Origin of the sequence: Bradyrhizobium sp. ARR65, from assembly GCF_000472385.1 — a bacterium.
Lineage (GTDB): Bacteria > Pseudomonadota > Alphaproteobacteria > Rhizobiales > Xanthobacteraceae > Bradyrhizobium.
Map to the genome: position 1 here is coordinate 1 of NZ_AWZU01000051.1, position 57,671 is coordinate 57,671.

The window sequence follows — 57,671 nt, forward strand, 5'->3', positions numbered from 1 at the left end:
GCATCAACAAACATGATCCATTTCCAGCCAGGTGGATAGCAATCTGCAGAAGGTGGTACTCGAAATCCTTGTGCTCCATCACTCGCCTGCCTTGGAAAAGAGGGAGGAATTGCTGTTCCCGGTTTCCACTCCAACTTCACGGATTGTGTTTGTTTTAGGAACGAACCGCGCGTTGGCCACTTGTAGTCAGAACCAGAAGGCCGTCGCCCGCCGTTAGCAAAACGGCGCCTGTCGCGGATAGCCAAAGGCAGAAGTGCCCGCTGTTCAAAAACAAGCGCTCGCGTTGGATAGCCAAAGGCGACGGCCGTTGGCATCTGCGGTATTGTCATGCCTGACTTACTTTCTCCGCACCGAGCGCCTTCTGGCGTCACTCAATGTTCGCGCTGTCCTCGGTGCGGAGCCGTGATGAAAATCCAACACGTAATCCCGGGCAACCAACCCGGCTCCGAGTTCTGGACGGCGCGCTGTCCCGAGTGCGGGACCATCCAAGAAGTTCAGGTTCGCCATCCGATCAAGTCTGACGACGCAGCGCTGGGCTGACAGCGCAACCAACTTGACGATAGGAGCAAGCGTCCCGTTTGTCTGATCAAGCGCTCGGCCGCGTGGAGGCCAAGCCGACGTGGAATGAATGAGGTCCGCAAGCGAACTCGAGACAAATCCCCGGTTGATAAGCGAGTCGGCAGGACGGCAAAAGCGGAAGGCGCCGCCGGCCGGCCAACCATTGAGTGCGCAGGAAGTGCTAAGCGTTAGCTGACGATCCGATATTCTCTTGAGCTTTTTGCATCGCGGTACTCGGGGTCCGACGCTTGCTGCATCCAGTATACACCGCGATCAGCGCAGATCGTCCAGCACTCGCTCCATCGCGGGATGCATCTGGTTCTTCACCTTGATCCGCGCAAACGCGGCTGAGGAGATCGTGCGGGATGCAGCTTGATCGCCATGACGGACTCATTTTACATGGGGTTACATCGAAAGCGGGATTATCCAACGAGCTTATGACTCGAAATCGAAAAGATCTTCCATCGAGCGGCTTCGCGATTGTAGTAGGCGGTCAAATGAAAGCCGAATTCGCGACACGTGAAGGAGTCGCGAAGGCAGCAGCGGAGCTCAAGCGGAGATTTCCGAGCCTGCGGATCGGCATCTACGATGCGCTGGCGGAACAGTTTCAGCCGATGGGCGACGCATTCGAACCAGTCACGTGAATAAAAGTTCGCCACATAATGTCTGCTGGGCTTTGTGGCAGAAGCGTTTGACGGAAGCTAAAATCTGATCCGCGGACTTGGTCCATTTGAAGGGTTTCGGCTTCTTATGGTGCACGCACATAGCTGTGCGTGCGACGTTCCAGCACCCCGGGCATCATCGGCAAGACTGGCTGCTCGCGATCGAGTGCCTGGATCTCGCTTTTCTCATCGATGCTGAGGACAAGAGCTCGGTGCGGCGGGGACATGTAAAGACCGACGATATCGCGCACCTTGTCGACGAAGAGCGGATGGCTCGACAGCTTGAATGTCTGGCTCCGGTGTGGCTGCAGGCCGAACGCCATCCACATTCGGCGGATAGTAGTGTGAGAAAAGCCAGTTTCCGCGGCCATTGAGCGGATCGACGAGTGCGTCGCATCGGCCGGCGTCGTACGCAATGTCCGCTCGATCACGGCAGCAACCTGATCGTCCTTGATGGTTCGGGGGCGGCCAGGGCGGGGCTCGTCAAGCAGGCCATCACAGCGGTTCTTCAAAAATCGGCGGCGCCATTTATCAACAGTATGTTCGTGGATGCCGAGCTCAGCGGCAACGGACTTACTTGCAGCAAGTCATTGACTTCACGCGACCGTGTTGGACTTGCAGAATGAAATTCTTGATCTCTGTCGTAAGGTTAAGCTGCCGATGCCGATCGCGCATCGGCAGCAATTGTTATTTCGGCCGAGGTCGGGAGGGATTTGCGCTCCGCCTCACGCCCGCCGGCGCCGAGTGTCAATCGCTTTTCGAACCGCTGCTCCGGCAGCGGTCGAATGAGCATTAGCAATATGCTTCGACGACCGCCCGGTCGGTTACACAAGCCCGACCATGGGATCACGCCTTTCGCGCCTCTTACTCCTTCTTCAATAGAAGATTGATCGTGTTTGCCGCGATCCTACGGAGTTTCGCGTCATCGCCAAAGGCTCTTTCAAGCACAGCCAATCCACGCGTCACGGTGACGATGTGCAATGCCGCGACCTCGGGAGTTCCGTCAAATTCGCCCCGCTTGATACCGATGGACAATGTTTCCTGGACTAGGCTGGTGATACGACTAATCAGATCCGCAAAGGCTCGTCGCGCGTTTTCATCTGCTCCGAGCTCCATTAACCCTCGCGTAGTAGGACATCCCCGGGGCGGCGAACCCGATCGGAAGTTCTTTATCGTCAGATCAAAAAACGCCGTGAGACGCTGTCGCAACGTCCCCGAGCCCAGTGCTCTCTGCAAAGAGCTCAGATATTCGCTCGCATAGCGCTCGTAGGCGCAGAGGAACAGCGCTTCCTTGCTGCCAAAGGCATTGTAGAGACTGCCCCTTTGGACACCCGCGTCACGCGCGATGTCAGAAAGCGACGCTCCGCGTACTCCCTTGCGCCAGAATTGATCGAACGCGATGCGCAGGACGTCGTCGTGGTCGAATTCTCGTGGTCTCAAGGTTTTCCTCCTCCGAGCATCCGAGAATAGAATTTACTTGACGCGTCGTCAAAAACATACGATTTTGACATGGTGTTAAGAACCTGCGTGACGGTGCCCTTAGCCGATCGCGGCTGTAGGGAGTGGGACCAGCGGTAGGGCAGCGCAAAGGGATTTCGCATGCCTCTTCTTCACATCTCATTGCAAAAGGGAAAGCCGGAAGCCTACCGACAGGCGATCTTCGATGGCCTTTACCGCGCAATGCGAGAAACGCTAAACGTGGTCGAAGACGACCAATTCATGACGATCAGCGAGCACGAGCCCGCGAACTTCCGCTACGGCAACGGCTACGGCATCACCCGGAGCCCGGATACGGTGTACATCCAGATTACGGTATTTAACACGCGCACTGCCGAACAAAAGAAGGCGCTTTTCCGCCGCATCGCGGAATTGCTCGGCGAAAGCCCCGGTATACGTTCCGAAGACGTGTTCGTGAACATTCTCGACGCAGCGAAAGAGAATTGGTCCGTCGGCCAAGGTCTCGCGCAATTCGCCTGAAGAGATGAAGCCATGGCGGCGGAACGAAAAGGCGGCTGCTCTGCGGGGTGCTGCATTACGTCTTGAAAGGCGAGCCGCAGGCCATCGCCGGACGAGGATGCGATAAGCTTCGGGATCGCGTGCGCGTGCGGCGTCGAGACAGCTACCCGTTTTTCAAGGAAATGATCGCCCGGTTCGAGGGCCAGCCCGAAATCAAGGATGGCCAGCCACGAAGCCTGGCCTTCATTTCTAGTGTCAGCCGGTTACGTAGTGCCAATGGGCATAGGACCTAATCTGCCTGGCAGAGTCATCGGTTGGCGCGTCTTCAGCAAATACTTGACATCGAAGGCCTTTTCAGTCCGAAAAAGGGCTGGACATCAGGTCGTGTGGTCCTGGCGCCCCGAGGCTGGCGCCAAGTTGGCGGGATGCACGTTGAGCATCGCGCCGATGACGGTTACAAAGAAAACCTGGCTCACCGAGGAGTACGAAGTAAGTCGTAAACCACTGCGCAGGGAAGGCCGGATTGTCTCCGCCTGGACCTGTGGTCAACGCGCTCTTCGCGCAATTTTTTGCGCGAGGATGCTGATTCCGCTCGATGCCGCCCACCATTCCGGAATGATCTCGCCCAGTATTCCGATTTGATGTCGCCCACCATTCCGAGATGATCTCGCCCGGGGTGACGGAGGCCTCTTCTGGCTCCGATACGGTCGCCTTTCGGGTTTGCGAAGGGGACCTGATGCCGACGGAGTGTGGAATTGGCGCGAACGAAAGCATGAGTACGTTCGGTGTTGCGCGGACTCCTCCAATGTATTGCCTATCCGCGGCGGGAGGGAGACGCTTACCGAGGAAGCAGCATGAGCAAAGAACTCGCCGGCAAGGTTGCCATCGTCACCGGGGCCGGGCGCAACATTGGCCGCGCCATCGCGTTGACACTGGCGGAGGCCGGCGCTGCAATCCTCGTGGGCGCGCGCAGCAATCGCGCTGAGGCCGACGCAGTCGCTCGCGAGATCGAGGCATCCGGCGAGAAGGCGCTGGTCCATACCGGCGATGTCGTCGATCCCAAATCTGTGCAGGCGATGGCGGAAGCGACCCTCAACGCTTTCGGCCGCATCGACATTCTCGTCAACAATGCGGCGCTGCGGCGGGAAAAGTCGTTTGCGGAGATGGACTATGCCGAGTGGCGCGCGATCCTCGATGTGACGCTCGACGGTGCCTTTCACTGCACCAAGGCCTGCCTTGCGGCGCTGCGGCAGAGCGGTTCGGGACGCATCGTCAATATCGGCGGCTTGAGCGCGCATACCGGCGCCGGCAACCGCGCCCACGTGGTCACGGCCAAGGCCGGCATCGTGGGCTTCACCCGCGCGCTCGCAACCGAGCTTGCCGCCGACGGCATCACCGTCAATTGCGTGGTTCCGGGATTGATCAGCACACCGCTACCGAAAGATCAGCCGGAACCGGCGCATCATGTGACCCATCAAACGCGAACGGGCGAGCGTGGCAAGCCGGAAGATGTCGCCGCGGCCGTCCGTTTCCTGTGCGGCCCGGGTGCGCGGTACATCACGGGGCAGGCGATCCATGCCAATGGCGGGGCCTATTTCTCCGGTTAGCGCATGGCTTGCGTGCGAATTTTGCGCGGGGATTGCCGGACAAATGCGCTCGGCTGCTCAGATTTTTGATGCTACTAATTCGCATCATGAATAAGCAGGCCAGTATCGATATTCGCCACTCCACGTGTCCGCATGATTGCCCATCGGCCTGTGCGCTCGATGTCGAGGTGATCGATGGGCAGCGCATCGGACGGGTTCGCGGGTCCAAGCGGCAGACCTACACGGCGGGTGTCGTTTGCGCGAAGGTCGCGCGCTATGCCGAGCGCATCCATCACCCCGAGCGGCTGATGTATCCGCTGCGAAGGACTGGCCCGAAGGGTTCCGGCCAATTCGCGCGGATTTCCTGGGATGAGGCGTTGGACGAAATCGCCGATCGTTTCAACGCGGCCGAGCGCGAGTTCGGCTCGGAGTCCGTCTGGCCCTATTACTATGCGGGCACGATGGGCATCGTGATGAAAAACGGCATCAACCGCCTCACCCATGTGAAGAAGTATTCCCGCTTCTATGCCACGATCTGCTCCAACATCGCCCGCATCGGCTTTGCCATGGGAACCGGTAAAATCGCCGGCGCCGATCCGCGCGAGATGGGCGTGTCGGATCTGATCGTGATCTGGGGCACCAATCCGGTGAACACCCAGGTCAACGTGATGACGCACGCCGCCCGCGCGAAGAAGGAGCGCGGCGCCAAAATCGCGGCGGTCGACATCTACGACAACGAGACCATGAAGCAGGCTGACATCAAGATCATCCTGCGACCGGGAACTGATGCCGCGTTTGCTTGCGGCGTCATGCACGTGCTGTTCCGTGAAGGTCTTGCCGATCGCGACTATCTCGCGCGCTACACCGATTGTCCCGCCGAGCTCGAGGCGCATTTGCGGACGCGGACGCCTGAATGGGCCGCGTCGATTTGCGGTGTACCGGTTGAGGAGATCGAGGCGTTCGCACGCGCCGTCGGCCAAACCAAGCGCACATTCTTCCGCCTTGGCTACGGCTTTACCCGCACCCGAAACGGCGCGACGCAAATGCACGCCGCGCTATGCATCCCGGCGGTGACCGGCGCCTGGCAGTATGAAGGCGGCGGCGCCTTCTTCAACAATGCGGCGCTCTGGCGCTTCAATGAGGCGATCGTCGAGGGACACGATGCGATCGACCCGAACATTCGCCTGCTCGATCAATCCAAGGTCGGGCGCATCCTGACTGGAGACGCGCAAGCGTTGCGCGGCAAAGGCCCGGTCAAGGCGATGCTGATCCAGAACACCAATCCGGTGACGGTCGCGCCCGAGCAGGCGCTGGTCCGCCAAGGTTTTGCGCGCGAGGATCTGTTCGTCGCCGTGCACGAGCAGTTCATGACCGAGACGGCGCAAATGGCCGATATTGTGTTGCCGGCGACGATGTTCATGGAGCACGACGACCTCTATTACGGCGGTGGGCATCAGTACATTTCGGTCGGCCCGAAGCTGATCGATCCGCCCGGCGAATGTCGCAGCAATCATGAGGTGCTTCAGGGCTTGGCCCGGCGGGTCGGCGCAGTCCATCCCGGCTTCGAGATGACGCCGCGCCAATTGATCGATGCCACCCTGAAACTGAGCGGGCACGGCGCTATAGAAAATCTGCAAGCGGACATGTGGCGCGACTTGCAGCCGGATTTCCGCACCTCGCACTATCTCGACGGCTTCGCGCACGCCGACAAGAAATTCCATTTTAGGGTTGACTGGGCGCAGCCGCTGTTCGGGCAGATCATGGGCGAGGTGGACAAGATGCCGTCCTTGCCGGATCACTGGACAGCCATTGAGGAGGCGGACGAGGCGCACCCGTTCCGCCTCGCCACCAGTCCCTCGCGCAGTTTCCTCAACACGACATTCAATGAGACCCCCTCATCGCAGGCACGCGAGGGCAGGGCTTCCGTGATGATTCACCCGCGCGACGCCGCGGCCCTCGGGATCGCCGACGGCGATGCCGTGACGCTCGGCAATACGCGCGGGGAGACCACGCTGATCGCAAAGCTGTTCGAGGGTGTGCATCGCGGCGTCTTGATCGCGGAATCCATTCATCCGAACCGCGACCATATTGGCGGTCGCGGCATCAACACATTGACGGGAGCCGAGGCGGTCGCGCCGATCGGCGGCGCGGCCTTCCACGACAACAAGGTTTGGGTGAAGAAGGCGGCGCTTGCTGCAACCGACGGGAGTTGAGCAAAGGCGGCGGTGGGAGTGGGTGCGGCATTGTTTCAGCCGACAAGCGGCCGCATCATGGTGCGGCGAAGATGCGCACGGCCCATGCGCCACACTTTCGGTCCATAAGCGTCAAAATGGCCGCCTTAATTGCCGACACACTCTCGCTCGTCCGATTCGCTAAACTGTTGCAAACAGGCCTGATTCACGGCCTTTGTCTGAGGGGTACGCCGATTGTTCTTGTCGACGGTCTGGATTACGATGGACTTTTGTTTCCTGCTTGCCTTTTTCTCAGGATCGCATAACCACCCATTTTGACATCGGCGGGAGGAGTAGCTTAAGTAGCAAGGCTTTCTCGCCGGAGACCCGTGAAGATGCTGAAATGTGCTGTCGTTGTGGCCAATCGCCCGACCGCATCTTCGCGTCTCTAACCGAAAGAGGGGTTCGCATGACCGCCTATTTCCGGCATCAGCTCGCCGATTACGTTGAATATCACCGTGATCCCAGGAACTGCGCGGCTCATGTGTTTGGTATCATCTTCCTTTTCCTTGCCGCGGTCCTTCCGCTGACGATGGTGCCCATTCCGGGGTTCGATGGCCATCTCACGCTGGCCACGCTGCTGGCGCTGCCCGTCCTGATTTACTGGTTGGCGCTTGATCCTCCGCTTGGACTGGCCATCGTCGCGGCGGCCGTTCTGTTGTTGTCGACCGCCTCGGCCATTGTGGCCAATGTGGGCGTCGCCGGCGTGTGGACCCTTGCGGTGGTCTTGGCGGTGTGTGGCGTCACGGCTCAAGTCGTCGGCCATAAGGTCTTCGAGCGGCGGAAGCCGTCGATGTCCGATCATCCCGTGCATTTTTTGCTCGGCCCGATGTTTGTTATGGCCAAATTGTTCATTGCGCTGGGTTTCCGACACGATCTCGCAGCCATCATCGGATCGGTGCCTGAGCCGGCTCAGGCCAATCGCTGAGACGCGCCGAATTCTGCTTCATGACACGCATTCTCGTCACTGGCGGTAGCGGCTTTATTGGCCAGCATTTGGTGTCCGAACTTGTCGGTGCTGGTCACTGTGTGCGCGTGCTCGATGTCCGCCTGCCCACCCGCCCGATGCCGGGCGTGGAATATGTCGAGGGCTCGGTGCTCGACCAGGGTCTTGTTCAGGAAGTCATGAGGGACGTCGGCGAGGTCTATCATCTGGCCGGACACCCGGGGATGTGGAAGCGCGATCGGGACGAATTCTACGCCATCAATTTCAAAGGGACCGAAAACGTGCTCGCCGCCGCGCGCAAGCGAGACGTCGCCCGCTTTCTGCACTGCTCGACCGAGTCGATCCTGTTCCGCAGCTCCAAACCCGGTCAGCCCGCAGCGGAGGATGCCGAGCTTTCGGTCGACGAAATGCCGGGCCCTTACACCCGCTCCAAGATGCTCGCGGACAGGTTGGCGCTGCAGGCGGCGGCATCGGGCTTTCCGGTTGTCGTCGGTTGCCCCACCATGCCGATCGGCACGCACGATCACAACCACACGCCGCCAACGGCGATGCTGCGGCATTTCCTCGGCGGCGGGCCGGTGCGAATCTATCTGGATTTTATCGTGAACCTGGTGGATGTGCGCGACGTCGCGCACGGCCTTATTCTCGCGATGGAGAAGGGGCGGGTGGGAAACCGCTACGTCCTCGGCGGCGATTCCATTCCGCTCGGGCAGGTTTTGGCTCTGATGGCGTCCGTCAGCGGCCGTCGTAAGTTGTTTGTTCCTATACCGGGCCGACTCGCGGAGCTGGCGGCATCCGTGATAGAGTTCAACGCAAATTATGTCACCCGCCGTACCCCTGCGGCGACTGTTGAGGGGGTCCGCATCGCGCGGCGGGCGAGTGCGCTGTCGATCGAGAAGGCGCGGCGCGAACTTGGTTATGCGCCCCGTCCGGTCGAGCCGGTCCTGCATGAGACGATCGCTCGCATGATGGCTGCACCCGTTAGCGAGGTCTTGAAGCATGCTTAGCAGTTTGGGCGATATCAGCGGCGCGCTGTTGAGCGGCTGGATCGTCACTTGGCCCACCAAATTGCTGGCGCTGATCTGGCTTGCTTGGGTCGTGAGCTGGGTGGTTGCCTCGTTTTGGTCGGGCCGGACCAAGACACATGTGCGAACCTGGGATTCCTGGGTCTATCGGCTGCCGATCCTGGTCGGCGCGATTTTGCTGATGCCTTTGACCGCGCAGGTCGTCGGAGCGAAGCCGCTCTACAATCCAGGCACTTTTGGCACCTACGTGCTTGCGGTGGTGACCTTGCTCGGCATCTCCTTCACCTGGTGGGCGCGGATCCATCTTGGGCGCTTCTGGTCCAATGCCATCACCCATAAGGAAGGGCATCGGATCATCGATACCGGTCCTTACGGAATGGTGCGTCATCCGATCTATACCGGCCTCATCATCGGCATGCTCGCGACAGGCCTTGCGGTCGCGACTTGGCCCGCGCTGCTCGGCGCGCTGTTCGTCTGTTTCGGCGAATGGCAGAAGGCGCGGATGGAAGAAGGGTTTCTATCCATCGAACTGGGGCAAGAGGCGTACCGAAACTACAGTCGCCGCGTCCCTATGATCGTGCCGTTCCTGCGCCGCTCGTAAGCACCCGCTCGGCACGCCAGTAACACCACTTACCTGCCTGAGGGTATCGGCGCGGCAGCGGTGGTAACTGGCGGTTCGAGATGGCGCGGCACCGTGACACGCTGGCCGGGAACGAGCGGCAGATTAGCCGGCATCGGGTTGACCTGGGTGAGGGCCCACAGCGGCAGGTGATACTGGAGGGCAAGCGCCTGCAGCGTATCGCCCGGACGTGCCGCGACCGCCATGCCGCTGTCCCACAGCTCGATCTCCTCTTTGGGCGGAACGGCATAGCGAAGCGGCAAGATCTCGTCGCCCGTTTTTGCTGGCGTCGCCGTGAGCTGCAAGATCTTGGTCACAAGCTGCTGATGGATCGCATCAACCTTGTCGATCGTGATGTGCGAGATCTCGTCGTGCTGTTCGACGTCGTAGCTCGCATAATGTCCGGGAAAACCCGCGACTGGTTTGATGTCGCCGCCGCCGAGCACGTTCTTGGACAAGTAGATATTGATGAAGCGCTCGACATTGGCGGGCACGTCCGGGCTCAAATGGGCCGGGTCGATGGTGACGACCAGGCTGACCGGAATACCCTCCTCCTGGAGCTTTTCAGAGAACTGCAGCGCGCAGCGTCCGCCCATGGAATGCCCGATCAGGATGATCGGGGCAGGATCCTGTCGGTAGCTCTCGATTGCCTTTGAGGCGATCAGCGGGCACAGCGTGAACTCATAGGTCGTGGCCGGGATGCCGGCGCGTTCGATCTTTTCGCTAAGCCGGTCCATGCCGGTGGAGAAAATCGGCCCCAAGGCGCCGCGAAACACGTAGGCGCGTCCGCGCGGGACGATCGGCAGGGGGTCGCTCGCGGACGGCGCAACCGCTGCCGCCGAAGCCGCGCCTTTCGCCTGCGGCTGTGGCGGACTGTCGGCCCCCCGCGCGACGGCCTGCTTGATCGGGCGGGCGATCACCTCTTGCGCGTGTATGCCCAATATACAGGCAAGCACCGCCACGCCTGCCAGGAGGCTCGCGACCCGCTTTGGGTTTCTCGTTTCAGCTCTCACGGCCCCCACATTCGCGGCTCTTGGCGCCGGCGACGCCGAGGCGCCTCATCGGGCGCATTTTCAATGCATCGCAAACGAATGGGCGGAATTTGAGGCACCTCGCAGACCGGGTCCGCGCCCGCCGGCAATCTCAATCAGTTGGCAGCAGCCGCGCGCCTGGCTCCAGATGCTTGTGGGGCGACGCCGGGCGCCGGCTTCCGCGCCACTGGCCTCGTTGTCGGCGTCACGCTCGGGCCGCTCGCCACCGCCGCGTCGATGGCCGCGATCACCTTCTGCTGAATCAGTTCGTTCTTGTCGATCGTGAGATGGCCGACGCCAGGCACGCGCTCGACGTCGACATTCTCAAGCGTTCCCTGGAAATTCTGAGCTCTTTCCACACGGGTGCCCGCGCCGTTGGCGACGTAGAAGTTGATGTATTTTCCAACCCGCCCGGACAGGCTGGTGTGGAAGACCGAATCCAACCCGATCGCGAGCTTCACCGGCACGCCTTGCGCACTCAGCCGCGCGACCATGTCCGGCAGGCAGGTCGCGCCAGAGGAATGGCCGACCAGGATGATCACCTTCGCGCGCCCGCTGCGATATTCGGCGGCGGCGTCATCGGCGACAGAGGCCCAGAGCATATGATTGTGGACGCTGGCGGGGATGCCCTGCTGCTGCAGCCGGCTGGCGATCTGGTCCATGCCCAGCGAGAAGATATTGAGGACCCCGCGCATCAGGTAGACGTGAGCGCTGGGCGGCGCCGCCGGGGCGGCATGGACAACCCGAGCCGACGCCATCGGCATCGCCACCAGGAGGAGGGCAAGCAGCGCGGCCTTGGACCAGCCGCCCCCCGGCGCACTCAGCGACAGAAAACCGCCGAAACGCGCCACATTGCCGCTATTCGATGTCATGGATGCCTCTGCCGATACGCAATGTTTGTACAGGGTATAGGATTCCCGCATTCGCATCCGCAATAGAGGACGGTCCGGCCGGCTCACTTTCTGGCCAGGCGCGGCTCTCCTGCAACACGCCGGCAGGTTCCAGGGCTGGCCATTCAGCGTCCCGGGCTCGCCAGCCAACCCATTGATGAGTCTGCGAATGTTGGTTTGCCGGGCGGCGCGTCCGCGGCTCTGACGCAAGACTGCGCCCTTGCGGTTGGCTCCGCTGTCGGCGCAAATGGTTGCGCGAGGAAAAAGAAAGCAGGTCGTTCGATGAGCGAAAATGGCAGCATCATCCTGGAAAAGCGCGGACAAGCGTTCTGGATCACCATCAACCGACCGGAGAAGCGCAACGCACTTAACGCAGATGTGATCGCGGGCATCGCGAAGGGCTACCGCGACGCCCATGAGGACAAGAGCGTGCGCGTCATCGTGTTGACCGGCGCCGGAGAAAAAGCCTTTTGCGCCGGCGCCGATCTGCAGAATTCCGGTGCTGCTTTCTCGATGGATTTTTCCAGGCCGAATGTCGATTACGCCGACCTGCTCAGGCTGTCGCAGAACGCGACAAAACCCGCGATTGCGCGTGTCGGCGGCGTGTGCATGGCCGGCGGCATGGGGCTGCTCTGCATGACCGATATGGCGATCGCGGCCGATCACGCGATCTTCGGCTTGCCTGAGGTCAAGGTCGGCGTGTTTCCGATGCAGGTGATGAGTCTGCTGCAGTCGATGGCGCCGCCGCGGCTTGTGAACGAGTGGGCGCTGACCGGTGAGCCGTTCGACGCAAACGCAGCGCAAGGAGCGGGCCTGCTCAACTATGTGGTGCCGGCGGCCGAGCTCGATGCCAAGGTTGAATGGCTGATCGGGCGCATCGTCGACAAGTCGCCGACCGCGATCCGCCGCGGCAAATATGCCATGCGCGCAATCGCCGCGATGTCGTTCGATGAGAGCATCGCCTACACCGAAAGCCAGATCGCGCTCCTTGCGATGACCGAAGACGCCAAGGAAGGGCTGAAAGCCTTCGCGGAAAAGCGCAAGCCGGTGTGGACGGGGAAGTAGTTGGTTTTCCCGACGAAGGCCGGGCGAGGTCACGAAGCACGACATCGCAATGCTGTCGAACGATATCGTCTCCGGCAAGCTCGGCGTTCCCTCGATCGCCAATGCCCGTCACATACGCCGCGCCGCGTCGGGAAGAACTTGTTTAGTCGCAAGTTCCTTCCTGCCCGCTTTTTTAGGCCGGGATGTTGACTCTACTGGCAAAGCAGATTGATGATTTATCGATCGACGGGCGATGGAAATTAAGAACAGCGCCCTTGCCACGGCGTCACTGCCCGCACTTTTTGAGTCAGCGGGCTGCACCAGCAACCCTAAACATTGACGATGGCCCTCGGTGCGTCACTTCCGGGGAAGTTGGTGGCGTCATGAGCAGTACAGAGTTGGCGCAGCGCGTCTGCGTGAAATGCGGTCGTGAAAAGCCGGAGGCAGCAGTTGGAGGAAAAGGCGGAGGCGGCGAAGACCGCCGCAAATCGACAGCAAGCCGAAACGGACGACAGCGCGCCGGATAAACCCGGGCCTCGACGCATGCTCAACGAGGCGCAGGTTTTGGCGTTAATCCCGGTCTCTCGAACCACGTTGCACAGAATGACGAAAACCGGGCGCTTTCCCAAACGGCACATGTGTCAGCGCGAACTGCAGGCTTTGGTTTGCGGACGAAATCGCAGCTTGGCAGGACGATGTTGATGAATTTGACCCGAACCGTGGCAGGGGCAAGGGGGTGTCGCCGCCGTGTTTCGCTTAGTCAATTCCATCAACTCGTCGGCGGGGCTGAGCATGGACGATGACACCTCCGGGTAGTGGTTCGATGTCACCGAACAACTCTGGATCCCCTCAAAGTCCGAGCAATCCATCAAAATGGTAGTTCACGCCGGCTTTAACCTGGTTGACTGAGGTCTCGACGCTCACGCTATTGCCGAACGGGTTCACCAGGGCCAAGGTTTTGCTGCCGAACTCGAGATGATCATACTCGAGCTTTGCCGACCAGCGAGACCCCAGCATGTATTCGAAGCCACCGCCGACGGTCCATCCGGGCCTGGTCGAGCTGGTCAAGGTTGAACCGTCGAGCCCGCTGTTCACGTCCATGCGGTAATCGGCATTCATCCAGGCGGCGCCGCCCTTCACAAAGAGCATCAGCGGTCCGCTGACATAGCCGACCCTGCCGGTCAACGTGTCATACCAGTTGTGGTCGCTGGTAATCGAGATGGCGGCTGTGCCTGCGGGATCAATGAAATTGCTCTTGCCCTGAGCCGTCGTCCAGTCGAGCTCGGCCTCGATCCCGACCAGCGAGGTCGGCGCAACCAGATAATTGTAACCGAACTGCAAACCGCCGAGCACGCCGCTCGGATTGGTCGCGCCCCAGCCAATCGGCGTGAGCACCTGCTCGCCGGCGCTGAACGCGCCGCCGAAGTTGGCGCCGACATAGGGGCCGGCCCAATAATAGGCGGTCGGGGCTGAGGCTTTGGTGTAGACGCCGGGCAGCACGCCGGGAGTCTTCTCCGGAGCCCCGATCTTCTGCGATATGCCGAAGTAGTATGCGCGCCGCGGTCCGTATTGGGGCGCAAACACGCCGATGCCGCTGCCGTTGCGGATCTGGTAGATGTTGTCGGTCAAATTGACCACGTCGAACCGGACCGTAACCGGCAGTCCGTTCCAACCGTTGGCGAACTCATGCGACACGCCGGTATTGAGCTGCCAATAGGATGGGAGATGGTCGCAGTTGGGGCAGACCACCCCCGCCGGTGTCGTCCGCAAGCCGCTACCGTAGATAAAGGTTGCGCTCGCGGTGGTGCCGTCCAACCAACTGTAGTGCGTGTCGGTCCATCGGTATGCGAGTCTTCCCGAACCCGTATAGGTCTGATCGTGGTCGGTGTGGATCCAATGGTTCTGGATGTAAACCAGATCGTCCGGGCTGAACAGAGTCTGGTTTGATGCAACGGTGTGTGCGTGCTGGACGCCCCATGCCCAACTGGTGTCAGCGGAGAAGCCTCCGTACCTGAACCTGAGTTTCAGTTCGGCGCCGTAGTTCTCGCCTTTGTCGTAGTTGAACGCGGTGAGTACATAGGCCTGGCCGAACTGCCCATCGTCAAGCAGGTCCCTGGCGGTCTTGTAATAGATGCTGCCGCCGAGTTCGAGGCTCGGACAATTTGCCGCTGCGACGGGCGCTTTGGTCGGCATTGCGCCTGCTGTCGTCGGACATTGCGGCAGCAGTTGCTGCACGAAGCCGGCGTCGTACACGTTGGCCCGTTCGGGTTGGATCGCACCGACATTCTGCAAAGGCTGGCCAGCCACCTGGCCGGGCAGCACGGCGGCCTGATCGGGGGTGATGGTCGGGGCAGTCGCGGTGGTCCCGTTGAAGATCTGGGTCGGAATTGTTCGGCCAAGCACTTGGAGTGGCGGTTCGAAAGTCCGCATGTAGCCGATGTGCAGGACAGTCGACCACCATGGCCTGTAGGTCAGGCTCGCGCGCGGACTGAGCTGGTTCGCATCGACATATTGGTAGATCTGATCGAACCGCAGGCCGTAATTGAGCGTGAGTTGTTGGGTCAGCCGCCACTCGTCCTGGGCGTAGACCCCGAGCTGCCAGCCAAATAATTTGCTGGCGTCGCCAATGTTGAAGGGCGTGTCGATCGCCGTCAGGCCGCTCGGGTCGTTCGGGTCGAGCGGCTGAACGGTGCTTACGGTTGCTATGCTGGTCTGCTCGCCGTTTGTGTAAAAGCCGGCGCGAACAGTGTGTGCATCGTTCAAGCGGTAGGAGAAGTCGCCCGAAACGCCGTTCAGGAACGAACTGCGGAAAACATCGGATGCGACGTTGTTGATGAAGAGATCGCCCACCGGGTCTGGGACGAAGTGAATATCGCTGTAGCGCGAATAATAGGAAAGCTGCGCATCGAAATTGCCTTCGGATTTCTGCCAGGCAATGACGTTGTAGGCGTTCTTCTCGTATTGGTTTTGATTGAGGGTGGCCGAATCGAATCCGGTCTTGCCGAACGCCGTATAGGCCGGAGCATTCGGATTGGGGGTACCATCCGGGTTGAGGCAGGGGTTCGCGGGATCGAACGGACCACCGCAAAAGCCTCCCACATTGCCGGGCTGCCCGGGATTATTGGGAATCTGGTATCGACTTTCGCCGAAACCCGAAATGGTGACCACCCGCGCCGTTGGATCAAGCACCGTCGAGGTGTAGGCAAAGAACCTGCCCTGTTCCGAGTGATCGTGAATGGCGTTGAGGGAAGATATTGGATTCTCGAGACCGAGGCCGGTGTTGAAATAGCGGCCGGCGACGTAATAGTCGGTACTGCCTTCAACCCCGCCATATTCGAAGCTGGGGGTGATCGTCTGGCGGCTGCCGCCGTAGATGCTGACGCTGCCGCCGGAGAGCGCCGCTCCGGTCTTGGAGGTGATGTCGATGACGCCGGCCGTATGCAGGCCATATTGCGCCGGCAGCGCACCCGTGAGCAGCCCGATGCTGCCAATGAATGACGTCTCCAGAAGCTGCGAGAAGCCGGATACGCCGTCGGGCAGCAGAATTCCGTTGATCCGGTACTGAACGTTGGCGTGCTCGTTACGGACGTGAAAATCGCCCTGGTTCGTCGAATCCTGATAGACCCCCGGAAATTGCAGCACGATATCGCTGAGCTGAGCGGCGCCTCCCTGCGGGATGGTCTCGAGGTCCCTCTGGGAGAGTTCATAGTTCGTTGTGCCGGTCTTCGGCAGCAGGACATTGTCGCGCCGCTGGTCGAAGTTCTGGGTCTGCTGGACGACCTGACGATTGGCCGCGGCCTGGACCTGCTCCGCAGTCGGCGCGGGCGGGGCGGGCGCCGCCGGCGCTGCCGGCGCCGGGGCTGCTTCACGTGTCACCACGGGTGGCTTCCGTTTGGGCTTGGCGGCCTGCTTCGGCGCTGCGACCCTGGTCTCGGGAAGCACATGTGAAGTATTTCCGGCTGGCGCTGTGGGTGCATTGCCGGCCGGCGGGGTCGGCGCGTTTTCTGCAGGGGCCGGCGATTGCGCGGGAGCCGGCTGCGGCGAAGGAGCCGGTGTCTGCGACCGCGCCGGGCCGGGAAGGCCGTAGATCACGAGCGAGGCAACGCTGGTGGCAAAGACTCGTTTTGAGAGCATTAACATCTCTCCCCACCCGAAACGGATTCTGGTCACCAATCAATTGGCAAAGCGCCTGCCGTCGACGTGCGATGCCAATTCCAATTATTTCTTATGTAACTTATTATTTCTTATGTAACATTATAACGTGTGTCGCGCGAGCAACACGGGGCACATTTCTTCTGCAAGAACCGAGGGTCGAGACGGTCAAAGAAGAGCCGAAAACTAGCTCGGGTGCAGCAAAGCTGCCCCAGCAAAATCGCTCAAAGCTGGTCTCTCCATCGACGCGGTGCTCGATCACTCGAGGCCGACGGATTCGATTTCGCTAGACCGCACCCGCACCTAGTTAAGAATCTCAAGGTGCTTGAAAGCAGAAAACGGAATTAAGAGGGTCCTGTTGGTATTGTCTGTTCTTAGAACGATCCAATTTGGCCCGAGCGCGGTTACGATGCCTTGGTCGGCAAGCCAAGTGCCGCCACCCGTAGTCCCTTTATCCCATTGCCACTCGTACCGAACCATTATCCTTGTCACACCTGCCTTCAGAAACTGGCTAACATCCGAGGTAGGAGGCACCGCAGCTGGTTCAGACGTTCGTCCGAAACCAAAACTGGCCGTCCCGCCGATGATGAGCAATGCTAGGCAGAGTAGGCGCATACGCATGACGTTATCTCCCCTCATTTTTGGTAAAACTGGTCTCATCACTTTAGCGCGGCAACCAGCGGTGGGTTAGTTGTCGAGGGCCTTAGCTCATTTCGAAATTCATCGCGCCAGCCCCAAAGACGGTAGCTGGACGAGAGAGCAGTTAGCTACGTTCCGACAAATGACAGGACCGCTTTGGGTCCAAAACCCGAACGGCGCTTCTGGGCTAATTCCGGGTTCACCAGGTGCAGACATGGGTCCGCGAGAGCATTCTGTTGGGCCAACTATGCCAATTGCTTAGTTTCAGCTGAACTAAGGCCTATTGGGCCCGCCTCGCCCAGGCCTTCCACCATATCGGCGAATATCGCCGAAGCTTTTGGCTGCTCTACGTTTTATCGGTTCTCTCGAGGAGCGAAAAAAGGCTTGGCGCCAGGACCACACGACTTCGCCGTTCGCGATGAGCCTCAAGCAAGGACAGTCGACGGCTTGGTACTAGTCCCTCGAATTCTTGCAGCAAGGCGATTGAGCGTCGTTCATCTTTCGACTCCATCGCGTCCACCGCATCCTGTCCCACGTTTCGTGACGATCGGCCGTAACGCCCCTCTTGCCGGGACAGGATGCGGTGGAGGGTGGTGGTGATTTGCCCGACGGTGCAAGCCGACGGGATGCGGCAGATTAACGCGACGGGCGAATCAAGTCGCGTTTATTGGGAGCATGCGGCTGGCCTCGCCAAGAAAGGCATTTCACATACACGACGTAGTTCGGCCTTCCCGTTATCAGTCCAAAAATCTCCGTCTCGAACCTGGCTTCGCCGACAATCCGATTCTTGGAACAGAAGGGCCTGACGATTTGCTTCGCCAACAGAACGCGATCATTCCGCACCTCGGGATTATAGCGGTAATCATATGTGTTCTGAACGTGGATGATATAATCATAAGGCCAGCCCGAGGGCGCGGCCTCGATCGTCGACGCGCCGCGCGGCTGCGCGCACACCGACCACGGGAGCGCGGTCATCGCAAAAATCAGCAGCCCTCTTGCTCGCTTGAGCGCCATCGGCTCTCTCGATATTGAACCGCAGGAAATGCCACGCGCCACGCTACGAGTGCCGTGTCGGAGTTATGGCTAGAGAGAATAACCGATCGAGCCTTTGTAAGTTCGATGTAAGTTTTTGAAAGTGAGAAACATGATCAGAAGAGCTTGCGCGCTTTTCCTTCTCTGCAACTTATGGATCGCGCCGGGCTTCGCGCAAGGCGCTGTTGGCGGGCCGAAGCAGAACCAAAATTACGTCGGGGGCCCCACTGCGCAGAAGAACCCGGTCGTTCCTCCGCGGCGCGGGGAAATGACGCGAAACGCTCAGTCGATACCAAAATCAGCAAAAAAATAACTGATCCGAGGCCCCCGGTACGTTCTCGTTGCAGCGCTTCTTCCGGTCTCTCAGTCCGTTGTCGATGCGACGCTACTTCGACGCCTTCTCGATGACTTGAGCTATTGCGGATACCAGCGCGGCAAGACCTGCGACTGCGGCGACGCGTGATTGTGTGGCCAATTCGGACACGAAACCCTGTCCACCAAAATGCGCGGCGAGACCGAGCCTAAGAGCCACGCGGAGCGCCAGCCCACTTGCCACAAAAGCGGAAACAAAAGCCGTCCAGAAAGCGAGAGTTCTATTCATCGCGCCGCCGTCCAAGAGAAGCTGCCGTCCGTGGCACGAACCTGGAAATTTGAATCTCGCCGCGCCGACTGCGCGGCCATCGTCTTCACCTGGCTTGTCCCACCAGCTTCAATTCTACTCGTCGTGATGAGCCGTGACGCGATCAACGTACTCGCAGAGCTGAATTTGCCACAAGCGGCTTGTCTGCGTGATGCCAGTGGGACGACGAGGGCTCTTGTAAGCTCCGCGTAACGTTCGCGGTGCTTTCGTAAGCCTGGCGTAAGCATCGCTGCTCATTTGAGCATACGATTAAGCGTGTGCTTGCAGGCGACTGAAGAGCAAATTAAGGGAGCAATTGAAACTTGCCGGATCGCCGACCGTGCTGCTGGCCTATTCCTTCTTGTCTACTGCCGCTCCGATGGCCAACGCGGCCGCAGCAACAATCTTGGTCTTGGTTGATCCAGCGATGATGCAGAGATTCGCATGAGCCTCTTTCGAGATTTCCGACGAGCCAAAACCACCCAGGCAATCATGTGTGGGATTGGCGTTGTGACGCTGGTCTGGACAAAGCTCCTTCTTCTTCCTGGCTCATCGCAGACAACGGGCATTGTACAGTCGATCGCCAAAAGCTCCGGGCAATCCGGTCAGGGCGATGAGACCGTCGATCTGTCGGAAAAACAGGCGGCCTCGATCAGGGTTGGCGCGGTCGAGCTGCGCGACTTTGAAGTCTTCAAGACATCGGTCGGCACCATCGACTTCAACGAGAACATGTTGGTCCAGGTCTTCTCGCAATATCCGGGCAAGATCCTGAAGGCCTTTTACAATGTGGGAGATGACGTCAAGCAGGGGGACATTCTCTTTACAATCGATAGCCCCGATCTCCTGCAAGCCGAGTCCACGCTGCTGGCGGCCGCCGGCGTGCTGGAGCTGCAAAAAAAGGTGCTGGCACGGGCGACGGGCTTGTTGAAGCAGGGCGGCATGGCCCAGAAGGATGTCGATCAAGCGACGTCGGACGAGCAGACGGCGGAAGGCAATTTCAAAGCTGCCAAGAATGCGGTGCGCATCTTCGGCAAGACCGATGCGGAGATCGACAAGATTCTGGCCGACCGCAGGATCGACTCGACGCTTGTCGTGGCGAGCCCGATCTCGGGACGGGTCGTCAGCCGCAATGCCGCGCCGGGATTTCTGACCCAGCCCGGCACTGCGCCCGCGCCGTTCTCGGTCGCGGATATCTCGACGATGTGGATGATCGCGAATGTGATCGAGACCGATGCGCCGGCCTACCGGGTCGGCCAACCGGTCGACGTGACGGTGCCGGCCTATCCGGACAAGGTATTCAAAGGACACGTTACGGCGCTTGGCTCGATCATCGACCCGAACACGCGTCGGCAACTGGTTCGCTCCGAGGTCGAGGACCCCGATCATCTCCTACGCTCGGGAATGTACGCAAGCTTCGTCACTCGCGTCGAAGGACCGGTGCGCTCCGCGGCGGTGCCGGCCGACGGCGTAGTGCGGGAGGGGGACGGTACGATGACGGTGTGGGTGACCAGCGATAGCCGCCATTTTACCAAGCGCACGGTCAGCATTGGCCTGCGCGAGAACGGCTGGCTCCAGATTCTCGACGGCTTGCAGCCCGGCGAAATCGTGGTCACCGAAGGCGCGGTATTCCTGAGCAACAAGCTGTTGCTGGGCGCCGCGGACTGACCGCGATCGGCACGACAATATTGAACGGAAATCGGGGCAGGTTCAGTTGATCAAGGCGCTACTCGAATTCGGGCTAACGCGGAAGGCGATCGTTGTTCTGGGCCTATTGGTGTTTTGCGCCGTCGGGCTGATTGCGTTCACGAAGCTGAACATCGAAGCATATCCCAATCCGGCGCCGGTCATCCTCGAGATCACAGCGCAGGCTCCCGGGCTTTCCGCCGAGGAGATGGAAAAGTACTATACGATACCCATGGAAGTCGGACTTTATCCGACACCCGGCGTGGTCAACATCCGCTCGACGTCCTTCTACGGTTTATCGTTCGTCCGCGTTACCTTTGCCTACGGCACCGACTATTACTTCGCGCTGCAGCAGGCCTCGATCAGCCTGCAGCAGAATGTCACCCTGCCCGGAAATCTGGTGCCGACCATCCAGGCGTCGAGCCTCGTTGGAGAAATCTATCGCTACCAGATCGTGGGGCCGCCGCATTTCGGGCTGACCAATCTGCGCACCCTGCAGGACTATGTCGTCACGCGCCGTCTGCTCACGATCCCCGGCGTTGCGCAAATCAACAGCTGGGGCGGCACCACCAAACAGTTCAATGTCGATGCCGATCTCGAGAGGCTGGAAGCTTACAACATCAGCATTCCTCAGCTCATCTCGGCGATCGGCAATGCCAATGTCAATGTAGGCGGCCGCGAGATTTCGGTCGGGCAGCAGTCGGTCAACATCCGCGGCATCGGCTTGATCGACAGCGGTGGCGCCGACGACGTCACCAAAGGCTACCACGTCCAGGACATCGAAAATATCGTCCTGACACAATCCGGCGGTCTGCCCATTCGAATTAAGGATGTCGCCAAGGTCTCGGTCGGTTATGTGCCAAGGCTCGGTATCGCCGGGCGCGACCATGACGATGACGTGGTCGCCGCGATCGTGGTGATGCGGCGGACCGAGCACACCAACGCCATCATCCCGAAAGTGGAGGCCGCGGTCCAGAAGCTCAACACCGACGGCAGCCTGCCGCCGGGCGTGAAGATCGTTCCTTTTTACGACCGTAGTTCGCTGGTGAACGTCACCACCCACACCGTGCTGCACAACCTGATCTTCGGCTGCTTGCTGGTATTTCTGATCCAGTGGTTTTTCCTGGGCGAACTGCGCAGCGCCCTCATCGTCAGCGCGAATATTCCGTTCGCGCTGTTCTTTGCGATCATCATCATGGTCCTGCGCGGAGAGGACGCCAACCTATTGTCGCTTGGCGCCGTTGACTTCGGCATCATTGTCGATTCCGCCGTCATCATGATGGAGAATATCTACCGCAACTTTCAATCACCGGCGGAACATCGGCGGGCTCTTCTCCAGCAGCTATCACAAGGGTTCTGGGGGGCGGATCCGACGTCGACGACCGGACGTGAGGGAAGCAGCACGCGATGGACGGAGCGAATGCGCATCATTTTCGCGAGCGCTCTCCAGGTCGACAGGGCCGTTTTCTTTACCGCCGCGATCACCGTCACCGCTTTCGTCCCATTGTTCACCATGCAGGGCGTCGAGGGGCAGATTTTCGGCCCGATGGCGCGCACCTATGGTTATGCGCTCGCGGGCGCGCTGATCGCGACCTTCACGGTGACGCCGGTCCTGAGCGCCCTATTGCTGCCCGGCGAGATCCGCGAGGTTGAAACCTTTATCGTGCGCGGCCTGCGCGCCGCTTACACTCCGGTGCTGCGCTGGGCACTTCGAAACGTCAGAACCGCGGTCATCGTCGGCGGCGTCTTTCTCGCGCTGAGTTTTCTGGCTGCGTCGCAACTTGGCAGCGAATTCCTGCCGGCGTTGGAGGAAGGCAACTTCTGGATCAGGGCGGCGCTGCCGCCAACGATCTCGCTCGAGGCCGGCACCGAAGCCACCCGCAAGATGCGCGAAATCCTGCTCCGGCATCCGGAGGTCATCACCGTGGTATCGCAGCATGGCCGGCCCGACAATGGCAGCGACGCCTCGCCATTCTCGAATGTCGAACTGTTTGCCCCGCTCAAGCCATTCGACGAGTGGCCCGCCTATCTCAGCAAGGAAAAGCTCACTGAGGAGCTGCAGAAGGAGTTCGCCGACGAGTTGCCCGGGATCGGCTTCAACTTCTCGCAATATATCCAGGACAATGTCGAAGAAGCGCTTTCCGGCGTTAAGGGAGCGAACTCCGTCAAGATCGTCGGGCCGAACCTGGAAGTGTTGGAAAAGCTCGCCAGCCAGGTCAAGGACGAGATGGCCAAGGTGCGTGGTGTCGAGGACCTCGGCATCTTCCACGTCCTGGGGCAACCGAACCTCGACATCAAGGTCGATCGCGAAAAAGCCGCGCGCTACGGCCTCAACACCGGCGACGTCAACACAGTGGTCCAGGCGGCGTTGAGCGGTACGGTCGCCAGCACTGTTCTGGAGGGCGATCGGCAATTCGGCGTGACGGTCAGGCTCAATCCCAAGTACCGCAGCAGCATCGATGCCATCCGCAAGGTCAAGGTGGCCTACTCGACGCCATCGGGCACGAACGCCTATATCCCGTTGAGTGAAGTTGCCGATATCACGCTCGATACCGGGGCCTCCTTCATCTACCGCGAAACCAGTCAGCGCTACATCCCGATCAAGTTCAGCGTGCGCGGCCGCGACCTCGGTTCGACGGTGGCGGAAGCCCAGGAGCGCATCGCCAAGGCTGTCAAGCTGCCGAACGGCTACCAGATTCTCTGGGCCGGCGAGTTCGAGGACCTGCAGAATGCCAAACAGCGCCTGATGGTGGTCATTCCCATCACGCTGCTGCTGATTCTCGTGCTGCTATACGGGCTATTCAACACGCTGCGCGACAGCCTGTTGGCACTCGCCGGCATTCCCTTCGCGATCGGCGGCGGCCTGATTGCGCTCTACCTGGCCGGCCTTGCCTTCAGCGTTTCGGCGGCCATCGGCTTTATTTCGCTGTTCGGCGTCGCTGTGATGGACGGTATTCTCAACATCACCTACTTCCGCGAATTGCGCGCGCAGGGCATGGATGTTGCCGAAGCGGTGTTCCGCGGCGCCGAGCAGCGCATGCGTCCGATGCTGATGACGGCCCTTTCCGCAGGCGTCGGGCTGTTTCCCGCGGCGATTTCCCACGGCATCGGCAGCCAGGTGCAACGGCCGCTCGCGACTGTGGTCGTCGGCGGCATGTTCATCGGACCGCTGCTACTGCTCGTGGTTGCGCCGGCGCTACGCCGGATCTTTCTGACGCGGGGAACTGCCGAAATCACTGATGGCGGAGATGCGGGCGATGCGGAACCGACCTAGGACGGGGTCGGGACTCCCCGACAAAAAGCGCTTTGAGTGGATCGGACTGATGCGAGGCCCCGCCCATCGACTGCGACGTGCCGTCTCCGGCATGCCGGCGGCAGCCGTGACCTTGGTGCTTGCCTTGGCCACGTCGGGCTGCGTCGGTCCGAATTTCGTGCCGCCGGCGGCGCCTGCGGTCGACGGCTATTTGCCTGGAAAGCTTGCTTCGCCCGGGCCGACGCCAAGCGCGCCGAAGGTCCCGGCCCAGCACTTCGTCACTGGCGAGGCCGTCTCGGCACGCTGGTGGGCGGCTTTCCGCTCGCAGCCGCTCAACGATCTGATCCGGGACGCTGTCAATCACAGCCCGACCCTGCAATCGGCCGAGGCGGCCATCAAAATTGCCCAATTCAATGCGGAGGCACAGCGCGGCCTCTGGTCACCGCAGGTCACCGGCAACTCCATGTCGCAGCAGATCCTGCAATCCAATGCCGGCACCGTGTTCGGCGGCGATATCAGCGCGGTGCCGCAGACCCAATTTTCGCTGATCACCCACCAGCTCACGGTGAGTTTCGTGCCGGATGTCTGGGGCGCCAATTTCCGCCAGGTCGAAAACCTCGACGCCGTCACCGAGCAGCAATTGTTCATGCTCGAGGCCGCCTATCTCACGCTGACTAGCAACGTCGTGACCGCCGCGATCCAGGAAGCTTCGTTCCGCGGCCAGATCACCGAGACCAAGCGCGTCATCGAGATCGAGCGTCATCTGCTCGACATCCTCAAGCGCCAGTTCGATGCGGGGCAGGCGGCAAAGTCGGATGTGCTGGCACAGGAGGCCGCACTGGCCGCGGCCGAGCAGTTGCTGCCGCCGCTGGAAAAGCAGCTCTCTATTCAGCGCGATCTCCTGACCGCCCTTGCCGGGCGATTGTCATCCGACGAGGTCGCGGAGAAATTCGATCTCGCTCATATGAAGCTGCCGGCCAACCTGCCGATCAGCCTGCCCAGCAAGCTCGTCGATCAGCGTCCGGACGTAAGGCAGGCGGAAGCCAACATGCATTCCGCGAGCGCGCTGATCGGGGTCGCGATTGCCGCGCGGCTTCCGAACTTCACGCTCTCGGCCAATGGCGGCACCAGTGCCTATAATTTCGCTCAGAGCTTCGTGCCGGGCACCGGCTTCTACACCCTGACCGCAGGCGTCACAGCGCCGATCTTCGACGGCTTTACGCTCTACAACAAGCAGAAGGCGGCTGAGGCCGGACTCGATCAGGCCGAAGCGCAATACCGCGCTACAGTCATTACGGCGTTCCAGAATGTCGCCGATGCCTTGCGGGCGCTGCAGGCAGATGCGCGCGCCGTGCAAGCGGCCCTGCATGCGGAAGAGACCGCCAAGGCGAGCCTCGACATCGTCGAAAAGCAGCTCCAGGCCGGTCAGGTCAATCAGCTCGCCGTCCTCAATGCGCAGCAGACGTATTTGACTGCCGTGGTGACGCGCGTGCAGGCCCAAGCCACCCGGCTGTCCGATACGGCAGCGCTGTTCATGGCACTCGGCGGCGGCTGGCCGACGACCTGCACCTCCCCGGTCTGGCGCGAATGTGCGGTGGGGCAGGCCGCACCGGCCAGCCCCGATCAGCCCCAGCCCGTCGGCAGGCCGCTCTAAACCGCTGTTCGGGTTGCCTAGTCTAGGCTACCAGGCGACCACGGCGCAGAGAATTGCCAGCGGCAGCAAAATGGGTCCGAGATAGAGCCAGGTTCGATATCCGGCGGTATCCCTCGGGAGGATGAAAAGGTGGACAAGCAGCCAGCTACAGACCGCCACTCCCAGCGCGACGCGTACAGCGTCGCTGGGCGTCTCCCAAATCGACCAGATGTGCTCGAGTTGAGGGCTGGCAATGCGCGCGGTAATGATGATGAGGATGGCGATAAAGGCCGTTCGAACCGCCAATCCTCCGAACCAATCGGCTCTGGATATATCTACGTCCGGTACTTTTGCTTTCGCCGCTTTCACAGGCAACTCGCCTAGGCAAAATTGCGATCGAGCTACATCTAAATGGAGTTTCGTCCAAATGAAGTAGTGAGCCTCATGCGCTTGGGCCAGGCCTACCGAGCGCGTCAAGCGAAATGCATCGTCGCAACAGAGTCCCGCGACCGAGCGCGGCCTCAAGTCGGTTTTGGCGAGACTGAGAGAAATCGATATGACGACGAGGGGCATAGCACTCGCAGCGATGCTGCTGCTCACGAGCTCCGCCGATGCGGCGGCGCAGCAGAAACAGCGGTCATGGTCATGCGTTCTCGAGATTCTATATTCCGAGGAGCTACCGATCGGGCCGCTGTTTCATCACACGATCAAAGCCACATTATTGGTGACCCCTCCCAAGGCTCAACCATTCGAAGCCACTGTTTGGAAGGTGATCCCGTGGCAAGTTCCGCCGCCCCGCCGCGGCCAACACCTGCGGGGCTCATGCGACCCGGCTGCGTCGGTTTTTCGCTGGTTTTGAAGGCAATGACTTCGCGAGCACCCGCTTCGGTGGCGTGGCGGGCAATATTGCGAATGTCACCCTCGGGCCGGCTTTCGGCGACGAATTTCTTGTAGCCCTTTAAGTTGAGATAGCCTTGCATGTCGCCGACCGGAAAACGGGATCCGATCTGCGGGCCGATGCCGGCCACCTGGGATTGGAAGCAGCCGACGCGGCCGCCGCCATCATCGTGCCGTGCCCGATCCCGATGTTGGCAAGGCGCGTCGAGCTATAAGCAGCGCTCAACTGCGAGCGGATGGCATCGCCGGCTGGTTTGGTCCGCAGCCGGCGTGTTCCGGGCAACTGCGGCGCGCTGTGCGCCGCAGCAATTTTTGTTGATATGACGTTTGTATGTCTTGACAGTTTCGAAAAAATTTTTCTGCGAGAGTCGCAAACCGAACGGACGGCAGCAGCCGTCTCCGACATAGTTGCACTCGGGGTTGGCTAGAACTCACCCAAAACTGATCAACGGAAAGGCGGGACAACCCTCCGCCTCCAGGAACTCTCGCGCCGCAATATCGCGTCCCGGGAATAATCACGCTTGAGAAGGAATAGAGTGCTGTGAGTGAAAGTGACCGCAAAATCGAAACGAACGGAACGATTGGTTCGGGCATGCCGCTATTTGGATTCTCCAAAATCGCGCTGGCGGGTCCGCTTGGCGAGCTTGCCGAACGGGGCCTCGCCCGTGCACAGGAAGGCTGTGAGAAGATGAAGACCGCGTCCGAAGAGATGGCGGAAGCGATGCGTGAAATCTACTCGAGCAACGCCAAGACTACGACGGACTACGGGCTCAAGGTCATGGAGATTTCCAGGATCAACACCACCTCCACGCTCGATTTCTTTTCCCAGTTGCTCGGCAGCAAGTCGATGTCGGACGTCGCGGCGCTGTCTGCGACGCAAGCACGCAAGGCATTCGACACCACATCTGCCCAGAACAAGGAACTGTGGGAGCTTGCTCAGAGACTTGCGAAAGACACGGGCGAGCCGATCAGGAAGCACTTCGGCAATATATTTCAGCAGGCAAGCTGAAGGCGGCAGCGGGTCCGCGCTCGAGCTTCGCTCAAGAGGGCGATCTGGCCGGCTGGAATAAGCCAACCCGAGCATCCCACACTGCTCGATAAACAATAACAGGTGCGACCCCCCAATCACCGCACCGAGATAACAGGCGCGTTCCAGCTGGCCAGACCTTTTTGCTTCAGGAAATTCTCAAGGAGGGTGGTATGGGTATGGTCATGATCCAGTGTCCGGAAACGGGGCGTGCAATCCCCACCGGCATCAAGACCGATCGCGACAGCTTCTTACGCAGCCCGGTGTTTTTTGCGCGCACGCGCTGCCCGATCTGCAACACCGATCATACGTGGTTCGCGACGGAGGCCTGGGTCCACGAGCCCGTTGCCGCGGCACAGCTTCGCGACCGGACCGTCTGGCCCGGTCATCGACGCAGCTCACAATAATAATCCCGGCGGAGGGACGTCATGGCGCAAATGCAAAGACTCAGCGAAGCCTCTCCCTTGCTGCTTCAGGCCATGGACTTTCTTCGCGAAGCACGGCGGCTCAAGCCAGGTCCTGAACGCAACGAGCTACGGGAGGTGGCCAGGGAACTGCGCGATCTCGCCAGGTCGGAAGCGCAATCCGCATTGATGCTCGACCAGGCTCTGGACATCCCGCTCGGGGCGGCCGAATCCGCTATGGCCTCTCGGCCCGAGCCGCTTTGACTTCCGGGCGAGTTTCCTCGAACGGCGCGACCGAGCGCGGTGGTTTGGACAACTCTTTGTCGTATGCTGGGCCGATCCTGCTTCGCATCAAAGTATAGCAATCGCAGGTGATGTGCTCCAATTGTGCCCGGTCGATCTCCACCAAGCCGCGCCGGTCGCTTTTCAGGGCGCCCGCCGCCCGAAGCTTGCTCATCGCCAGCGTCACGGTCGTGCGCCGCACCCCCAGCAAATGAGCAAGCGCCTCCTGCGTCACGGGAAGGACATCATCGGCGACGTGGTCGTGAAGTTCGAGCAGCCACCGTGCCATGCGTTGCTCCACCGGATGCAACGCATTGCACGCGGCAACTTGCTGGAGCTGCAGGATCTGTGTGCGGATATGGACATGAACGACGTGTCTGATCGCGGCGCTACGGCGATAAGCAGACTGCAATTTTGCGACCGAGATTTGCGAGGCGGTACCGGCGACACGGGCGATTGCGGTAACAGGGGAGTGCGAGGGGCCCAGCACTGTGAGCGAGCCGACCGCGCCTTCCGGTCCCATGAGCGTGGTCGCGACCGTTTGTCCATTGGGCATTTCTGCCATGAAGGCTATGGCGCCGCTGTCGGGAAAATAGACCTGATTGAGTTCATCTCCCGACTGTACCAGGGCGGCATCGACTTCGAACGCGATGTTCTGAAGGTGTGGGGAGAGCAAATGAAAGTCCGCCGGTGGCAACGCCGCCAAGAGCTTATTCCCAACGTTGCTCGGGCGCCCTGTCACGGACTTTATCCTTCGGCAACGACACGTAAGTTCCTCACCGAACGTGTGGCCGTGGAGCAAGTTCCTAATTTGTCAGGAAGCCGGTGGGCTGACGAATCGCAATCATGCGGATGTATGTCGGTACCGGCTCGGATGGAGACGTTCTCGCCGCGAGTGGCGCGCCGTCTATTGGCCTGGACGTAGGATCTCAGCCGCTCGGGCCGGATCATCATCCCCCGCGGACAAGCTCTTTGCGACAAGCGGCTTCGACGCCGCTGATTGAATAATCGTTTCGGCAAGTCGAGCGCCAGATCAGAGATTTGCGGAATTGCTCGGGAGTGAAGTGCTTGGGAAATAAGAAATCCGAGCGGAATGACGGTGATCATTTTTTGCCACGCTCGCGCTCCACGCGCTCCGTCACGTCGCGCGCGATCGCGGCCGACCCCAGCACCTCGCCCTGGAAGTCCTTCACCAGTGCAAAAGTCATCTCGATGTAGAGCTTGCGGCCGCTCTTGTGCTGCGCCCGGGTGAGGGTGGGCCGACCCTGGAGCTTCATGGCGCCGCTGGCGATCGCCGCGTCAAAACCCTTCCAGTGTGCAGCGCGCAAATGCTCGGGAATGATCAGATCGAGGTTGTGGCCGAGCGCTTCCTGCGCGGAATAGCCGAACAAGGCAGTGGCGGCGCGATTCCAGCGCACGATCGAGCCGGAGCGATCGGCATAAATGAGAGCGTCGGCGATATCGTCGAGAATTCGCGCATTCAGGTCAGTTGGGGCGGTCATCTCTGTGCGTTCGGCGGGTTCGGCGGGGAGGAGGATGAGGCCAACATGGAGGCGGTGTGCTCAGCCAGAAGGTCGCGGAACTGCTCAGGTGGTCCTCTGGCTGCGACAAAAGCCTCCCGAGCATTGCCAAGATACAGTATCCCGCTTGCCCCCTGTTAGCGAGGGTCGCTAGTCCCATCGTCGAATATCGGAACCGGGCGAGAAACGGTGCGTTGCACCTTAGGCGCGCACGAACGACAACGTACTGGTGGGCGCCAGAAGGCAGCTACCCGCCACGGATCACCCGGAGTAGCTCCCCCTGCCGTCCACGACAATCGAGCGACATCGGCGCGCCTCGTAAAGGAGGTTTCCATGTCGACTATGACAACTTCGGAGAGTGGTTTCCAGGAAGCTGCGACTTACGGCGGGTTTGTTGATGCCATTGGCGGGGTGGCGACAATTGTCCTGGCGATCGTCGCGCTATCAGGAATCAACCAGCCTACCTTGGCGGCCATCGCGACCATCGTGTTCGGTGCCGCGCTGCTGATCCAGGGTGGCACGATGCTGACCGAATACACCAAGCTGATGTTTCCGGCCGGCGTAGCCCAGCCAGTCCAGGAAGGCGTGGGCGGCGGTGGTCTTCCGATCCTGTTTCTTGTGGGGGCATCAGGGATCGTGCTTGGCATACTTGCGCTGCTTGGCATCGCTGCGGGAACTCTCGTCTCCTGCGCAGTGATTGCATTCGGAGCGGCGCTGCTCGTGAGCAGCAATTCGGTCTGGCATCTTTACCGGACGAAGCAGCAGGCCTCACAGCAGATGATCAGCAACCGCGTGCTCTCGGGAGGCGAGATTCTTGCCGGCGAAATGGCCTCCGGTTCGGCGGCGGTCCAGTTGGTCTCGGGTGTTGCCGCGATCGTTCTGGGCATTCTCGCGGTGAGCGGCGTCTATACGGCCGTTCTCTCGCTGGTTGCCCTGCTGGTGATGGGTGCCACGGTGCTCCTGACCGGCAGCACATTAAGCGGCGCGGCTATGAGCTTTATGGAGCCCGCCGTGGCGCGTAGAGGCGGAACCTGGGCGCAGTCACCAGGCGTCGGCGAGTAAGCCGAAGCCCTTCTGCGCAAGGAAGCAGCGGCTGGCGCCGCTGCTTCCCTCACGTCTATCCCGCGTTCGCCTTCAGCCCCGCGGCCTCGATCCCCGCGATCGCGCAGATCTCGTCATTGTCCGAGGTGTCGCCGGAGACGCCGACGGCGCCAAGCAGCGTGGTGCTGTCCTGGATCAAGACGCCACCGGGCACCGGCACGAGGCGCCCCTGCGCGAGCGTATTCACCGCGTCGATGAAATAGGCCTGCTCCTGGGCGCGCTGATAGAGCGCGCGCGAGCCCATGCCCATGGCGAGCGCGCCGTAGGCCTTGCCGTGTGCGACCTCGGCACGCATCAGGCTGGTGCCGTCCTGCGCCGCGGTCATTTTGACCGCACCGCGCGCGTCCAAGATTGTGATCACCAGCGGCTTCAACTTTTTCTCGGTCGCCTTGGCGAGCGCGGCATTGAGGATCTTGCGGGCGATATCGAGTGTCAGTTCAGCCATTGAGCACGTCCTTTGCGAGCGGGGAGGGGTTTTGATCGGATTGCGCGCGATCGAGGCTCATCGCCAGCACTTGCGCCGCGTGCAGCGCGTTACGCTGCGCGCCATCCGCGATCTGGTGGCGGCAGGAGGTGCCATCGGCCACAATCAGCGTTGTGCCATCGGCGCGCCGCACGGCAGGTAAAAGCGACAGCTCGGCCATTTCCATCGAGGCCTCGTAGGTCTCAGTGCCGTATCCGAACGCGCCCGCCATGCCGCAGCAGCTCGATTGGATGATCTCGACCTTCAGTTCGGGCACCAGCCTCAGCACCGCTTCGACCGGCTTGAACGCGTCAAAGGATTTCTGATGGCAATGGCCGTGCAGCAGTGCTGTGCCTGCGATCGGGCCGAGCGGCAGGCGCAAGCGGCCGGCCTTGGCCTCGCGAGAGACGAATTCCTCGAAGAGCAGTGCATGCGCGCTGACGGCTTTTGCCGTATCGTCCTGGCGCAGCGACAGCAGCTCGTCGCGCAGCGTCAAGAGGCAGCTTGGTTCGAGCCCGATGATGGGTACGCCGCGCGCGGCGAACGGCGCGTAGGTTGTGACCAGGCGATCGAGCTCGGCACGTGCCTTCTCGACCAGGCCGGCCGACAGGAACGTCCGTCCGCAGCACAGCGGCCGCTTTCCGCTCGCCGGCCTCGGCATGTGGACGCGGTAACCGCCGGCGACCAGCACGCGCAACGCTGCGTCGAGATTTTCTCGTTCGTAGATGCGGTTGAAAGTGTCGGTGAACAGCACGACCTCGCGGCCATCCTGCGGGCCCATCGCATCACTCTCCGGCCGGAACACATCGCGCCGGAACGCAGGCAAGGCGCGCTTGGCGCTGATGCCGGCAAATCTCTCAAACAGCCGACGCAGTACCGGGCTGTCGTTACGCCAGTTGGCCAGCGGCGCGAAGCGCGCGGCGAGATCGGCGTAACGCGGGAGGTAGCCGACCAAGCGGTCGCGCAGCGTGAGCCCGTGTTTTGCGGCGCGCGCGGCCAGGACCTCGATCTTCATCTTGGCCATGTCGACGCCGACAGGGCATTCGCGCCGACACGCCTTGCAGGAGACGCAGAGTTCTAGGGTCTCCATCATTTCGTCGGAGCAAAGCGCATCTGGCCCGAGCTGGCCCGAGATCGCAAGCCGCAAGGTGTTGGCGCGGCCGCGCGTGACATGCATCTCATCGCGCGTCGCGCGATAGGACGGACACATCACGCCGCCCTCGAGCTTGCGGCAGGTACCGTTGTTGTTGCACATCTCCACCGCGCCCTGGAAGCCGCCGCCAGCGCCGGGATAGCCGGACCAGTCGAGCACGGTTTTCAGCTCGGCGACGCGATAATCCGGCGGATAACGGAACAGCGAGCGATCGTCCATTTTCGGCGCGTCGACGATCTTGCCCGGGTTGAGCACGCCCTCGGGATCGAAGCGTTGCTTGACCTCCTTGAAATCGGCCACGATGCGCGCGCCGAACATCGGCTCGTGAAATTCCGAGCGCACGATGCCGTCGCCATGCTCGCCCGAATGCGAGCCCTTGTACTCGCGCACCATGGCAAAGGCTTCCTCGGCGATCGCGCGCATCGCGTGCACGTCTTTCTCGAGCTTGAGGTTCAGCACCGGGCGCACGTGCAGGCAGCCTTCGGAGGCGTGCGCATACATCGTGCCGCTGGTGCCGTGCTTTCTGAACACGGCGTTGAGGCGGTCGGTGTAGTCGGCAAGATGCGGCAGCGGCACCGCGCAATCTTCGACGAAGGAGACGGGCTTGCCGGCCTCCTTCATCGACATCATGACGTTGAGGCCAGCGGCGCGGAACTCGGCAATGCTGGTCTGAAGTGCGGGATCGGTGATCTCGACCACGCCGCCCCATTTGCGCGTTGGATTATTCCAACCAAAGCCGAGATCGCCCATCAGTTCGGAAAGCTGTTTCAGCCGGCGCAGATTCTCGTCCTGGTCTTCTTCGGCAAATTCCACCAGCAGGAGCGCGTCCGGATCGCCGCGGACGGCGGCGCCGATGACCGGGACGAACATCGCGATCTCGCGCCCGAGCGCGATCATGGTGCGATCGACCAGCTCCACCGCGATCGGTTTCAGCTTGACGAGATGCTGGGTCGCATCCATCGCCTCGTAAAAGCTGCCGAAATGGCAGACACCGAGCACCCTGTTGCGGATCACCGGCCACAGTTTCAGCTCCACCTTGGTGGTGAAGGCGAGCGTGCCTTCGGAGCCGACCAAGAGATGCGCCATGTTGTTGGGCGTATTGCGGGGCGTCAGCGCATCGAGATTGTAGCCGCCGACGCGGCGCTGCACCTTGGGGAAGCGCTCGGTGATTTCTTGCGCCTCGCGTTCGCCAAGCGCGAGCATGTCGCGGAAGAGTTGAATTCCTTGCTCCGGCGCTTCCACGCCCGAGAGATCGCGCGGCACCTCACCGAAACGCATCAAGGTGCCGTCGGCGAGCGCCGCCTGCATCGATAACGTGTTGTCGCGCATGGTGCCGTAGCGCAAGCTGCGCCCACCGCAGGAATTGTTGCCGGCCATGCCGCCAATGGTGGCGCGCGAGGCGGTCGAGACGTCGACCGGAAACCACAGCCCGTGTTTTTTGAGCTGGCGGTTGAGGTCGTCGAGCACGATGCCGGGCTCGACGACGCAGGTGCGGCGCTCGAGGTCGAGCGAAATGATGCGATTGAGATACTTCGAGAAATCGATGACGATGCCGTCATTGATGGTCTGGCCGCATTGCGAGGTGCCGCCGCCGCGCGGCGTGACCTTGCGCGCTGCATCGCGCGCAACCGAAAGCGCCCGCAGGGCCTCGTCCATGGTGCGGGGGACGACCACGCCGGCCGGCATGATCTGGTAGAAGGACGCGTCGGTGGCGTAGCGGCCGCGGCTGAACCGGTCGAACAGGACCTCGCCTGATATTTCCGACCGCAAGCGGCGCTCGAGTTGGGACTTGGTTCTCATTTCCATTTCCGGATGCGCGATACCCGCTCGGTTCACCTCTCCCCGGCGGGAAGAGGTCGGCGCGCGGCGCCGGGTGAGGGCCGCGGGTCTCACGAAGGACCGTAAGCCCTCACCCGGATCGCATCATTCGATGTGATCCGACCTCTCCCAAACCGGAGAGGTGAACCGTGCGGCGGCTGCTTATCTCATCTCGCACAATTTCCAGAGTAGATGCAATCCGTCCCTGCCGCTTTCAATTATGCATTCACAATTGGCGGAGATGTGCCGTCTAATGGGGCGGCTGCCGTCCCATTCTCCGTCTCGGCCAGATGCTCGACGGCGGCGGTTCGTTTGTTGCGCAGGTGGTGAAACAGGATGTCGGAAAGCTCGCTGCCAGCGCGGCGGCGCAGCGCGTCCAGGATCGCCTCATGCTCGCGCATGGCCTCCGCCCAGCGCTGCCGCTTGCGCGCGAAATTGGCGGAATAACGCACCCGGCGAATGCGCCCGGCGAAGTTGACATAGGTTGCACGCAGGGTCTCGTTGCGCGAGGCCGCCACGATCTTTTCATGAATGCGCTGGTTGACCAGGAAATAATTGTGCATGTCCCGGTGCAGGTAATAGCCGTACATCTCGTAATGCAGCCGCTCGATGTCGGCGATTTCCTCGTCCGTGATATTTTCGCAGGCGAGCCGTCCGGCAAGACTTTCCAGGCCGCCCATCACCTCGAACAGCTCTTCAAGGTCTCGGCGGCTGAGCTGCCGCACCCGCGCGCCGCGATTGGGCAGCAGCTCGATCAAGCCTTCGGCGGCGAGCACTTTGAGCGCCTCGCGCAGGGGCGTGCGGGAAATGCCAAACAGTTCGCAGAGCTGGCGCTCCGGAACGCGCCCGCCATCCGGGATGTTGCCCTCGACCACGTAGTCGCGCAGCCGTGACAGGATCTCGCCATGCAGCGAGTTCTCCGCACGCTCGGCGCCGCCGGGACCGGTGTCCTTGGTCAGCGGCACGCCGTCTTCGGGAATCGTCGATTTCATGCGCGCAACGATAGTTTATGGAACCGTTAACGTCGATGGGATCAATTTTGAATGTAAAAACAGGATTGCACAGCTCGAAAATGAATGCAAAATTTGATTGACCATCCGCTAGCGCCAAGTTGGGAGATCATTATGGGTCAAGGACGGCACTTTTTGCAGATTCCCGGGCCAAGCCCGGTCCCAGACCGCGTCCTCCGCGCCATGGACATGCCGGTCATCGATCACCGCAGCGCCGAATTCGCCGAACTCGGGCGCACGGTGCTGGAGGGCGCCAAGAAGATCTTCCAGACCTCCGGGCCGGTGGTGATCTTTCCGTCCTCCGGAACGGGCGCGTGGGAAGCCGCGATCGTCAACACGCTCTCGCCCGGCGACAAGGTGCTGATGGTGGAGACCGGCCATTTTGCCACGCTGTGGCGCAACATGGCCAAGCGCTGGGGCATCGAGGTCGATTTCCTCCCCGGCGACTGGCGCCGCGGCGCCGACCCGGGGGCTGTCGAGGGAAAACTTGCCGCCGACACATCGCATGCGATCAAGGCGGTGATGATCGTGCACAACGAGACTTCGACCGGCGCGACCAGCCGGATCGGCGACATTCGCGTCGCGATGGACCGCGTTGGCCATCCGGCGCTCCTGATGGTCGACACCATTTCCTCGCTTGGCTCGGTCGACTACCGGCACGAGGAATGGAAGGTCGATGTCAGCGTGAGCTGCTCGCAAAAGGGATTCATGCTGCCGCCCGGCCTCGGCTTCAACGCGATCTCGCAGAAGGCGCTCGCCGCCTCCAAGACCAACAAGATGCCGCGCTCCTACTGGGATTGGGAAGAGATGCTCAAGCCGAACGCAAAGGGCTTCTTTCCCTACACGCCCGCGACCAATTTGCTTTACGGCCTGCGTGAAGCAATTGCGATGCTGCTTGAGGAGGGGCTGCCTAATGTGTTCGCCCGGCATCAGCGCCTGGCCGCGGCGACGCGCGCCGCCGTCAATCATTGGGGACTGGAGGTGCTTTGCCAAGAGCCGAAGGATTTCTCGCCGGTGCTGACTGCGGTGCTGATGCCGCCGGGCTACGATGCGGATGAATTCCGCAAAGTGGTGCTCGACAATTTCAACATGTCGCTCGGCAGCGGTCTCTCCAAGGTCGCCGGCAAGGTCTTCCGCATCGGCCATCTCGGCGAGTGCAACGAGCTGACCTTGCTGGCCGCGCTTACCGGTGTGGAGATGGGGCTGGCGGTCGCCGGCGTCCCGCATCGCGCCGGCGGAGTCGATGCCGCGATGAAATTTTTGGAGGAGCGTCCCAAAGGCAATGCGCCGGCGCGTCTCAAGGTCGTCGACAGCTAGCCCCACCTCGTGCCCGGCGGGGAGTCGATTGGCTCCTGGCGATGCCAACGGGTCGCGCGAACGCGCGCCCGATGACAGGCTCCGCGTCGTCCAGCGCAAATCAGGTGAGGGACCGCTGCTCTTCCGCAGATTGGTATCGATAAGGGCTGACCGCGGCTGTGCGGTTTGATGCCGTTGTGACGGTTGAAAAGATGAATACAGGGAGGGTTGAGATGGAAGATCAACAATCGCGCCGCAGCGTCGGACGCTGGTACATTCTTGGCTTGATTTGCCTGATGTACCTCATCACCTATCTGGATCGAGTCAATATCTCGACGGCTGCCCCGATCATCAGCAAGGAGTTCGGGTTCGACAAGATCACCATGGGGGTGATCTTCAGCGCCTTTGTGTGGGCCTATGCCCTCTTTCAGGTGCCGGGCGGCTGGCTCAGCGATCGCTTTGGCGCAAGATCGGTGCTGGCGACCATCGTTGCGTACTGGTCTGTGATGACGGCAGCAACGGCGGCGGCAACCGGCGCGGTTTCGTTCATCGTGTTGCGTTTCTTGTTCGGAATTGGAGAGGCTGGCGCCTTTCCGGGTGCCACGCGCTCAATGCAGCTTTGGTATCCACGCGAGGAGCGTGGCTTCGTGCAAGGACTGACGCATAGTGCGAGTCGTCTTGGTGCCGCCATCGCTCCTCCGCTCGTCGTCTTCCTCATGACCAATTGGGGATGGCGAGCGGCCTTCTATGTCTGCGGCGCGGTCGGTCTGGTCTGGTCGATCTGGTGGTATCTCTCTTACCGCAATTTGCCGGAAGAGCATCCTCTCGTAAACCGCGCGGAGCTGAAGCAGATTCGCGGCGTGAACAGCGAGGGCGCAATCAAGGAGGCGGCCATCGAGCGCAAAGCTGCATCCGTGCCTTGGAGCACGCTGCTGCGTTCGCCGAACATGTGGGCGATCATGTGCGCCTATTTCACCTACGTCTACTGCCTCTGGATATTCCTCAGCTGGCTACCATCGTATCTCGTCGAATTCCGGCATTTCACACTGCTCAAGGTTGGCCTGTTCGCCTCACTGCCGCTGTTTGCCGGTGTCCTGGGCGATACACTCGGCGGCGTCGCTACAGACTGGCTGTTGAAGAAGACAGGCAATACCAAACTTGCGCGCCGCTCGGTCGCAATCGTCGGCCTGCTGGGATGCTGTATCTTCATCGTGCCTGCCGCATTGACCAACAACGCCTACACCGCCGTCTATTGCCTGACCGCATCCATGTTCTTTTTGGAATGCACCATCGGTCCGTCGTGGGCGGTCCCCATGGATACGGGCGGCAAATACTCGGGCACGGTCTCCGGCATGATGAACATGGCCGGCAATTTTGGCGGCGCGCTTTCGCCGCTCGTGTTCGGTTTTCTTGTTCAATACGGCAATTGGCAAGCGCCTTTCATCGTTGCGGCTGCTCTCCTTGTCATCGGCGCTGGCGTGTGGGGTTTTTGGCTCGATCCAGACCGATCGGTGCTTGATGCGCCCGGCACCTTGTCGGTTGGGCCAGAGCATGGTTCTCGGCCTTCCTGATGCGCCCCGAGCGGCCATTCGAAGAGGGCGACCGCAGCATGCCTCTCGGAAAGCCGGTCGCCGCGGGGGTAAGCAGCGGGTGGTTTTAGGGCGATATCCCACGTCTTGCGCATTGACGGCGGTCCAAAGGAGAGGGGACAAGCCGGTCGAATAATGTTATTCGGGCCGCCCAAAGTAGGCCAAGACCGGGAAGGACGCCGATGATTCTGCATACTGGAAGGCATTTTCTGCAAATTCCGGGACCGACCAACATCCCCGACCGGGTGCTGCGGGCGATGGACATGCCGGGCCTCGATCATCGTGGTCCGGAGTTTGCCGAGATCGGCTTTGCGGTATTGGCCGGCATGCAGCGGATGTTCCGCACCAAGCAGCCGGTGATCATTTACCCGTCCTCCGGCACCGGTGCCTGGGAGGCCGCGATCGTCAATACCTTGCAGCCGGGCGACAAGGTGGTGATGGCCGAGACCGGGCAGTTCGCCGTGCTCTGGCGCGGCATTGCCGATAAATTCAAGCTGGACGTCGATTTCGTCCCTGGCGATTGGCGCCGCGGCGCCGACATCGCCGCGATCGAGCAGCGGCTCGCCGCCGACAAGGCGCACAAGATCAAGGCCGTCATGGTCGTGCATAACGAGACCTCGACCGGCTGCGTCACGCCGCCGCTCGAGGTCCGCAAAGCCATGGACCGCGCCGGACATCCGGCGCTCTTGATGGTGGACACCATTTCCGGCCTCGGCTCACTGGAATATGAGCACGACGCCTGGGGCATCGACGTCTCCGTCGCCGGCTCGCAGAAGGGACTCATGCTGCCGCCGGGGCTTGGCTTCAATGCCGTCTCGGAGAAGGCGCTGGCGGTGGCCAAGGCCAATCCCGGCATGCGCTCCTACTGGGAGTGGCAGGATGTGATCGCCTTCAACAAGGCCGGCACCTTCCCCTACACGCCCGCGATCAACCTTTTGATGGGCCTGCGCGAGGCCATCAGCATGCTCGAGGAAGAGGGGCTTGCGAACGTCTTCGCCCGGCACAAGCGCCACAGCGCCGCGACCCGCGCCGCCATGAAGGTGTGGGGACTGGAGACCCAGTGCCAGGATCCGCAGGCGCATTCGCCGGCCCTGACCGGCGTGGTCATGCCCGAGGGCCATGACGCCGATCATTTCCGCAAAATCGTGCTGGACAATTTCGACATGTCGCTCGGCACCGGGCTGAACAGGATCAAGGGCAAGGTGTTCCGCATCGGCCACATCGGCCATTTCAACGATCTGATGCTGATGGGAACGCTCTCCGGCGTCGAGATGGGCCTCGAGCTCGCCAGGGTCCCGCACCGCAAGGGCGGCGTGCTGGCGGCGATGGAGGTGCTCACCGCCCGCGAGGCGGCGCCGATGCCGAAAGCTGCGGTGGCCTGAGCGAATTGTTATTTGGTCAAACAAGAAGGACGAGCGCGATGAACGCACCGGTGACTGCCAACGAAGACCTGATCTATTCCGTCCAGGACGGCATCGCGCGCGTGACGTTCAATCGCCCGCAGGCGCGCAACGCCCTGACCTTTGCGATGTACGAGCAGCTCGCCTCGATCTGCGAGAGCATCAATGCCGATCCTTCGATCAAGGCGTTGATCCTCACCGGCGCGGGCGACAAGGCTTTTGCGTCGGGGACCGACATCTCGCAATTCCGCGCCTTCAAAACGGCGCAGGATGCGCTGGACTATGAGGCGCGGATCGACCGCGTGCTGGGCAAGCTCGAACAATGCCGGGTGCCGGTGATCGCCGCGATCGCCGGCGCCTGCACCGGCGGCGGCGCCGGAATTGCCGCCTGCTGCGACATCCGGATCGGCACCGAGAGCACGCGGATCGGCTTTCCAATCGCGCGCACGCTCGGCAACTGCCTGTCGATGTCCAACATCTCGCGCCTCGTCTCGCTGATCGGGCCGGCACGCACCAAGGACCTGATCTTCAAGGCGCGCCTGGTCGAGGCGCCGGAGGCCTTGGCGCTGGGGCTGCTCAACGAGGTGGTGCCCGACATCGAGACGTTGCAGCGCCGCGCCGATGAGACTGCAAAGCTCGTGGCCTCCCATGCCCCGATCACGCTTGAGGTCACCAAGGAGGCGGTGCGCCGTATCCGGCGGACGCTGTCGCGCGACGAAGGCGAGGATTTGATCCTGCGCGCCTATATGAGCGAGGATTTTCGCGAAGGGATGGACGCCTTTCTCAACAAGCGCACCCCGAACTGGAAGGGGAAGTGAAAGCGCAGAGCGGGATGACGGTCCCTCGTCCCGCTCCATTTTTTGTTCAAGCATGATCCTTCGGATCGAGTCCGGCGGAATGTCTTTCGGAAAACTGGTATTCATTTTTTCGGATCATGCTGCGGTCTTTCGCCTCATGCGAAAGTCATACGCGCCGCTCGCGGGAGCCTGCTTGAACTGACAGTCATTCCTTCGCACAATGGCGGCCTTATTCTCTTCTCGGCCATGCCACCCTAACAAGAACGTATAAGCATTCAGGGATTTAGCACGTGCGAAAGATCATTAAAGCCACCGCTGCGCTGGCGGCCGCGTTGACGGCGATGCCGGCGCTTGCCGCCTGGGAGCCCACAAAACCGGTCGAGATCGTGGTTGCGGCGGGCGCCGGCGGTGCCTCCGACCAGATGGCGCGGATGATGCAGGCGGCGATCCAGAAAAACAATCTGATGAAGCAGCCGATGGTGGTGTCGCTGAAAGGCGGGGCCTCGGGCGCGGAAGCCTTGATGTATATGAAATCCAGCGAAGGCGATCCCAACAAGGTGCTGATCGCCTATTCGCTGATCTACATGCTGCCGCTCTCGGCCAAGATTCCCTTCAACTGGCGCGAGCTGACGCCGGTATCCGTGATCGCGCTGGACCAATTCGCACTGTGGGACAATTCGAAGGGGCCCAAGACGGTGAAAGAGTTCATCGATGCAGCCAAGGCCGCAACCTGGCCGTTCAAGATGGGCGGCACCGGGTCAAAACGCGAAGACCACGTGTTGACCGTCTTCATCGAACAGAAGACAGGCGCGAAATTCTCCTATCTGCCCTACAAATCCGGCGGCGAGGCGGCCACCCAGCTTGTCGGCGGTCACATCGATTCCAACGTCAACAATCCTTCCGAAAATCTCGAGGTCTGGCGCGCCGGGCAGGTGCGTCCGCTTTGCGTATTCGACAAGGAGCGGATCTCCTACACGGCTAAAGTGACCGACACTCAATCCTGGCACGATATCCCGACCTGCAAGGAAGAAGGGCTGGACATCCAATATCTGATGCTGCGTGCCATGTTCCTGCCCGGTAAGGTGACCCAGGAACAGCAGGAGTTCTATGTCGATCTGTTCCGGAAGGTGGTCCAGACGCCGGAGTACAAGGACTACATGGAAAAGCAGGCGTTGAAGCCGATCTTTCTCACCGGTAAGGACATGCTGCAGTTCCTGGAAGATGACGACGCGCTGAACAAGTCACTGATGACGGAAGCTGGGTTTGTTGCGAAATAGATTCTCGTCACGCGCCGCGAAGGCGGGGCATCCAGTATTCCGGAAAGTTGCTGAAAACAACGAACTGCGCGGACCAGTGAATCATCCGCTGGAGCCCCTCATTGGGCAGCGCTTCGCGCTGACCCGTTGGCGGAAGATGAGGCCTGCGCAATACGAGAGCCATGTCTGACACCGATATCGAAATCATCGTCGACGACCCGACCGCCCCGGAGGATGATTCTCCGGCCGTGACCAGCGGCCGCGCGGTCGACGCCGTCGTGTCGCTGCTGTTGCTCGCGCTCGCGATGACGCTCGGCTACGACAATTGGCGCACGGGCATCGCGTGGGATGCGACGGGGCCGCAGCCCGGCTATTTTCCCTTCTATCTCTCGGTGGTCCTCGCCGGCGCCAGCCTGTATGGCCTGCTCGCCGCCTTTCTGTCGCGAAAGGCGGCGGAGCCGTTCGTCACCCGTGCGCAGATCCGGCGGGTCATGGCAGTGTTCGTGCCGACCTTGCTGTTCTGCCTGGTGACACAGTTTCTTGGGCTGTATGTGGCGAGTTTTCTCCTGATCGGCGGCTTCATGCGATTTGTCGGAAAGATCGCACTGTGGAAGTCGCTGCTGACCGCATTCGTGTTCACCGCGATCATGTTCGTCACCTTCGATATCATGTTCGACGTCATCATGCCGAAGGGGCCGCTTGAAGCGGCCCTCGGTTACTAGCAGGCCGACATGGCTTTATCCGTCGTTGCGAGCGAAGCGAAGCAATCGCTTCCGCTCCTCGCAATGACGACCAAGATTCGCGAGATAGATTGATGGAAGCCTTCGGTCTGTTGTTGCACGGCTTTGCCGTTCTTTTGACCTGGAAAACGCTCGCGCTGATGATGCTCGGGCTCGTGCTCGGCATCTTCGTCGGCGTGCTGCCGGGGCTCGGGGGACCGAACGGGGTCGCGATCCTGTTGCCGCTCACCTTCACCATGGACCCGACCTCGGCCATCGTGATGCTGTCGTGCATCTATTGGGGCGCACTGTTCGGCGGGGCCATCACCTCGATCCTGTTCAATATCCCCGGCGAAGCCTGGTCGGTGGCGACCACGTTCGATGGCTATCCGATGGCCCAGCAGGGCAGGGCGGCCGAGGCGCTCACCGCGGCGTTCACGTCCTCGTTCATCGGCTCGCTGGCCGCCGTGCTCCTGATCACCTTCCTGGCGCCGCTGATCTCGTCCTTTGCACTCAAATTCGGGCCGCCGGAGTTCTTCGCGGTCTACCTGCTCACCTTCTGCTCCTTCGTCGGGCTCGGGCGCGAGGCCAAGCACAAGACGGTGATCTCGATGACACTTGGGCTGCTTCTTGCCGGTATCGGTATGGATACTGTATCGGGGCAGTTGCGCATGACCTTCGGCTCCAGCGAGCTGCTGCGCGGCATCAACTTCCTGGTCGCGGTGATCGGGCTGTTCGGCATCAGCGAGATCCTGCTGACGATGGAAGAGCGCCTCGCGTTGCGCGGCCATGCCGCAGCGATCAGCCTGCGCGTCGTGCTCTCGGTGTGGAAGGATCTGCCGAAATACTGGATGACGCTGTTGCGCTCCTCGGTCATCGGTTGCTGGCTCGGCATTACGCCGGGCGGCGCGATCGCCGCTTCCTTCATGGGCTATAACCTCGCCAAGCGCTTTGCCAAGGACCAGGACAGTTTTGGCAAGGGTCGCATCGAAGGCGTGTTCGCGCCTGAAACGGCAGCGCATGCCTCCGGCACTTCGGCGCTGTTGCCGATGCTTGCGCTCGGCATTCCCGGCTCTGGCACCGCGGCGATCCTGCTGGGCGGTTTGATGGTCTGGGGCCTGAACCCGGGGCCGCTTCTGTTCGTCGAGCACAAGGACTTTGTCTGGGGCCTGATCGCCTCGATGTATCTCGGCAACGTCGTCGGCCTGGTGCTGGTGCTCACCACCGTGCCCGTGTTCGCCTCCGTGCTGAGGGTGCCCTTTGCGGCCGTGGCGCCGATGATCGTGGTTTCCTGCGCGATCGGCGCCTATGCGATCCAGAATGCCATGTTCGATATCTGGCTGATGCTGGGTTTTGGCGTGGTCGGCTATGTCTTCAAGAAGATCGGCATTCCGCTGGCGCCGCTGACGCTCGCGCTGGTGCTCGGCAGCCGCGCCGAGGACGCGTTTCGACTGTCGATGATCGGCTCTGGCGGCGACATCAAAGTGTTCTGGTCGAACTATCTCGTCGGTTCGATCACCACGCTCGCAATTGCCTTGCTGTTCTGGCCCTTGATCGACAAGGGCTTGGGTGGCGTGCGGCTGCTCTGGCAGCCGGGGAAAGTGTAAGACCCGTCATCCCCGCGCAAACGGCGTCGGCCGTTTGTCACTGGAGACTCGCTGCGCGAGCGCTTCAGGATCACGGTTTGATGTGGGTGACCGCATCAATACGATGCGATCTCGCTTAGAAGCTAAGCTGCGGGGGCTTATACCACCTTTCGCTGCTTTAACTCGGCGATCTCGTCCGCGCCGAAGCCGAACTCGGTGAGCACCTCTTCGGTCTGCTCGCCGAATTCCGGCGGCCGTGCCACCAACTTGCTGGGTGTGCGCGAGAGCGTGACCGGCTGGCTGACGAGGCGAATGTGCCGGCCTTGCTCGTTCGGGACGTCCTGCGCCATACCGAGATGCTGAACTTGCGCATCGGCAAACACCTGGTCGATGGAATAGATGGGACCGCAAGGCACGCCAGCCGCGTTGAGCTCCTTGACCCAGTACTCGGTGGAGTTTGTCTGCGTGCGCTTTTCGATCTCGGCGTTCAGCGCATCGCGATTCTTCGAGCGTGCAGGTGCGGTCGCATAATCGGGATGGCTCACGAGTTCGGGCGCGCCGATCGCCTCAGCACAACGCTCCCAGGTCCGGCCACCGGCGGTCGCGATGTTGATGTAGCCGTCGGAGGTCTTGAACACGCCGGTGGGGATGGAGGTCGGATGGTTGTTGCCGGCCTGTTTTGCCACGTCCTTTTCCATCAGCCAGCGCGCGGCCTGGAAATCCAGCATGAAGATCTGAGCCTGCAACAACGATGTCTGCACCCATTGGCCTTCGCCGGAGACTTCACGCTCCAACAGCGCGGTGAGGATGCCCATGGCGCAGAACAGGCCGGCCGTGAGGTCGGCGACCGGAATGCCGACCCGCATCGGCCCGCCGCCCGGCGCGCCGGTGATCGACATCAGCCCACCCATGCCTTGTGCGATCTGATCGAAGCCGGGACGCTTGTGATAGGGACCGTCCTGGCCGAAGCCGGAGATGCTGCCATAGATGATGCGCGGATTGACCTTGCGCACGCTTTCATAATCGATGCCGAGCTTGTTCTTCACGTCAGGGCGGTAGTTCTCGACCACGACATCGGCCTTCGCGGCGAGCCGCATGAAGACTTCGACGCCCTTGGGGTCCTTGAGGTTGAGCGCCATGGCCCGTTTGTTGCGGTGCAAATTCTGGAAATCCGCGCCGTGGCGCGGGCCGCCCAAGGCTTCGCCGCCGTCCTCCAGCAGCGCGTCGATTTTGATCACGTTGGCGCCCCAATCGGCAAGCTGCCGCACGGAGGTCGGACCGGCACGGACGCGGGTCAGGTCAAGCACGGTGAAGCGGGATAAAGCTTGCGAGGCATGCGGAACGGCCATTGCGGAGGACTCCAGGGACGGGAATTGCAAAGCTGGTATAGGAGGGCTCCGCACTATCGACAATCCCGGCATTGACTGCTAGCCGCTGTGAAGGCAGTGAAGGTTTGCAAATTTGGCACGTTCTGTTCAGGCCGCGGCAGGACCGAGGCGGAGGCTCTCATGAGCGGCCGCGCGCTTCCTCGCGTGCAAAGACTGCTTAGCGGCTGGTCGGCCAATCTGGTGCAGCTCGGACTCGCCATCACCCAACAGGTCGTGCTTGTTCCCATCTTTCTTCGCTTCCAGTCGAGCGAGGTGCTGGCGGCCTGGCTCGCCATCTATGCGGCCGGCAACCTCGCACTCGTCGCGGACTTCGGTCTGCATTCGCGCGCCATCAACCGTTTTCTGGTGTTCAAATCATGCCGCGATGCGGACGGCCGGACGGCCCGCTACTACGCGGCGATGCAGCGGGTTTATTACGGACTGGCAGGCCTATTGATTGTGTCCGTTCTAATAGGGGCGTTTTTGCTGCGCCCCTCTGCCGTGTTCGGATTTGCCGAGGTTTCCGAATTCGATGTTTCCTTCCTTGTCGCGATTGTATGCATGCTTCTGATCCTGCCCTCTACCTTGGCGGCAGCTCTTTATCGCGCGCGTGGTCACTATGCGCGCGGGGTGTGGATGGCGTGTGCGGCGAGCCTCGTTGGGCAGATCGGCCAGATCATTGCGCTAGCAAAGACAGGAAGCTTGACCGCGGTCACTCTGGCCTACGCGCTGCCGCAGCTTGCGGTTGCGACCTACATCATGCTGGTCGACGTGCGGCGCTTGTTTCCGTTCGTGAGGGCGGTGTCCATAGGCGACCACAAATCGTGGCACTGGATTGCGGGACAGTTTCGGCGTGCCTTTCCCTTTGCGATCGCAAGCACCACCGAAATGGCGCTGCAGAACCTGCCGGTGCTGCTGGTCAGTGCGTTTGTGGCCGATCGCATCGCAGTTGCGCAATGGGGACTGACCCGCGTAGTGGCGGGCTTGGTGCGGGGCCTGAGCATGCAAGCAACAATACCGCTCGCAGCCGAGCTCGGCCACGATCATGCGGTTGGCGCCAAGCTGCAGCTGCGGCGGCTCTACGCGCGCGGTTCGGCCCTTGTTACGGTGCTCGCCAGCCTCGTGGTGTCAGGGATTTTGGCTTTCTGGCCGGATTTTTTTGCACTCTGGACCCACGGCCTCGTTCCTTACGACCCGTTGCTTGCGGTGACCCTCCTGGTCGGCTCTGCTATGGTAGCGCCTGCGATGCTGGCACTTGGCTATGCCTATCACAGCAACCGGGGAGAACTCCTCGCGCGAGCCAAAGGACTGCAACTTGTGGCATTCGTAATCCTAGCGGTCCTGCTGACGCCGTGGCTAGGATCCCTGGGAGCCGCAATTGCCTTGGTTGCGACCGATCTCCTGGTTCAATTCGGTGTGCTGGCACTCAGCATCATCTGGCAGACCCTTAGGCAGCCGCTGCGGCACCTCGCGTTCTTGGTACTGCTCATTCTGTTCGTCACGACCACAGGCTGGGCTTTGGGGCTCGTTATTCGTTCCCTCCTGCCGGGGAACGGAGTTGCGCATTTTGCTGCCGAGTGCGCCCTATGGCTGGCGTTTGTCGCCCTGGCAGCGGGGCCGCTGCTCCACCGACGCTTGCGCGTCTGGTTGTCGGATATGGTTCCAGACTGACGATACGGATTGACTTGACCTGCCCGGGCGCTGAAGGCAACTACCCAATCGACAAGAGAAGGGGAACACCGTGATGTGCCGACCGGCAAAGAAAAGGGCGCCATAGCCGTGTGCGGCATCGCTGGCATTCTTAATCTCCGCGGCGAGCCCGTCGAACCGTCAGAGATCTCACGGTTGACCGAGCTGCTGGCGCATCGCGGACCCTTTGGGGAGGGCCTTTGGTTCAGCGACGATCGAAGTGTGGCCTTCGGCCATCGACGTCTGGCGATCATCGATCCGACGGACGGCGGCTACCAGCCAATGCGATCCGATGACGGCCGTTACATCATCGTGTTCAACGGTGAAATCTACAACTTCCTCGAGCTGCGGCGGGAGCTCGAGGCGCAGGGCGCGATCTTTCGCTCTCAGTCGGATACGGAAGTTGTCCTTGCGGCCTGGCGCCGCTGGCGGGAAGACATGTTGGCGCGCTTCAACGGGATGTGGGCGCTCGCGATCTATGACACCGTTGCCGGGGATTTGTTTCTGGCGCGCGACCGCTTCGGCATCAAGCCGCTGCTTTATTTCAGCTCGCCCAGTCGGTTTGTTTTCGCCTCGGAACAGCGCGCGCTGGTGCGCAGCGGACTATTCGATTCATCGCTCGATCCCGTCGTCGCGCGAAGGCTGATCGTCGATGCGTTTGGGATCGAAGGTAGTGAACGGACGCTCTTTAAGCAGGTTCGACGCCTGCAAAGCGGACATTACATGTGGATGCGGCAGGGCCGAACCGAGATTACGCGCTGGTGGCGCACGCTTGACCATTTGCCGGTAGTTCCTAAGACGGAGTCCGAACGCATAGAGCGCTTTCGCGAACTCTTCATGGATGCCGTCGCGCTGCGAATGCGCAGCGACGTTCCCATCGGCACCTGCCTTTCTGGAGGATTTGATTCCTCGGCCGTCGTTTGCGCGATGGCCGAACATGAGAAAGCAGGCCTCGGCCTCCGCGACAGCGCATCGTGGCGTCACGCCTTCGTCGCGACATTCCCTGGCGCGCGCAATGACGAGCGCCCCCAGGCCGAGCAGGCGGCGGCGTGGGCGAAGGTTGTCCCCACGATCGTTGAGATCGATGAGACCTGCGCGTTGAACGAGATCGATCGCATTCTGGACGACAATGACGATCTCTACATCATGCTGCCGACTGCGGTTTGGCTGACCTACCGAGAGCTGCGGCGGCACAATGTGACGGTCTCGCTGGATGGACATGGCGCGGACGAACTGATGGGAGCCTATCTGCAGGAGGGGGCGGGGGCCGCCTTTCGGATCCGAAATTCGTTGGCCGCGCTCACGTCTCGCTCGCGGCTGGCCGGCCGCAGCCTCGACTTGGTGCGTGCTACGGTACTGAACTTTCGCGGACAGTTCTTCTTGCGAGAGGGGCTTGCGCGCCTGCCGCAACCGCTCGATCTGGTTGCCGCCGACGATCATCTCCCTCCCGATTGGGGCCCTTTAAATCGGCGTCTTTATAAAATGTTTCACAGTACCGTACTGCCTACGATTCTGCGCAATTTCGATCGTCTGTCGATGGCTCACGGGATCGAAGTGAGGATGCCCTTTATGGATTGGCGCCTTGTGACCTATACGATGGCACTTCCCGAAGCGGACAAGTCATCTGCCGGCTATACGAAATTGATTGCGCGACGGGCGATGAAGGACCGGATGCCCGAAGCCATCCGTATGAGCCGGCGGAAGGTGGGTTTCAATTCGCCGATGCCAGAGTGGCTGAACGGGCCGCTTTCAGGCTGGACGATGTCGCTTCTCGATAGCAAGGTCCCTGCGTTTGCCGAGCTGGTCGATGAGGCAAGGCTGCGTCGCGAGATCCAGCGCCTCAATCTATCGAAGGCGTGGAATTGGGAAACGGCCGGGCGAATCTGGCCTTATCTCAATTTGAAATGGGCCATGTCGAGGATGTCCTAGCATGCGCTTGTTTCAGAACTGTGGGTTGATGCCGTCCTATCTATTGCGCCTGCACGAGCTCGCAGCCACGGCGCGGTCCTTCGAAGAGAGGCGCCGAATCTTTCTCGACGATCGCTTCGGAGCGATTCATATCCTCAAGCCCTTGCTGGACAATGAGCCGGATGGCTGTCTCGCCTGCGGTAATGATGAAGCCATGCAGCGACAATGGGCGAAAGAGAACGGCCTATCCGCCAAATCATCTCTGGCCGACATTCTCCTGGCTCAGATCGAGCAGCATCGAACGGAAATTTTCTATAACCTCGATCCCGTACGATTTCCGAGTTCGTTCGTCCGCCGGCTGCCCGGATGTGTCCGAAAGACACTATGCTGGCGAGCCGCGCCGTCCGGGCAGGCCGACCTCACGGCCTACGGTGCGGTTCTGGGCAATTTTCCGTCCATCCTCGAGGGTTGGCGCCGCAAAGGCTGCAGGGCCGAGTGGTTTGCGCCGGCAATCGATCCTGTGATGGCCGCCTATGGGCATGGCGAGCGACCTGTCGATCTGTTGTTTGTCGGCGGATATTCGCGGCACCATTCGGCACGCGCAAAAATTCTCGAACACGTCGCTCGCCTAGCCGGCAACCTGCATATCGTATATTGCCTGGATTCATCCCGGCTGACGCGCCTTGCGGAGAGCGCCCTCGGGCGCCTGGTGCCGCCCCTGAAGAAGCACCGGCGTCCCCACGCCATTTCAAAAATCGCCAGATCGCCAGTGTTTGGACGCCAGCTTTACGACCTGATCGGGCAATCGAAAATCGTCCTGAACGGGGCGATCGACATGGCGGGCGCCGATCGCGGCAATATGCGTTGTTTTGAAGCCTTTGGGTGCGGTGCATTGCTGCTGTCCGACGAGGGCAACTATCCCGACGGAATGCGAAACGAAGAGACCATGCTAACCTACTCGGATGCGGAGAGCTGTATTCGGCAAATTCAGCGCTGTTTGGACCACTGGGACCGTGTCCAGGGGATCGCGGACAATGGGCGAAGGCAGATCGGCAAGACCTATAGCAAAGCGCGCCAATGGTCTGCGTTCGAAGCCCTCGTGGCGCGTCTTTAAGCAATGTCGATACGCTTTGCGGGTAAAGCGGTTATGCTAGCACAGTCGGCTGATAGGTTCTTGCGGCCGATCTGATAGAGGGATGGGAGGTTTATATTGAGCGCAAGCGATTTGACATCGGCGGGTGGAGGGCACTCGACGAGCCGGATTGCTGCATTGAAGCGTTATTGCGCGCACGCGCTTGACGGCGTGAACCTGCATTTCATCATTCAGCGGCTGATTGGGCGAGCAACGTGCCGCCTGGAAGAGGGCGCCTTCATAAGCCATACCGCGCGAATCAGAAATGCCTCGGGCGATAGCAGCCAAATCGTCATCGGTGCCCACTCGCATGTCCGAGGCGAGTTGATGATCTACGCTCACGGCGGACGAATCTCCATCGGCGAATGGTGCTATGTGGGCGTCGGCACGCGCATCTGGTCTGGCGCATCCATCGATATCGGAAACCGCGTCCTGATTTCTCATTCCGTCAATATGTTTGACAATCTGACGCATCCCATTTCGGCATCGGAGCGCCACGCGCACCACAGGCGGATCTCCAGGACGGGTCATCCCAACGACGTTTTCCTCGACGACAAGCCGATCAGGATCGGTGATGACGCCTGGATCGGGGCGTGCGCAATCATCACGCGCGGGATTACTGTTGCCCAGGGAGGGATCGTTGCCGCAGGCGCGGTGGTGACGAAGGATGTGCCACCCTATTCGATCGTCGCCGGCAACCCGGCTGTTGTCGTGAGGGAGCTCGCGCCCGATGAGCGGTGATCGAATTTCACGGTGTGGGAGCAAGCCGTGGTCTGGCTGCGCGACCAGCGGCAGAAGCGGCAACTTGCCCGAGAACGCCTTCTACCGTGATCCCCCGAAGGCTTGAGCCATGAGCGTTTGGATTACCGGCGCGAACGGGTTTATCGGCCGTTATCTGATAAGCGAATTGGCCAGGGCTGGCGATGCGGTTCACGGCCTCGGTCATGGCGCGTTCGCCGAGTCTGATCGGCGTCGTCTTGGTCTAAAAACCTGGATCAATGGGGAGATCGAGGCCGCCAATCTGAATGCGCTCGCCGCCATGCATGGCCTGCCGTCCAAGATCTTCCATCTCGCGGGCGGCTCTTCGGTTGGGCTATCTATCGAACTGCCTCTCGAAGATTTCTCGCGGACTGTGGCGAGCACCGCAAGGCTTCTTGAATGGCTGCGCAATTCCGCCCCGCATTGTCTTTTGGTGGTGGCCTCAAGTGCGGCGGTCTATGGCCCCAATCATGACGGGCCGATTTCCGAAGATGCGGCATTGGCGCCGATGGCGCCTTACGGCCATCACAAGCTGATGATGGAGCAATTGTGCAAGAGCTACGCGCTGAGCTACGGGATATCCAGCGTGGTCGTGCGACTATTTTCGGTCTATGGCGCGAATCTTCGTAAGCAATTGCTCTGGGATGTCTGTTCCCGGCTCAGCCAGGGCGGCCCACGCCTGAACCTGGGTGGCACCGGCAATGAAATGCGGGATTGGACTGACGTGAGAGATGTGGCGCGGCTGCTTGCGATGCTGGGTGCGCTGCCCTGCGATGAGCGCTATCGCGTGATCAATGGCGGATCAGGTAGCGGAACGCGCGTGGCCGATATCGCCGACATGATGGTGCGGAATTTCGGCGGCGAGACGACTGTCAGCTATTCCGGTCTCGCGCGCCCCGGAGATCCGTACAGCCTGGTCGCCGATGACAGCACGTTGCGCCGCATCGGGTTCCAATGGCGGATTCCCCTGGAGCGTGGGATTATGGACTATGTGACCTGGTTCAAGGGGCAGGCGCGTGGATGAGAAAAGTCGAGTTCGCGTCGCGTTCACCCACATTTCGCGCCAGCTTTGGGCAGGCGGCTACAACTATCAAAGCAATCTGTTTGCGGCGCTCAATCGATATTGCCCAGGCCAAATTTCACCAGTTCTTTTTGCCGGAGCTCACGCACCTCCCGATGAAGTCGATGCTCTCGCGGGCATTCCTGGCGTCGAAATCTTAAGATCGGCCGCCTTCGATGGACGGCATGCGGGCCTGATAAGTGCAGTTGCGCTCGGGCTCGACAGTCAGGCGGCCGAGGCGTTTCGAACCGCCAAGGTCGATGTGGTGTTCGAATCGGCGCGCTTCTTCGGACGGCGCCTGCCGCTGCCTGCGATCGCATGGTTTCCTGATTTTCAGCATCGCAGGCTGCCGCATCTGTTTTCGCCAATGGCGCGGTGGCGACGCGATCTCGGCTTTCGCGCGCAAATTGCAGCGCACCGGACGATCCTCTTGAGCAGCAACAGCGCTCTGGCCGACTTGCGGACCCTTTATCCTGGGCTGACGAACAACATTGGTGTAGTGCAATTTGCGAGCGAGCCTGCGTCCAATTTGCTGGCGCTGGATGCTTTGCAGGTTCTGGCACAGTATGCAGTGCCGCCGAAGTTCTTCTTCCTGCCCAATCACCTTTGGGTCCACAAGAATCACCGTCTCGTCATCCGGGCGCTCGCGCTTCTGAAACAACGCGGCGCTGACGTCGTCGTCGTTGCGTCCGGGAGCCGCGAAGAGCCGCGCGAGCCCGGGTATTTCGAAAGCATCACGCGCGACATCAAGGCCCAAGGTCTGGAGACGAACTTCCGCCATCTCGGAATGATTCCGCTTTCCCATGTCTATGCGCTTTTACGCACGGCGATAGCACTGATCAACCCGTCAAGGTTTGAAGGCTGGAGTACCACGGTCGAAGAGGCGAAGTCCTTCGGCGTGCCGATGGTTTTGTCCAACCTTGACGTCCATGTGGAGCAGACGAACGGAACTGCGCGCTATTTCGGCGTCGATGATGCCGAAACCCTGGCGGACCACCTTGCTGACACCTGGGCCGCGAGCGGATCCCCGGTGGTTCGATCCTTGCTGCCGAATGTCGAAGTACGAGCTGCGGCGTTCGCCGAGAATTTTGCTCGGCTGATCCGAAGCGCCCGCGAATGGCATGCGGCAAGGCGCTAGAGCGGCCCATTCCGATCTCGCTTGCGCTGGGAAAACTCGGGAACGAGAGCCGGTCCAAGAAGGGAAGTCTGCTCCGGTAGCATGCCGCGGGGCGTGAGATACCAGAGCAGGAACAGCAACGCTGCGCCGTGGGAAAGCAAGGTCGTTGTCAGCGGAACATTTAAAAGAAGCTGCCCGAGAACCGAACTCGAGATCAAGACAAGGCGCGGGGGCAGGCCTGCGGATAGGCGATTGGCGAAGCCGATCAGCAATCCGCACAGCAAGACCGACAGCGGAGCGAACAGGGGCCCAACCGACGCAATGCCTTCGGTCGAAAATAATGAGGCGTTGAAGTTACCGAAGCCAGGATAGGCCTGGTTCATCACAACCCCTAATTGATCCTGATAGGGGCAGGAAACGATCGTCTTGAGAAGGTTGATTTGACAAAAATAAGTGTAGGGATGATGGAAAAAGAAATCGTTGTAGACGTCCATTGCATTCGACGGCGTCGCGATCGTTCGTAAGTTGATCAGTTCGAAGAAAAACGTGGCTGATTGACCGAGCATCGCATACGCAATCGTCCCGGCTGTGAGCGGCAGCAACAGCGAAATGACGGTTGTTACGCGGCAGCCGAACAGACGCGAGAGGGTCGCTATGCTCAAGAGCCACACAGGCGTGAAGAGGGCGATCTTATTGAGAGTAATCGGATAAAAGAACACCAGAACGGCGAGTGTGAGGCCAGCGCGCCAGTAGCTGCCACGCACGGCAAAGCAGGCGAAAGCGAAAGGCAGCAGCGCGTTCGACACGATTCCGATCGTGTAGTTCAGCATGCCCGGCATACTGAGCTTGCTGCGGAATTCATACATCTGCGCCAGTGAAACGAACTTGAAGCTGTAGCTTGCGCCGACCAGGACGGTGAGGACACCTATCACCACAATGGCGGTCAGGAGGCGGTCGAAGCCCGCTACTCCGATGATGCTGCTGCTACCATGAATCGGCCTTGAGATGGATAGTGCGGGGATGAGGAAGGTGACCATAGCGGCAGCCGCAGAGGCGCCGCTCAACCAGTGATTATAGTTGAAGTCCGAGAAACAGTTCAGCCAGAGATAACCGGTGACCATCGTGAAGAAATAGAAGCTGACGAAATAGCCGAAGCTGAAAGGAAATCGCACAAAGAGAAGCGAGAGGATCGAAAAAGCGGCTACGACTGCAATCGCGCCGCTACGCAGAGCCGGATCAAAATAGATATGATAGCCGGAGTAGTTGCGGCTGAGATAGACCAGCGAAACGCAACAGAGGACGATGTGAACGGCGATCAAGAGGGCCAGAGCAACGCGCTCGGAAAGCGTGCCTGTAACGGGCGAATCCTTGTTAACGATCATGCGGATGGTCCTGTTGCGGGACGGTCGGGCTGGTGCCGTTCACTTCCCTGCCAGTCCGAGTCTTGAGAACTCGACCGGCTTCCAGCCGAGCGCCAGCAGCTTGTTGGGCCGCGCCACCAGCGGGCAGCCGATCCGCTGCCAGATTGGCGTCTGCCCGGCAATTCTGAGCGCCAGCTCGAACAGCACTTCCGGCGCGGGGAACAGCCAGGCGGGCCGGCCAAAGCCCGCACGGTAGCGCGCGATGAGATCGGCGACAGTGACCGGCGTCGGGTCCGAGACGATGAAGGTCTGTCGCCGTGCGCGCGGATCGGTCAGGGCGGTCGTGATCGCGGAACTCAGATTCTGCACCGACAACACCGAGCGCCGCGCGGTCAGGCCCCCGAACGGCAATGGAAGCGGCAGCCGCGCGATTTTCCGGATCGTTGCGAGATTGCCTTTTTCGCCTTGGCCGTAAATCACGACCGGGCGCAGGATCGTGAACGAGCCGCCGGCCTTGCGAATAGCCTCTTCGGCCGCGAGCTTCGATCGGCCGTAGGCGTTGGTCGGTTGCGGCAGGTCTTCCTCCGTCAGTTCCCGGTCGGAGAAAGAGCCCGATTGTGCGGCGATCGAGGAGATGAAGACGAGATGCTTGCCAAGCTCCGCAGCCGTACGGGCGAGTGCCTGGGTGGCGCGGTGATTAACCAGGTCATAGAGGTCCTCGTCGGCATAGGTGTGGGCGATACCGGCCAAATGCACGACGGCGTCGCATTGCTCCAGCAGCGGTGTCCAATCGAACGGCGTGGAGAGATCCGGTAAGCCGACGGCCGTGATATTGTCGCCGCGTGCGGCCGCTGAGCGCGAGGCCGCGATCACATGAAAAGCATGCGAGGCGAGATAGGGAACGAGATGGCGGCCGATAAAGCCGTCCGAGCCGGTGACGAGCACCGTGGTGTTGTCAGTCATCGGATCGCACCAAACCGCCAAACGCCGCGGCTGCGGCCTGAATGACACCGGAACAGGGCGCAGAAGCTAGTGCATCGGTCGGCGGCTTGCAAAGGGGCATTTTGCGTTCCAGCCTCGCCGCACCGCCTGCGCGGGAAACGCCGCCTGCGGCCGGCTGCACATCGTCGCCGGCCGTACAGGGCAGCCCCAATCGCCTTGATTTACCCGGTCTTTTTTGAATATACGGGGCGGGGCGACGCTGTGCCGCGCACTCCTGCCAAGTGCCATCACAAGGGTTTGCCTGCCGCTCGAGAGGCCGCCCGCAAAGGAAGTCTTGATGATCAGATTTGGCCTGCTCGGATGCGGGCGCATTGCCAAGCGCCATTCCGATCTGTTGGGTGGCAATCACATCGAGGGCGCCAAGCTTGTCGCTGTCTGCGATCCGGTGCGCGCGCGGGCAGATGGCATCGCCGCCAAATTCGGCGTGCCGGCGAGTTACGACATCGAGGAATTCCTCGCGCGCAAGGACATCGATGTGGTGTCGGTGCTGACCCCGAGCGGGCTGCATCCCACGCATGTCATCGCCTGCGCCAGGGCCGGCAAGCATGTGGTGGTCGAGAAGCCGATGGCGCTACGGCTGCAGGATGCCGATGATATGATCCGCGCCTGCGACGTGGCCGGCGTCAAGCTGTTTGTCGTCAAGCAGAACCGCTTCAACGTGCCGGTGGTGAAGGCGCGCGAGGCGCTCGATGCGGGGCGGTTCGGAAAGCTCGTGCTGGGCACCGTGCGTGTGCGCTGGTGCCGCGACCAGGCCTATTACGATCAGGATGCCTGGCGCGGAACCTGGGCCTATGACGGCGGCGTGCTCTCCAACCAGGCCAGCCACCACATCGACATGCTGGAGTGGTTTTTCGGCGACGTCATCAGCGTGCATGCCCGCGCCATCTCCGCGCTGGTCAAAATCGAGACGGAGGACACCGCGGTCGCCACGCTGAAATTCCGCAACGGCGCGCTCGGGATCATCGAGGCGACCACTGCGACGCGCCCGGCCGACCTCGAGGGCTCGCTTTCGATCCTGGGCGAGAAAGGCACGGTCGAAATCGCGGGCTTTGCGGTCAACCAGATCAGGCATTGGCGCTTTGTCGAGGAATTGCCCTCGGACAAGGAGGTGACCGAGAAATTCTCGGTCAATCCGCCGAATGTCTACGGCTTCGGCCATCAGGCCTATTACCAGCATGTCGTGGAGTGCCTGGTCAGCCAGCGGGCGGCGCTGGTAGATGGGCTGGAGGGGCGCAAGAGTCTTGAGCTGATCTCGGCGCTTTACGAGTCGATCGAAACCGGCCACGAGGTGGCGCTGCGCTTCGAGCCGCGCTTGAGCCGGCTGGGTATGGTATCGTGAACATACCGCACGTGCATCAGGCGGGCGTGCGCGATGTCGATTTCGGCGCGCGGGTCAAGATCGTCGAGCCCTGCAATCTCTACGGCTGCAGAATAGGCGACGACTGCTTTGTCGGGCCGTTTGTCGAGATCCAGAAGGATGTGAGTCTCGGTGCGCGCACACGCGTGCAGTCGCATGCCTTCATCTGCGAGCTGGTGACGATCGGCGAGGATTGCTTCATTGGCCACGGCGTGATGTTTATCAACGACACGTTTTCGACCGGAGGCCCCGCGCGCGGTCGCAAGGAGCTATGGCGCGAGACCGTGATTGGCAATCGCGTCTCCGTCGGCTCCAACGCGACCATCCTGCCGGTGCGCATCGTCGACGACGTGGTGATCGGGGCGGGGGCGGTGGTGACGAAGGATATCACCACAGCCGGCACCTATGCCGGCAATCCGGCGCGTCTGTTGCGGGCGCGGAAGTGAGAGTGGGATGAAGGTACCTTTCGCCGACCTGCAGTTGCAGTATCAGACGATCAAGGCCGAGATCGACAGCGCGATCGCGAACGTCATCCGCGACAATGCCTTCATCCGCGGCTCCTATGTCGATGCGTTCGAGCGCGAGTTCGCGCGCGCTGTGGAGGCCAGGCACTGCATCTCCTGCGCCAACGGCACCGATGCACTTTACTTGGCGATGTCCGCGCTGAAGGTTGAGCCGGGAGATGAGGTGATCACCACGGCGCATTCCTGGATCTCGACCTCGGCCATGATTACGCACGCCGGCGGAACGGTCGTGTTTTGCGACACCGACGGGGCGACGTTCACGATTGATCCGAAGGCGATCGAAGCCGCGATCACGCCGCGCACCGTCGGCATCATCCCGGTGCATCTCTATGGTCAGGCGGCGGACATGGACGCCATCATGGCGATTGCCCAGAAGCATAAGCTCTGGGTGCTCGAGGATTGCGCGCAGGCGCATCTGGCGCGCCATCAGGGCAGGCCGGTCGGCAGCTTTGGTGTGGCTGCGACCTATTCGTTCTATCCCGGCAAGAATCTCGGCGCGATGGGTGATGCGGGCGCGG

The 57,671-nt window shown here is 61.1% G+C and carries 49 protein-coding genes and 1 pseudogene (1 of these 50 running past the window's edge); 32 read left to right on the forward strand and 18 right to left on the reverse strand.

Features of this window, described 5'->3' with window-relative positions; all coding sequences use genetic code 11:
* On the reverse strand, positions 1 to 329 hold a 329-nt coding region (locus F758_RS51450; protein WP_210200104.1), incomplete at its 3' end, for a hypothetical protein.
* 594 nt (positions 330 to 923) lie between these two features.
* On the opposite strand from F758_RS51450, the gene F758_RS0135355 reads away from it, so the two are divergent.
* Positions 924 to 1,202 (forward strand): hypothetical protein, encoded by a 279-nt coding sequence (locus F758_RS0135355; RefSeq protein WP_245286681.1) that lies wholly within the window; start codon positions 924 to 926, stop codon positions 1,200 to 1,202.
* Here the strand turns inward: F758_RS0135355 and F758_RS53530 are convergent.
* A pseudogene (locus F758_RS53530) lies at positions 1,195 to 1,798 on the reverse strand (IS630 family transposase); the annotation flags it as partial. The gene F758_RS0135355 and the pseudogene F758_RS53530 sit on opposite strands and share 8 nt — an antisense overlap.
* Positions 1,799 to 2,084: 286 nt before the next feature.
* Positions 2,085 to 2,660 carry a TetR/AcrR family transcriptional regulator gene (locus tag F758_RS0135375; RefSeq protein ID WP_024512287.1) on the reverse strand — a complete coding sequence of 192 codons (576 nt, stop codon included), beginning with the start codon at positions 2,658 to 2,660 and terminating at the stop codon, positions 2,085 to 2,087.
* A 159-nt stretch (positions 2,661 to 2,819) separates the two neighbouring features.
* Here F758_RS0135375 and F758_RS0135380 point away from each other — a divergent pair, with 159 nt between their 5' ends.
* The 7 genes from F758_RS0135380 (at position 2,820) to F758_RS0135405 (ending at position 9,565) form a co-directional block, all read left to right on the forward strand.
* Positions 2,820 to 3,197 carry a tautomerase family protein gene (locus F758_RS0135380; protein WP_024512288.1) on the forward strand — a complete coding sequence of 126 codons (378 nt, stop codon included), beginning with the start codon at positions 2,820 to 2,822 and terminating at the stop codon, positions 3,195 to 3,197.
* Positions 3,198 to 3,608: 411 nt separating this feature from the next.
* Positions 3,609 to 3,818: a hypothetical protein gene (locus F758_RS50190; RefSeq protein ID WP_157450317.1), complete on the forward strand. Its 210-nt coding sequence runs from the start codon at positions 3,609 to 3,611 to the stop codon at positions 3,816 to 3,818.
* 212 nt (positions 3,819 to 4,030) lie between these two features.
* Positions 4,031 to 4,783 carry a 3-oxoacyl-ACP reductase family protein gene (locus F758_RS0135385; RefSeq protein ID WP_024512289.1) on the forward strand — a complete coding sequence of 251 codons (753 nt, stop codon included), beginning with the start codon at positions 4,031 to 4,033 and terminating at the stop codon, positions 4,781 to 4,783.
* An 86-nt stretch (positions 4,784 to 4,869) separates the two neighbouring features.
* The gene (locus F758_RS0135390; protein ID WP_024512290.1) at positions 4,870 to 6,975 is read left to right on the forward strand and encodes a molybdopterin-containing oxidoreductase family protein; all 2,106 of its coding nucleotides are present in this window, start codon (positions 4,870 to 4,872) and stop codon (positions 6,973 to 6,975) included.
* Positions 6,976 to 7,402: 427 nt separating this feature from the next.
* A complete protein-coding gene (locus F758_RS0135395) occupies positions 7,403 to 7,921 on the forward strand; it encodes an Mpo1 family 2-hydroxy fatty acid dioxygenase (RefSeq protein WP_024512291.1) in 519 nt (172 codons plus the stop codon).
* A gap of 20 nt (positions 7,922 to 7,941) precedes the next feature.
* Positions 7,942 to 8,946 (forward strand): NAD-dependent epimerase/dehydratase family protein, encoded by a 1,005-nt coding sequence (locus tag F758_RS0135400; RefSeq protein WP_024512292.1) that lies wholly within the window; start codon positions 7,942 to 7,944, stop codon positions 8,944 to 8,946.
* A complete protein-coding gene (locus F758_RS0135405) occupies positions 8,939 to 9,565 on the forward strand; it encodes a methyltransferase family protein (protein WP_051387133.1) in 627 nt (208 codons plus the stop codon). The genes F758_RS0135400 and F758_RS0135405 overlap by 8 nt, the downstream gene beginning before the upstream one ends.
* A gap of 29 nt (positions 9,566 to 9,594) precedes the next feature.
* Here F758_RS0135405 and F758_RS0135410 read toward each other — a convergent pair whose 3' ends face one another.
* The gene (locus tag F758_RS0135410; RefSeq protein WP_084305910.1) at positions 9,595 to 10,596 is read right to left on the reverse strand and encodes a thioesterase domain-containing protein; all 1,002 of its coding nucleotides are present in this window, start codon (positions 10,594 to 10,596) and stop codon (positions 9,595 to 9,597) included.
* 134 nt (positions 10,597 to 10,730) lie between these two features.
* Positions 10,731 to 11,486, reverse strand: coding sequence for a hypothetical protein (locus tag F758_RS45285; protein ID WP_024512295.1), 756 nt, complete (start codon positions 11,484 to 11,486; stop codon positions 10,731 to 10,733).
* Positions 11,487 to 11,786: 300 nt separating this feature from the next.
* On the opposite strand from F758_RS45285, the gene F758_RS0135420 reads away from it, so the two are divergent.
* Positions 11,787 to 12,569 (forward strand): enoyl-CoA hydratase/isomerase family protein, encoded by a 783-nt coding sequence (locus tag F758_RS0135420; RefSeq protein WP_024512296.1) that lies wholly within the window; start codon positions 11,787 to 11,789, stop codon positions 12,567 to 12,569.
* Between the two features lie 828 nt (positions 12,570 to 13,397).
* Here F758_RS0135420 and F758_RS45290 read toward each other — a convergent pair.
* A complete protein-coding gene (locus tag F758_RS45290) occupies positions 13,398 to 16,682 on the reverse strand; it encodes a TonB-dependent receptor domain-containing protein (protein WP_051387134.1) in 3,285 nt (1,094 codons plus the stop codon).
* A 1,293-nt stretch (positions 16,683 to 17,975) separates the two neighbouring features.
* On the reverse strand, positions 17,976 to 18,353 hold the full coding sequence (locus F758_RS0135445) for a hypothetical protein (protein ID WP_024512301.1): 378 nt from the start codon (positions 18,351 to 18,353) through the stop codon (positions 17,976 to 17,978).
* 1,081 nt (positions 18,354 to 19,434) lie between these two features.
* Between F758_RS0135445 and F758_RS0135460 the strand changes: the two genes are divergently transcribed.
* From F758_RS0135460 to F758_RS0135470, 3 genes are read left to right on the forward strand one after another with little or no spacing between them, the layout of a single operon-like run.
* A complete protein-coding gene (locus F758_RS0135460; protein WP_245286682.1) occupies positions 19,435 to 20,655 on the forward strand; it encodes an efflux RND transporter periplasmic adaptor subunit in 1,221 nt (406 codons plus the stop codon).
* A 46-nt stretch (positions 20,656 to 20,701) separates the two neighbouring features.
* Entirely contained in the window at positions 20,702 to 23,947 is a 3,246-nt protein-coding gene (locus F758_RS0135465) for an efflux RND transporter permease subunit (protein ID WP_024512304.1), read from the forward strand.
* Between the two features lie 49 nt (positions 23,948 to 23,996).
* The gene (locus F758_RS0135470; protein WP_024512305.1) at positions 23,997 to 25,580 is read left to right on the forward strand and encodes an efflux transporter outer membrane subunit; all 1,584 of its coding nucleotides are present in this window, start codon (positions 23,997 to 23,999) and stop codon (positions 25,578 to 25,580) included.
* Between the two features lie 27 nt (positions 25,581 to 25,607).
* Here F758_RS0135470 and F758_RS0135475 read toward each other — a convergent pair whose 3' ends face one another.
* Both F758_RS0135475 and F758_RS53045 read right to left on the reverse strand, forming a co-directional pair.
* On the reverse strand, positions 25,608 to 26,159 hold the full coding sequence (locus F758_RS0135475; RefSeq protein ID WP_157450318.1) for a hypothetical protein: 552 nt from the start codon (positions 26,157 to 26,159) through the stop codon (positions 25,608 to 25,610).
* A gap of 107 nt (positions 26,160 to 26,266) precedes the next feature.
* Positions 26,267 to 26,587, reverse strand: coding sequence for a hypothetical protein (locus F758_RS53045; RefSeq protein ID WP_349543748.1), 321 nt, complete (start codon positions 26,585 to 26,587; stop codon positions 26,267 to 26,269).
* A gap of 410 nt (positions 26,588 to 26,997) precedes the next feature.
* Here F758_RS53045 and F758_RS0135490 point away from each other — a divergent pair, with 410 nt between their 5' ends.
* The 3 genes from F758_RS0135490 to F758_RS51155 all read left to right on the forward strand — a co-directional run bounded on the left by F758_RS0135490 (position 26,998) and on the right by F758_RS51155 (position 28,151).
* Positions 26,998 to 27,465 (forward strand): phasin family protein, encoded by a 468-nt coding sequence (locus F758_RS0135490; protein WP_245286683.1) that lies wholly within the window; start codon positions 26,998 to 27,000, stop codon positions 27,463 to 27,465.
* 191 nt (positions 27,466 to 27,656) lie between these two features.
* Positions 27,657 to 27,890: a hypothetical protein gene (locus F758_RS0135495; RefSeq protein ID WP_024512309.1), complete on the forward strand. Its 234-nt coding sequence runs from the start codon at positions 27,657 to 27,659 to the stop codon at positions 27,888 to 27,890.
* 21 nt (positions 27,891 to 27,911) lie between these two features.
* Positions 27,912 to 28,151, forward strand: coding sequence for a hypothetical protein (locus F758_RS51155; protein ID WP_024512310.1), 240 nt, complete (start codon positions 27,912 to 27,914; stop codon positions 28,149 to 28,151).
* On the opposite strand, the gene F758_RS0135505 is transcribed toward F758_RS51155, so the two are convergent.
* A complete protein-coding gene (locus tag F758_RS0135505) occupies positions 28,123 to 28,875 on the reverse strand; it encodes a Crp/Fnr family transcriptional regulator (RefSeq protein ID WP_245286684.1) in 753 nt (250 codons plus the stop codon). The genes F758_RS51155 and F758_RS0135505 overlap by 29 nt on opposite strands.
* A 397-nt stretch (positions 28,876 to 29,272) precedes the next feature.
* A complete protein-coding gene (locus tag F758_RS45295) occupies positions 29,273 to 29,671 on the reverse strand; it encodes a PAS domain S-box protein (protein WP_035724222.1) in 399 nt (132 codons plus the stop codon).
* 351 nt (positions 29,672 to 30,022) lie between these two features.
* Here F758_RS45295 and F758_RS0135515 point away from each other — a divergent pair, with 351 nt between their 5' ends.
* Positions 30,023 to 30,751 carry a hypothetical protein gene (locus tag F758_RS0135515; protein WP_051387135.1) on the forward strand — a complete coding sequence of 243 codons (729 nt, stop codon included), beginning with the start codon at positions 30,023 to 30,025 and terminating at the stop codon, positions 30,749 to 30,751.
* A 55-nt stretch (positions 30,752 to 30,806) separates the two neighbouring features.
* Here the strand turns inward: F758_RS0135515 and F758_RS0135520 are convergent, their stop codons facing one another.
* From F758_RS0135520 to F758_RS0135530, 3 genes are all read right to left on the reverse strand, one after another.
* Positions 30,807 to 31,235: a GlcG/HbpS family heme-binding protein gene (locus F758_RS0135520; RefSeq protein ID WP_024512313.1), complete on the reverse strand. Its 429-nt coding sequence runs from the start codon at positions 31,233 to 31,235 to the stop codon at positions 30,807 to 30,809.
* The gene (locus tag F758_RS0135525) at positions 31,228 to 34,206 is read right to left on the reverse strand and encodes an FAD-binding and (Fe-S)-binding domain-containing protein (protein WP_024512314.1); all 2,979 of its coding nucleotides are present in this window, start codon (positions 34,204 to 34,206) and stop codon (positions 31,228 to 31,230) included. The genes F758_RS0135520 and F758_RS0135525 overlap by 8 nt, the downstream gene beginning before the upstream one ends.
* 236 nt (positions 34,207 to 34,442) lie before the next feature.
* Positions 34,443 to 35,216: a GntR family transcriptional regulator gene (locus F758_RS0135530; RefSeq protein WP_024512315.1), complete on the reverse strand. Its 774-nt coding sequence runs from the start codon at positions 35,214 to 35,216 to the stop codon at positions 34,443 to 34,445.
* Positions 35,217 to 35,348: 132 nt separating this feature from the next.
* Here F758_RS0135530 and F758_RS0135535 point away from each other — a divergent pair, with 132 nt between their 5' ends.
* From F758_RS0135535 to F758_RS0135580, 7 genes are all read left to right on the forward strand, one after another.
* The gene (locus F758_RS0135535) at positions 35,349 to 36,551 is read left to right on the forward strand and encodes an alanine--glyoxylate aminotransferase family protein (RefSeq protein ID WP_035724242.1); all 1,203 of its coding nucleotides are present in this window, start codon (positions 35,349 to 35,351) and stop codon (positions 36,549 to 36,551) included.
* Positions 36,552 to 36,763: 212 nt separating this feature from the next.
* Positions 36,764 to 38,101, forward strand: coding sequence for an MFS transporter (locus tag F758_RS0135540; RefSeq protein WP_024512317.1), 1,338 nt, complete (start codon positions 36,764 to 36,766; stop codon positions 38,099 to 38,101).
* A gap of 200 nt (positions 38,102 to 38,301) precedes the next feature.
* Positions 38,302 to 39,501, forward strand: a complete 1,200-nt coding sequence (locus F758_RS0135545) for a pyridoxal-phosphate-dependent aminotransferase family protein (protein ID WP_024512318.1) — start codon at positions 38,302 to 38,304, stop codon at positions 39,499 to 39,501.
* Between the two features lie 38 nt (positions 39,502 to 39,539).
* Positions 39,540 to 40,337 (forward strand): enoyl-CoA hydratase/isomerase family protein, encoded by a 798-nt coding sequence (locus tag F758_RS0135550; RefSeq protein WP_024512319.1) that lies wholly within the window; start codon positions 39,540 to 39,542, stop codon positions 40,335 to 40,337.
* Between the two features lie 269 nt (positions 40,338 to 40,606).
* Positions 40,607 to 41,593 carry a tripartite tricarboxylate transporter substrate-binding protein gene (locus F758_RS0135560; RefSeq protein WP_024512320.1) on the forward strand — a complete coding sequence of 329 codons (987 nt, stop codon included), beginning with the start codon at positions 40,607 to 40,609 and terminating at the stop codon, positions 41,591 to 41,593.
* A gap of 161 nt (positions 41,594 to 41,754) precedes the next feature.
* The gene (locus F758_RS0135570) at positions 41,755 to 42,294 is read left to right on the forward strand and encodes a tripartite tricarboxylate transporter TctB family protein (RefSeq protein ID WP_024512321.1); all 540 of its coding nucleotides are present in this window, start codon (positions 41,755 to 41,757) and stop codon (positions 42,292 to 42,294) included.
* A gap of 92 nt (positions 42,295 to 42,386) precedes the next feature.
* Entirely contained in the window at positions 42,387 to 43,898 is a 1,512-nt protein-coding gene (locus tag F758_RS0135580; protein ID WP_024512322.1) for a tripartite tricarboxylate transporter permease, read from the forward strand.
* Between the two features lie 137 nt (positions 43,899 to 44,035).
* On the opposite strand, the gene F758_RS0135585 is transcribed toward F758_RS0135580, so the two are convergent.
* Complete coding sequence (locus F758_RS0135585; RefSeq protein ID WP_024512323.1) at positions 44,036 to 45,226, reverse strand: CaiB/BaiF CoA transferase family protein; 1,191 nt, start codon at positions 45,224 to 45,226, stop codon at positions 44,036 to 44,038.
* A 159-nt stretch (positions 45,227 to 45,385) separates the two neighbouring features.
* On the opposite strand from F758_RS0135585, the gene F758_RS0135590 reads away from it, so the two are divergent.
* The 5 genes from F758_RS0135590 to F758_RS0135610 all read left to right on the forward strand — a co-directional run bounded on the left by F758_RS0135590 (position 45,386) and on the right by F758_RS0135610 (position 51,756).
* Positions 45,386 to 46,915, forward strand: coding sequence for a lipopolysaccharide biosynthesis protein (locus tag F758_RS0135590; protein WP_157450319.1), 1,530 nt, complete (start codon positions 45,386 to 45,388; stop codon positions 46,913 to 46,915).
* Positions 46,916 to 46,990: 75 nt separating this feature from the next.
* Positions 46,991 to 48,862 carry an asparagine synthase (glutamine-hydrolyzing) gene (gene asnB, locus F758_RS0135595; protein ID WP_245286685.1) on the forward strand — a complete coding sequence of 624 codons (1,872 nt, stop codon included), beginning with the start codon at positions 46,991 to 46,993 and terminating at the stop codon, positions 48,860 to 48,862.
* Positions 48,863 to 49,364: 502 nt separating this feature from the next.
* Positions 49,365 to 49,955 carry a glycosyltransferase family protein gene (locus F758_RS52310; RefSeq protein WP_245286686.1) on the forward strand — a complete coding sequence of 197 codons (591 nt, stop codon included), beginning with the start codon at positions 49,365 to 49,367 and terminating at the stop codon, positions 49,953 to 49,955.
* A gap of 345 nt (positions 49,956 to 50,300) precedes the next feature.
* Positions 50,301 to 50,714 carry an acyltransferase gene (locus F758_RS52315; protein ID WP_245286687.1) on the forward strand — a complete coding sequence of 138 codons (414 nt, stop codon included), beginning with the start codon at positions 50,301 to 50,303 and terminating at the stop codon, positions 50,712 to 50,714.
* Positions 50,715 to 50,823: 109 nt separating this feature from the next.
* On the forward strand, positions 50,824 to 51,756 hold the full coding sequence (locus F758_RS0135610) for an NAD-dependent epimerase/dehydratase family protein (RefSeq protein ID WP_024512328.1): 933 nt from the start codon (positions 50,824 to 50,826) through the stop codon (positions 51,754 to 51,756).
* Between the two features lie 193 nt (positions 51,757 to 51,949).
* Here F758_RS0135610 and F758_RS52320 read toward each other — a convergent pair whose 3' ends face one another.
* Complete coding sequence (locus F758_RS52320) at positions 51,950 to 52,297, reverse strand: hypothetical protein (protein WP_245286688.1); 348 nt, start codon at positions 52,295 to 52,297, stop codon at positions 51,950 to 51,952.
* Positions 52,298 to 52,321: 24 nt separating this feature from the next.
* Here F758_RS52320 and F758_RS52325 point away from each other — a divergent pair, with 24 nt between their 5' ends.
* Positions 52,322 to 52,930: a glycosyltransferase gene (locus tag F758_RS52325; protein WP_245286689.1), complete on the forward strand. Its 609-nt coding sequence runs from the start codon at positions 52,322 to 52,324 to the stop codon at positions 52,928 to 52,930.
* Here F758_RS52325 and F758_RS45300 read toward each other — a convergent pair.
* Both F758_RS45300 and F758_RS0135625 read right to left on the reverse strand, forming a co-directional pair.
* Positions 52,927 to 54,291, reverse strand: coding sequence for a hypothetical protein (locus F758_RS45300; protein WP_024512330.1), 1,365 nt, complete (start codon positions 54,289 to 54,291; stop codon positions 52,927 to 52,929). The two genes, F758_RS52325 and F758_RS45300, sit on opposite strands and share 4 nt — an antisense overlap.
* A gap of 39 nt (positions 54,292 to 54,330) precedes the next feature.
* Entirely contained in the window at positions 54,331 to 55,233 is a 903-nt protein-coding gene (locus tag F758_RS0135625) for an NAD-dependent epimerase/dehydratase family protein (RefSeq protein WP_024512331.1), read from the reverse strand.
* 316 nt (positions 55,234 to 55,549) lie between these two features.
* Between F758_RS0135625 and F758_RS0135630 the strand changes: the two genes are divergently transcribed.
* The 3 genes in view from F758_RS0135630 to F758_RS0135640 are tightly spaced (at most 7 nt apart) and all read left to right on the forward strand, a layout consistent with a single transcriptional unit that may run on beyond the window.
* Complete coding sequence (locus tag F758_RS0135630) at positions 55,550 to 56,611, forward strand: Gfo/Idh/MocA family protein (RefSeq protein WP_024512332.1); 1,062 nt, start codon at positions 55,550 to 55,552, stop codon at positions 56,609 to 56,611.
* The gene (locus F758_RS0135635) at positions 56,608 to 57,075 is read left to right on the forward strand and encodes an acyltransferase (RefSeq protein ID WP_024512333.1); all 468 of its coding nucleotides are present in this window, start codon (positions 56,608 to 56,610) and stop codon (positions 57,073 to 57,075) included. Before F758_RS0135630 ends, F758_RS0135635 begins: the two co-directional genes overlap by 4 nt.
* A gap of 7 nt (positions 57,076 to 57,082) precedes the next feature.
* On the forward strand, positions 57,083 to 57,671 hold the 5' portion of the coding sequence (locus F758_RS0135640) for a DegT/DnrJ/EryC1/StrS family aminotransferase (RefSeq protein WP_024512334.1). Its footprint extends 512 nt past the window's final position; the window shows 589 of its 1,101 coding nt (coding positions 1-589); it begins with the start codon at positions 57,083 to 57,085; its stop codon lies off the right edge, out of view.

What these genes read in the sequence shown, in the direction of transcription:
- F758_RS0135625 (WP_024512331.1), bottom strand. Translation starts at nt 55,233, where the DNA reads ATGACTGACAACACCACGGTGCTCGTCACCGGCTCGGACGGCTTTATC.
- F758_RS45300 (WP_024512330.1), bottom strand. Translation starts at nt 54,291, where the DNA reads ATGATCGTTAACAAGGATTCGCCCGTTACAGGCACGCTTTCCGAGCGC.
- F758_RS0135395 (WP_024512291.1), top strand. Translation starts at nt 7,403, where the DNA reads ATGACCGCCTATTTCCGGCATCAGCTCGCCGATTACGTTGAATATCAC.
- F758_RS0135385 (WP_024512289.1), top strand. Translation starts at nt 4,031, where the DNA reads ATGAGCAAAGAACTCGCCGGCAAGGTTGCCATCGTCACCGGGGCCGGG.
- F758_RS0135445 (WP_024512301.1), bottom strand. Translation starts at nt 18,353, where the DNA reads ATGGCGCTCAAGCGAGCAAGAGGGCTGCTGATTTTTGCGATGACCGCG.
- F758_RS0135585 (WP_024512323.1), bottom strand. Translation starts at nt 45,226, where the DNA reads ATGGCCGTTCCGCATGCCTCGCAAGCTTTATCCCGCTTCACCGTGCTT.
- F758_RS45290 (WP_051387134.1), bottom strand. Translation starts at nt 16,682, where the DNA reads ATGCTCTCAAAACGAGTCTTTGCCACCAGCGTTGCCTCGCTCGTGATC.
- F758_RS45285 (WP_024512295.1), bottom strand. Translation starts at nt 11,486, where the DNA reads ATGACATCGAATAGCGGCAATGTGGCGCGTTTCGGCGGTTTTCTGTCG.
- F758_RS0135520 (WP_024512313.1), bottom strand. Translation starts at nt 31,235, where the DNA reads ATGGCTGAACTGACACTCGATATCGCCCGCAAGATCCTCAATGCCGCG.
- F758_RS0135495 (WP_024512309.1), top strand. Translation starts at nt 27,657, where the DNA reads ATGGGTATGGTCATGATCCAGTGTCCGGAAACGGGGCGTGCAATCCCC.
- F758_RS0135525 (WP_024512314.1), bottom strand. Translation starts at nt 34,206, where the DNA reads ATGAGAACCAAGTCCCAACTCGAGCGCCGCTTGCGGTCGGAAATATCA.
- F758_RS0135540 (WP_024512317.1), top strand. Translation starts at nt 36,764, where the DNA reads ATGGAAGATCAACAATCGCGCCGCAGCGTCGGACGCTGGTACATTCTT.
- F758_RS0135355 (WP_245286681.1), top strand. Translation starts at nt 924, where the DNA reads ATGCAGCTTGATCGCCATGACGGACTCATTTTACATGGGGTTACATCG.
- F758_RS45295 (WP_035724222.1), bottom strand. Translation starts at nt 29,671, where the DNA reads ATGACCGCCCCAACTGACCTGAATGCGCGAATTCTCGACGATATCGCC.
- F758_RS0135550 (WP_024512319.1), top strand. Translation starts at nt 39,540, where the DNA reads ATGAACGCACCGGTGACTGCCAACGAAGACCTGATCTATTCCGTCCAG.
- F758_RS52310 (WP_245286686.1), top strand. Translation starts at nt 49,365, where the DNA reads ATGGCCGCCTATGGGCATGGCGAGCGACCTGTCGATCTGTTGTTTGTC.
- F758_RS0135420 (WP_024512296.1), top strand. Translation starts at nt 11,787, where the DNA reads ATGAGCGAAAATGGCAGCATCATCCTGGAAAAGCGCGGACAAGCGTTC.
- F758_RS52315 (WP_245286687.1), top strand. Translation starts at nt 50,301, where the DNA reads ATGATCTACGCTCACGGCGGACGAATCTCCATCGGCGAATGGTGCTAT.
- F758_RS51155 (WP_024512310.1), top strand. Translation starts at nt 27,912, where the DNA reads ATGGCGCAAATGCAAAGACTCAGCGAAGCCTCTCCCTTGCTGCTTCAG.
- F758_RS0135405 (WP_051387133.1), top strand. Translation starts at nt 8,939, where the DNA reads ATGCTTAGCAGTTTGGGCGATATCAGCGGCGCGCTGTTGAGCGGCTGG.
- F758_RS0135530 (WP_024512315.1), bottom strand. Translation starts at nt 35,216, where the DNA reads ATGAAATCGACGATTCCCGAAGACGGCGTGCCGCTGACCAAGGACACC.
- F758_RS0135610 (WP_024512328.1), top strand. Translation starts at nt 50,824, where the DNA reads ATGAGCGTTTGGATTACCGGCGCGAACGGGTTTATCGGCCGTTATCTG.
- F758_RS0135630 (WP_024512332.1), top strand. Translation starts at nt 55,550, where the DNA reads ATGATCAGATTTGGCCTGCTCGGATGCGGGCGCATTGCCAAGCGCCAT.
- F758_RS0135590 (WP_157450319.1), top strand. Translation starts at nt 45,386, where the DNA reads ATGAGCGGCCGCGCGCTTCCTCGCGTGCAAAGACTGCTTAGCGGCTGG.
- F758_RS0135570 (WP_024512321.1), top strand. Translation starts at nt 41,755, where the DNA reads ATGTCTGACACCGATATCGAAATCATCGTCGACGACCCGACCGCCCCG.
- F758_RS0135400 (WP_024512292.1), top strand. Translation starts at nt 7,942, where the DNA reads ATGACACGCATTCTCGTCACTGGCGGTAGCGGCTTTATTGGCCAGCAT.
- F758_RS0135580 (WP_024512322.1), top strand. Translation starts at nt 42,387, where the DNA reads ATGGAAGCCTTCGGTCTGTTGTTGCACGGCTTTGCCGTTCTTTTGACC.
- F758_RS0135460 (WP_245286682.1), top strand. Translation starts at nt 19,435, where the DNA reads ATGAGCCTCTTTCGAGATTTCCGACGAGCCAAAACCACCCAGGCAATC.
- F758_RS0135515 (WP_051387135.1), top strand. Translation starts at nt 30,023, where the DNA reads ATGTCGACTATGACAACTTCGGAGAGTGGTTTCCAGGAAGCTGCGACT.
- F758_RS0135535 (WP_035724242.1), top strand. Translation starts at nt 35,349, where the DNA reads ATGGGTCAAGGACGGCACTTTTTGCAGATTCCCGGGCCAAGCCCGGTC.
- F758_RS0135545 (WP_024512318.1), top strand. Translation starts at nt 38,302, where the DNA reads ATGATTCTGCATACTGGAAGGCATTTTCTGCAAATTCCGGGACCGACC.
- F758_RS0135470 (WP_024512305.1), top strand. Translation starts at nt 23,997, where the DNA reads ATGCGAGGCCCCGCCCATCGACTGCGACGTGCCGTCTCCGGCATGCCG.
- F758_RS0135390 (WP_024512290.1), top strand. Translation starts at nt 4,870, where the DNA reads ATGAATAAGCAGGCCAGTATCGATATTCGCCACTCCACGTGTCCGCAT.
- F758_RS0135380 (WP_024512288.1), top strand. Translation starts at nt 2,820, where the DNA reads ATGCCTCTTCTTCACATCTCATTGCAAAAGGGAAAGCCGGAAGCCTAC.